The sequence below is a fragment of the Chloroflexota bacterium genome (genome assembly GCA_009840625.1).
Lineage (GTDB): Bacteria > Chloroflexota > UBA11872 > UBA11872 > VXNJ01 > VXNJ01.
In genome coordinates this window covers 288,358-335,540 of record VXNJ01000010.1, presented here as the reverse complement: position 1 = coordinate 335,540, position 47,183 = coordinate 288,358, and the positions used below count along the sequence as shown (strand labels likewise).

Here is a 47,183-nt window from a genome sequence, read left to right as displayed (position 1 = left end):
GCGTGCCCCTGAATCCGGGACGGATAAAGCTCTATAGAAAAGGTATAGGTCGCGCCCTAAAAACTCCGCGGCCCGGCCGGAGCCGGGCCCAAGACCCCTTTCCGAAGCCCGGTTCGGCGAAACTTGGCGGCGCAATTCGCTGGACTCCGAAACCATGGCAATGTCAACCAGATCGCAATCGCCGGTAACGCTGCACACCGAGCGGCTCATCCTGCGCCCCTTTGAAACCGCCGACGTCGATGACGTGTTCGAATACGCCCGGGATCGCGAGTTTGGCCGCTTTCTGGCAGTGCCGGTCCCCTACGCCCGGGAGGACGCCGAACGTTATGTGGAGATCCAGGTCAAGGCCGACTGGTCGAAACTGGCCAGCCTGGCCATCACCTACCGGGGCAGCGTCGTCGGCGGCATCGATCTGAGGATCGATCCCCCCGAGCGAAATGCAGGGATGGGTTATTCGGTGGCCCGGCCCCTGTGGGGCAGGGGACTGGTCACCGAGGCGGCCGCGGCGGTCATCGGGCTGGCATTCGAGAGTTACCGGTTGCACAAGGTATGGGCTCATGCCGACGTCCGCAACCGGGCGTCCTGGCGGGTGATGGAAAAACTCGGAATGAGCCGCGAGGGGCTGCTCCGCGAACACCACATGGTCCGCGGCGAACCCGGCGACGTTTACAGCTACGGCATCCTTTACTCGGAATGGCAGCGCTCCCGCTGACCGGCCGCGCGGCGGCCGGATCGCCCGCGGGTCGGGGCGCGGTCCCCGGCTAGGTTAAAAACCTCCAGGGAAACTGCTCGCGCCCAGCTGTATCGAGGCGAAAAGTCCAAACTCCAAGATGAACAAGCCGACCCGCACGACGATCGCCAAGACCGAGGCGGTCGCCAATGGCGGCATGGTGGCCAGCAAAGACCGCCGCGCCACCGCGGCCGGTCTGGCAATGCTCGAACTGGGCGGAAACGCGGTCGACGCCGCCGTGGCGGCCGCATTCGCGGTCGGAGTCGTCGAACCCGGATCCAGCGGCATCGGCGGCGGCGGCTACCTGGTCTATCAGGTCGACGGCCGCGGCGGCGTTTTCGGCTTCCAGATGAAGGGTCCGGTCAATGCCCGGCCCGACATGTACACCCTCACCGGGGAAGTCGCGGTCGGCAGTTTTGGCTGGCCGGGCGTGGAAGGCGACGCAAACCTCCAGGGGGCGCGCTCGATCGCCGTACCCGGCGCGGTGGCGGGGCTGTGCGAGGCCCAGGCGCGTCTGGGCAGATTGCCGCTCGCCGAGGTCGTCGCCCCGGCGATCGCGCTGGCCCGTGATGGATTCGTTCCCGGCTGGCACGCCCTCTACGCGCTGGGAATGGCCGTACCCAAGCTGCTCGGGTCGGAGGAACTTGCCCGCACGTTCCTGCCCGACGGGCAGTTGCCGGCTTCCGAACCCGGCGCCGAGGTGCGCCTGCGGCAGGGCGATCTCGCCAACGTCCTCGAGGAGATCGCCGAGCGGGGGCCGGCCGGTTTCTACCGCGGTGACGTGGCCAGCGCGATCGTCGCCGGTGTCGCCGACGCCGGCGGGATCCTCACCGAACTTGACCTGGCCGAATACCGGCCCTACCACTGGGACCGCGGCCTGGAGATCGCCTATTCATCCCGGACCGTGCGGGTGCCGCCGTTCGCGTGCGCCGGCACCACCTCGGCGATGACCCTGAAGCTGTTCGAGCTGAGCGGCGGTCCGGAACTGGGCCACAACAGTCTCGACGGATTGCACGCCTACATCGCCAGCGCGCGCCTGGCCTACGCCGACCGCTACGCCTACATGTCCGACCCGGAGACGGTCCAGGCTCCCTGGCGCGGCCTCGTCGCCGATGGGTACCTGGCCGAGCGGGCCGCCCTCATCGACCCGCGGAAAGTCCCGGTGTTCGAACCCGGCGACCCCTGGCAGTTCGATGACGCGCCGCCGGGGCCCAGATTGCCCGCCAGCGCACCGGCATTCGACGCCGGGACGACCCACCTCTGCGCAATGGACGGAGACGGCAATGCGGTCTCGCTGACCAACACCCTGATGGCCAGTTTCGGGTCCGGATTCATGTCGCCGGGGACCGGCGTGGTCCTGAACAACGGAATGATGTGGTTCGACCCGGTTCCGGGCCGGGTCAATTCCATCCAGCCCGGCAAACGGGCCCTGAACAACATGACCCCGGCGCTGGTGCTGGGTCCGGAGGGGGCGATCATGGCGGTTGGGGCCTCGGGCGGACGCCGCATAACCAACTGCGTCACCCAGCTCATCTCCAAGGTAGTGGATTTTGGGATGGGGCCACAGGAAGCCATCGATTCGCCTCGGGTGGACTGTTCGCTGCCCGAAACGGCGCTAGACCCGCGCTTTGCAGAGGAAATCGTCGCCGGGCTGCGGAGCCGCGGACACCGCATCAACGTGAACGGCGACATGGACCTGGCGGAGGGTTTTTCGAGTTTTGCCAGCCCGGTGGCGATCGTCGCCGACGCCCGCGCGGGCTTCCGGGCCGGCGTGGACACCTTCCATTCCGCCCACGCCCAGGGCATTTGAAGTAGCCGACCTTAAACCTTCTAATAGGGCGCGCTCAATTCGATCCCGCGCGCTAACCGGGGGGCAGATTTGTCGGTAATCGAAGAACTCCTGGCCAACAACGCCCGGTTCGCCGCGGGCTTCGAGCATGGCGACCTGGCATCGCCGCCGGCGCTTCGGCTGGCGGTCGTTACCTGCATGGACGCCCGCCTGGACGTCCACCGGTTCCTGGGAATTGCCGAAGGCGACGCGCACGTGATTCGCAACGCCGGGGGCATTGTCAGCGAAGACGCCTTGCGATCCCTGGTGATCTCGCAGCGATTGCTGGGAACAACCGAAATCGCGGTCATCCACCACAGCGACTGCGGAATGCTCAAATTCCGCGACGATGACGTCAAGGATCAGATCGAGGCCGAAACCGGGCTGCGGCCCCCGTTCGCGCTGGGCGCGTTCACGGATCTTGAAGACGACGTGCGCCAATCGATCGCTTTGATCCAGGCCAGCCCCTTCATCCCGCACAAGGACCGGGTGCGGGGATTCGTCTATGACTGTGCCACCGGCGAATTGAGCGAGGTCGGCCAATTCAAGGATTCCACCGGCTGACCGGCCTTCGCCAATTGGCCGGAAATAGCCAAAGCACAATCGGGCCGGCGGCGCCGGAAAGCCCAGGAACGAGAGCCACATGAACTCCGAAGAGCTCTGCTACGCCACGATCGAGGAACTCGCTCCGCGTCTGGCCGCGGGGGATCTTTGTCCAGTCGAATTGACCCGCGCCCAGCTGGACCGCATCGCGGCCATCGACGGGGCCTGGCGAAGCTATGCGACCGTTATGGCCGAGTCCGCCCTGGAAGCGGCCGACCGGGCGAGGCAGGAAATCGCCAGCGGCCGATACCGAGGGCCACTGCACGGAATCCCGATTGCGGTCAAGGACCTCTGCTTCACGCAGGGCACGCGCACCATGGGCGGGACCAAGGTTCTGGAGGACCTGGTTCCGGATTTCGATTCCACCGTGGTTGCCAGGTTCAAATCCGCCGGCGCGATTCTGCTGGGCAAGTTGAACCTGACCGAGGGAGCGATGGGCGGTTACAACCGCGCCCGCCAGATTCCGCTCAACCCCTGGGCGCCCGACCGCTGGACGGGGGCGTCGTCGAGCGGCTCGGGCGTCGCGACCGCCGCCGGACTTTGCTACGCCTCGCTGGGCAGCGACACCGGCGGCTCGATCAGGTCGCCGGCCGCCGCCTGCGGGATAACCGGGCTCAAGCCCACGTGGGGACGGGTGAGCCGCTACGGGGTGCTCGACCTGGCCCAATCGCTGGACCACGTCGGGCCGATGACGCGCTCAACCTGGGATTGCGCGGCGGTGCTCGAGACTATCGCCGGCGACGATTCCAACGACGCTACGACGCTGCCCGAGCCCGCCCCGGCGCTGCTTGACGAGATCGCTGCCGGAATCGCCGGCCTCCGGGTCGGGTACGACCCTGGATACGCCACCCGAGACGTGGACGAGCGGATCGCCGCCGCGGTCGCCGAATCGGTCAGGGCCCTGGAGGCATTGGGCGCCGAGATCGTGGACGTCGAACTGCCCCCGATCGACCCGTACACCCTTGTCTGGCCCACGCTCTGTTCGGTGGAGGCTCTAGCCGCTCACGCCGAGACTTTTCCCAGCCGGGCCCGGGACTACGGACCCTGGTTCCGCGGTTGGTTGGAGCTTGGGGCTTCGAAGTCGGCGGTCGAGTACGCAGAGGCTTGTGATCTGCGCGCCGAACTGACCGGATTGCTCGCCCGTGCATTTGACGGAATCGACATGCTCGCTTGTCCCGCAGGTGGAGACCTGCCACATCCGGTTTCGGAAGAATCCCTCTACGACGGACCCATGGTCGATCACGGTCCGGTTCGCCGGCGGTTCGCCGCCCCCTGGGACATGAATCGCGCCCCGACTCTCACCCTGCCCAACGGGTGGACCGAAGAGGGCCTGCCCACGGCCCTGCAGCTCGTCGGGTCGCCCGGGGACGAAGCCGTCCTCTGCCGCGCCGGTTACGCCTTCGAGCAGGCGACCGATTACCGGCGCCACCCTTCGGTCTAGACCCCTGGAACCGCTCCCGCCTCCCCGGCCGCCGCGATGAAACACCTGGACGGTCCGGTGCTGCCGAAACTGATCGGGGCGCGCGTCCGACGCCGCGAGGACCCGCGTCTCGTGCAGGGTCAGGCCGCCTACGTAGACGACCTCAAACTACCCGGCATGCTGCACGCCGCCTTCAAGCGGTCCGAGATCGCCCACGGGAACATCCGCGTCATCGACACCAGCGCGGCCGAATCGATCAGCGGGGTCGAGCTGGTTCTTACCGGCGCGCAGCTGGCCGAACACATCGGCCCGATACCGCGGGTGTCCGCTATCCGCGCGCCCAACCAGCATCCGCTGGCCATCGACCGGGTGCGCTACGTCGGCGAGCCGGTGGCAGTGGTGGTTGCCGCCGACCGCTACATCGCCGGCGACGCGGTCGACGCAATCCGGATCACGTACGAGGAACTGCCGGCCGTGGTCGATCCGCACGCTGCCGTCGCCGAGGACGCGGTCAGATTGCATGAAGGGTTTGAGCGCAACATCGCGCTCGACCGCTTCCGCGGGGGAACCCCGGTCGATCCGGCGACCGCCCGCGAGGGCGACGACGATGCAGTCGCGGCAGCGTTCGCCGGCGCTGACGTCGTCGTCAAGCAGTCGATGCTCAATCAGCGCCTCGCGCCGAGCGCGACCGAGCCGCGCGGCGTGGTCGCCGAATTCGATCACGGTCGCGATTACCTGACCATCTGGAGCTCGACCCAGGCCCCGCACCTGCTGCGGTCAATGGTGGCCAGGGTTCTGGGTCTGGGCGAACACCAGGTACGCGCGATCGCCCCGGAAGTGGGCGGCGGCTTTGGGGCCAAAAAGGTCTACGGGGAGGATCACGTCGTGGCCGCGCTGTCCCGCATCGTGCGCGCCCCGGTCAAGTGGATCGAGGACCGCACCGAGGCGTTCCTGACCACGTCGCACGGGCGCGATATCCACGGCGACATCGAAATTGCGGCCCGGCGCGACGGTTCGATCCTGGCTGTGCGAGCCAAACTCGTCGCCGACATCGGCGCCTATCAGGCGCTGATGACAGCCGCGATCCCGACCAACGCCGGCCGGATGATCAGCGGCGTCTATTCGATTCCGCTGATCCACCACGAGTTGACCGAGGTATTCACCAACAAGACCCCGACCGACGCCTATCGCGGCGCCGGCCGACCGGAGGGGATCTACTTCCTGGAACGCGCCGTTGACATGCTGGCCCGCGAGCTGGAAATCGATCCGGCCGAAATCCGACGCCGCAATTTCGTTGCAACCGACCAGTTCCCTTACCGGACCGCCACCGGCCTGGTCTACGATTCGGGCAACTACCGTCTAAACCTGGAGCTGGCGCTTGAGATTGCCGGGTGGGACGCGCTGATGGCCGAACGCGACGCCGCCCGCGCCGAAGGCCGCATCGTCGGCGTGGGCCTGGCCTGTTTCGTCGAGATCTGCGGCCGTGGTCCCTCGGCCCCCGGAGGGACCGGCGGCTGGGAGCACTCGGCGGTGACGGTCGAGCGCGGCGGGAAGGTCAGCGCCACCACCGGAACGACTTCCCACGGCCAGGGCCACGAGACCACGTTCGCGCAAATGCTGGCCGACCATTTCTCGATTCCGATCGAGGACATCGCCATCCTGCACGGCGACACCGGGGTGGTAAAGCAAGGCGTGGGGACCTTCGGGAGCCGCTCGCAGGCCGTAGGCGGGACCGCGCTGCTGAAGGCCGCCCAGAAGGCCGGCGCCAAGATGAAGCAATTCGCGGCCGCCCTGATGGCCGACGACGAGGTCGAAACCGCCGATCTGGAGTTCGCCAACGGACGCATTCAAGCCGCCGGCCGACCGCAAATCTGGCGCTCGTTCGCCGATGTGGCCGACTTTGCCTACATACCGGTACCGCTGCCGCCGGGACTGGAACCCGGGCTTTCCGAAGAGGCGTTCTTCGAGCCCGAGAACAACACCTACCCATTCGGGTGTCACATCTCGATGATCGAGATCGACCCCGGAACCGGTGTTCCCAAATTGCTCAAGCTGACCGCGGTCGACGACTGCGGCAACGTGATCAATCCGCTGATAGTCGAAGGCCAGATCCAAGGCGGACTGGCGCAGGGAATCGGCCAGGCGATGTTCGAAGAGGTCGTGTTCGACCAGGACGGACAGCCGCTGACGGCCAGTTTCATGGACTACGTAATGCCGCGGGCGGCCGACCTGCCAGTATTCCAACTGGCCAGAACCGTGACCCCGACCCCGTTGAATCCTCTCGGCGCCAAGGGCGTCGGCGAGGCCGGCACCATCGGAGCGGCGCCATGCTTGGCTAATGCGGCGGTCGACGCGCTCGCCCCGTTCGGGGTTCGACACGTCGAAATGCCGCTGCGACCCGAACGCCTATGGCGCCTCATTCAAGCGGGCCGCCGCCGTGCCTGACACCGGCCGCGACCGATGGCCGTCGCGGACGCGGCGACCCGCAAATTGGGTCAACCGCACGTTTTGGCCATCCGTCGACGAGGACCGCTGAGCCCGGTCGGAACATCGCCCGAACCGGCCCTGTTCGAGCGGGCATAAGGGGTCAGCGGCCACCTTTAGAATCGGGGCGCCCAACCGGGAACCCGGGCTACTTCGGGCCGGTTGAGACGGGATTTCGGCTCCCGGGTCGGCCGGCCTAATCTGGCCTACGCGGGTTTATTGGAAGTTGCTCGGCGGTGGGTGCCGGGAGGAGGGGTTTGGCGGTGCAGATCAGCGGCGAGCACCAGTTTGCCGGACCGCGCCCTTTGCTGTACCAGATGCTCCTGGATCCCGAGGTCCTGGCCGCCACGCTGCCCGGCGTGCAGAGCTTCGATGAAGTCGGACCCGACACTTACGAGTCCAGCATGCGCGTGGGGATCGCCGCCGTCCGCGGCACTTACCAGGGACGGGTAGAGGTCTCCGAACGGGTTCCCGAGGAGTCCTTCCGCCTCCGCATCGAAGGCTCGGGCCGACCCGGCGGCGGGACCGCCGACGCGCGGGTGCGGCTGGAGGAGGCCGGCAATCAGACGGTCATGCACTATCAGGCCGAGGTCCGGGCCAGGGGCACGATCGCCCGCCTCGGCAACCGGCTGATGGGCGGAGCCGCCCGGCTCCTGATCGGTCAGTTCTGCAGGGCCATCGAACAACGAATTGAGAAAAGCGCCGCCTAGGCGGCTCTGACCCGGCGACAAGGAGGTCGCAATGTCGGATCCGGTACCAATAACCGTCCAGGTGAACGGGCGGCGGCGGCGGGCCGTGGTCGAGCCACGGCTGCTGCTGGCGCATTTCCTGCGTGAAGATCTGAACCTGACCGGCACCCACGTCGGTTGCGACACAAGCCAGTGCGGTGCCTGCACGGTCCTGGTCGACGGCAAAAGCGTCAAATCCTGCACGACCTTTGCCGTGCAGGCCGACGGCGCCGAGGTGACCACCATCGAGGGACTGGCCCAGAACGGTGAACTGCACCCGCTGCAGGAAGGATTCTGGGAAGAGCACGGCCTGCAATGCGGCTACTGCACGCCGGGCATGATCATCTCCGCGCTCGACCTCCTGCAGAACAACCCGGACCCCAGCGATGCCGAGATCCGGGCCGGGATCTCCGGCAATCTTTGCCGCTGCACCGGCTACCAGCACATCGTCAATTCGATCCGGGCCGCGGCCGAAAGGATGGCGCAGCAATGAGTACCCAAGTTGGACCAGTACTGCCCAAACTCATCGGCGAGCGCGTCCGGCGGCGCGAGGACCCGCGTCTGATCCAGGGCCTTGCAACCTACGTCGACGACGTAAAGCTCCCGGGCATGCTCTACATGGCCCTCAAGCGCTCAGACATAGCCCACGGCAACATCCGCAGCATCGACTCCAGCGCCGCCGAGGCGATGGAAGGCGTCGAACTGGTGCTCACCGGCGCGCAGCTGGCCGAGAGCCTGGGGCCAATGCCGATCGGGACCCCCTTCCCGGCGCCCGACCACCATTCAATCGCCACCGACCGGGTGCGCTACGTCGGCGAGCCGGTGGCCGTGGTCGTGGCCGAAGACCGCTACCTGGCCCGCGACGCCGCGGATGCGATCTCGGTCGACTACGAGGAACTCCCTGCGGTCGTCGATCCCGAAGCGGCGATGACCGAGGGAACGACCCTTATCCACGACGAATTCGAACGCAATGTCGCGGTCGACGGGGTCTACGGCGGCACCGGCGTGAACGCCGAAACCGCCCAACCCGAGGACGACAGCGAAGTCGACGCCGCGTTTGCCGAGGCCGACGTGGTGATAAGGCAGCGCATGCTCAATCAGCGCCTGGCCCCCAATGCGATGGAACCCCGCGGGGTCGTGGCCCACTACGAGCCGGGCCGCGACTACATCACCGTCTGGAGCGCCACCCAGAACCCGCACATCCTGCGGACCCTGGTGGCCGGGATGCTCGGCATGGGCGAGCACCAGGTCCGGGCGATAGCTCCCGAAGTGGGCGGGGGATTCGGCTGCAAGATCAACATCTACGGCGAGGAATACACCGCCGCCGCGGTCTCCAAGATGACCGGTGCCCCGGTCAAGTGGATCGAGGACCGGACCGAGGCGTTTCTGGCCACGACCCACGGCCGTGACCTGCTCGGCGACATCGAGATAGCGGCCAAGTCGGACGGCAAGATCCTGGCCGTTCGCGCCAACCTGCTGGCTGACATCGGCGCCTACCAGGTCCTGCTGACGGCGATCATCCCGACCCTTACCGGCTTGATGATGAACGGGGTTTACAAGATCGGAGTCGTCCGCCACGGGCTGACCGAGGTCTACACCAACAAGACTCCGACCGACGCCTACCGCGGCGCCGGACGTCCCGAGGCGCTCTACTTCCTGGAGCGGATCGTCGACATGCTGGCCCGCGAGCTGGACATGGATCCGGCCGAGCTGCGGCGCATGAACTTCATGCCGGCGGCGGAGTTCCCTTACCCGACCGTGACCGGCCTGGTCTACGACTCCGGCAACTACGTCGCCACCCTGGACAAGGCGCTGGAAGTGGCCGACTGGCAGGGAATGCTGGCCGAACGCGACCGCGCCCGCGCCGAGGGCCGGATTGTGGGCGTGGGAATGTCCTTCTACGTCGAAGTCTGCGGCCTGGGTCCCTCATCGACCGTTCCGGTCGGAGGCTGGGAACACTCGGGGGTGACCATCGAGCGGGGCGGCAAGATCACCGCCACCACCGGGTCCTCGCCGCACGGCCAGGGCAACGAGACCACGTTCGCGCAGATGCTGGCGGACCATTTCTCGGTGCCGATCGAGGACATCACCATCCTGCATGGCGACACCGGCGTCGTAAAGCAGGGGATCGGGACCTTCGGCAGCCGCTCGCAAGCGGTCGGCGGGGCCGCTCTCAATCTCGCCGCCGGCAAGACCAGCGACAAGATGAAACAATTCGCGGCCGCTTTGCTTTCCGATCACGAAATCACGGCCGAGGACCTCGAATTCGTCGACGGGCGGATCCAGGCGATCGGTCGTCCGGAAGTGAGCAAGACGTTTGCCGAAGTGGCCGACTTTGCCTACATACCGGTGCCGCTGCCGCCGGGGCTGGAACCCGGGCTCTCCGAAGAGGCGTTCTTCGAGCCCGAGAACAACACCTACCCGTTCGGGTGCCACATCTCGATGATTGAAATCGATCGCGAAACCGGCGAACCCGAGCTGTTGAAGCTGGTGGCGGTCGATGACTGCGGCAACGTGATCAATCCGCTGATCGTCGAAGGCCAGGTGCACGGCGGACTGGCGCAGGGAATCGGCCAGGCGATGTTCGAAGAGGTCGTGTTCGACCGGGACGGACAGCCGCTGACGGCCAGTTTCATGGACTACGTAATGCCGCGCGCGGCCGACCTGCCGCATTTCGAACTCGAACGCACCGTCACCCCGACTCCGGTCAATCCGCTCGGAGCTAAAGGCGTCGGTGAAGCGGGCACCATCGGCGTATCGCCCTGCGTAATCAACGCGGCGGTGGACGCCCTGGCGCCATTCGGCATCAGGCACATCGACATGCCGCTGCGGCCCGAGCGCCTGTGGCGTCTCATTCAGCAAAACGGAGGCCAACAGTGATTCCAACTTCGTTTGACTACACCCGCGCCGGCAGCGTCGAGGAAGCCCTTGCTTTGCTGCGTGAAGGTGGCGACGAGGCCAAGTTGCTGGCCGGCGGGCACAGTCTGATCCCGATCATGAAGCAGCGCCTGGCCGAACCGGGTCTGCTGATCGACATCGGCGGGATCGCCGAGTTGCAGGGTATCTCCTGCGACGGGGAGGAGGTCACCATCGGCGCGGGAACAACCCACTCCGAACTGGCCGCTTCTGACCTGTTGCGCTCCTATGCTCCGATCGTGGCCGAAACCGCCGCCGAAATCGGCGATCCGCAGGTACGCAATCGCGGCACCATCGGGGGAAGCCTTGCCCACGCCGATCCGGGCGCCGACCTGCCGGCCGTGCTGGTGGCCTTAAACGCCCAGATCGATCTGCAAGGCCCCGGTGGCGGACGGAGCGTGTCGGCGGCGGATTTCTTCCAGGACATCCTCACCGTTGACCTCGGCGAGGACGAGATCATCACCGGGGTGCGGTTCAACGGTCGGCGTTCGGCCGCCTACGCCAAGCTGGAGCAGCGCGCTTCGCGTTTCGCACTTGTCGGCGTGGCGGCGGCGCTGGATCTTGCCGGCGGCGTTTGCCGGTCGGCCAGCGTTGCCGTAACCGGGGCGTCCAGTCACGCCCAGCACCTCAGCGCGGTAGAGGGCGCATTAAGCGGTGCCGAGCTTCCCTCCGGGGCGGCTGCGGCCGCCTCCGGCGCCGGCGACGGACTCGAGTTCGTAAATGCCGACCTGCACGGCAGCGAAGAGTACCGCCGGGCCATGGTGGAGGTCATTGCGCGCCGGGCAATCGAGGCGGCCGCGACCAGGGATTAATCCGGCAGCGGCCTAAACCCGCGTCGCCAAAGGCGGCGCGGGGCTTGCCATCCGCCCGCCTTGGCGGCGGTCGCGGCGCAGCTGGTCCGATCGGTATGCCAAACCCCCTAGTGACCCAAATCCGCCGGGTTCTGGCCGATAACGCCAACCCGGATAAAGCCGCCGGAATGCGGCGCTACATGAAGTCGGAAATGCCCTACCGGGGCATCCAGACCCCGTTGCGGCGCCGATTGTGCAGAGACGTATTCCAGGCTCATCCAATCGAAGACAAACGCGCCTGGCGAGAGTCGGTGTTGGAACTCTGGAGGAAAGCCGAATACCGCGAGGAGCGATACGCCGCGCTGGCGCTATTGGGTGCCCGGGAGTACAGTTCCTTCCGGAGCCTGGACACCCTGCCGCTGTTGGAGGAACTGGTGGTCACCGGAGCATGGTGGGACTACGTCGACGATATCGCCTCGCACCGGCTTCGCGAACTACTGGAGAAACACCCCGCCGAAATGTCCCGGGAAATGCGGGCCTGGAGTCTGGATCCGGACAAATGGAAGCGTCGGTCCTCGATCATCTGCCAGCTGGGCCGCAAGCAGGAGACCGACATCCGTCTCCTCTTCGACTGCATTGAAAGCAATCTGGCCGACCCCGATTTCTTCATTCGCAAAGGCATCGGCTGGGCGCTTCGCTCCCTGGCCTGGACTGACCTGGCGGTGGTGGAGTCGTTCATTGCGCACAATTCGGACGAGATCAGCCCGCTTTCGCGCCGCGAAGCGCTAAAGAACGCTGCCAAGATCCGCCAATCCAACCAAGCCTGAGCAGGGCCCGGCGGGCCTTAGAACCCGAGGATGTTTCCCTGCTCGTCCAGGTCAAGCGACCGCGGACTCTTGGGCAGACCGGGCATGGTCAGGATCGAACTGGCAATGGGATAGATGAATCCGGCGCCGGTGGAGGCGCGGCAGTCGACTACTTCGAACGTGTACCCGCGGGGGCGGTTGCGGAGGCGCGGGTCGTGCGAAAGCGACATCGGTGTCTTGGCCATGCAGATCGGGAGATCGGACAGACCCTGCCTTTCGAATCGCCGCCGCTGACGCGACGCGCTCGGGCTCCAGTGGACGTCGGCCGCGCCGTAGAGCTTGGTGGCCAGCGATTTGACTTTTTCCGCGATTGGATCCGCGAGGCGATAGGGATAGGTCACGGGCGGCGGCGGTCCGGCGGCCGCCTCGGCAACCGCGGCCCCGAGGTCGGCCGAGCCGGCGCCGCCCTGTTCGAAGCCGGTGGATTCGACCGCCGCGCTGGCACCAGCCGCCAGCGCCGCCGCGCGTGCCGCGGCGATCTCGGCATCGGTGTCTGATTCGAAGCGATTGATCGCCACGACCGCCGGCAATCCGAACCCGCGCACGATCCCGATCATGTGGGCCAGATTGGCCGTTCCCGCCTCAACCGCCTGCACGTCCGGTTCGGCGAGCCGGTCGCGGGTGGCGCCGCCGTGGTGCCGCAAGGCCCGAACCGTGGCCACCACGACCGCCGCGCTCGGATCAAGTCCGCCGCCGCGGCATTTGATATCCATGAATTTCTCGAAGCCAAGATCGGCGCCGAATCCGGCCTCGGTCAGCACGAAATCAGTGTAGCCGAGCGCCAATCGATCGGCGACGACCGAGCTGCATCCGTGGGCGATGTTGCCAAAGGGTCCGGTGTGGACGAACGCGGGCTGGCCCTCGGTCGTCTGGACCAGGTTCGGCAACAGGGCATGTCGCAGCAGCGCCATCAACGAACCGACCGCACCCACGTCGCCGGCGGTAACCGCTTCGCGGCGCTGGCCGACCGCCACGGTGACCTGCGCGAGCCGGCGACGCAGGTCGTCGAAGTCGGTTGCCAGCGCCAGAACGGCCATGATCTCGGAAGCCGGCACGATATCGAATCCGGTTTCGCGCAGCGGGGCATTGCCCGCACCGCCCAGCCCGGTGGTGATATTGCGCAGCGCGCGGTCCTGGACGTCCAGAACCCTCCGCCAGCTGATCCCGCTCGTCCGAGCTCCCGGAATCTGGCCGCGCTGGATCGCGTTCTCGGTCAACGCCGCCAGGAGGTTGTGGGCCGAGGAAACAGCATGCCCGTCGCCGGTGAAGTGGACGTTTATTTCGTCCTCGGGAACGACCCGAGCGCGACCCCCGCCGGCCCCGCCACCCTTGAGTCCGAAGATCGGACCCAGTGACGGCTGGCGCAGCGTGACGGCGGACTTTAGTCCTAGCCGCCCCATACCCTGGGCGATCGCCACCGAGGTGGTCGTCTTGCCCTCTCCGGCCGGCGTGGGGGTCATCCCGGTGACGACGATCAATTTGCCGGCGGGTCGATCGCGAATCGCCGCTAGCGAAACCTTGGCCTTCGAATTCCCGTACGGGATCAGGTGCCCCTGCTCAATGCCGAGCTCATCGGCAATTTCAAGAATGGGGCGCAATTCGCGGCCTTCGATCCGGTCGCGGTTAGGGGCGCCTGCAGGCCCCGACTGGCGGTCCGCGCCTCGCGCGGATCAGCCGGGGCAATTCAAGCACGTCTGAGCATCCGGAAACCGGTCACGCCGCAGGTGAGATAGAAGAGCGGATTGATCAGAGTCCACATTTCCAGGTGGATGTCGGCGGCGCCGGGTTCGCTCTCCGGAAAGAAGTAGAAGAACCAGTTCCAGTAAAACCAGGCCGCCAATACCAGCGAAGCAAAGAACAAGACGTTAACAGTCAACCAGCGCCGGGTAATGGGTCCGTCGGCGGAGTTGGCGCGGTCGTAGGCGCGCTTGCCGGCCGCGTTCACCAGCAGGGCCACCAGCACCGAAAAGGCCATGAAGTAGTTGAGCACTTCCCAGTACGGGTAGCTGTCCGATCCGTCGTGAATCAGCGGGGTGATGACCCAGAGAACCCAGGCCGCCGCCGCGGTTACGAGCAGCACCGCACCAAGCACCAGATAGGCTGTCCTCATCCTCGCCGCGTCCCTTACTTCCACATGATTTAGGCGCACCGCCAACATTATCCGCCGACCGGTCCGACGGGCCCGCGCGCCCGGCCGGGTCCGGAAACTTTATATAGACTTTGTTTCGTCTCCAGAAGAGCGCGGAAGTAGCTCAGTTGGTAGAGCGTCTCCTTGCCAAGGAGAAGGTCGCGGGTCCGAGTCCCGTCTTCCGCTCCAGGTAACCGCTAGCGCCCATTGGCGCCTCAACCCCGACTTACCCCAAGGTGGAACCTTGCCCTCTTCCAGCGAATTGATTGGCGACGGCACCGCCAAGCTGACGATTGAAATACCGGTCGAGGACCTGCAGCGCGAGTATCAGAACGCTGCCCGTCGCATCGCCCAGCGCCAGAAAATACCCGGATTCCGACCCGGCAAGGCGCCTCCCCGGGTGGTCGAGCGGTTGTTCGGAGAAGCGGCGATCAAACTCGATGCGATCGAACGCCTGGTACCGCGCACCTTCGACCGCGCCCTGGCCGAGCAAGACCTGGAGATGGCCGACCAGCCCGAGTTCGAATATCCGGATTCCGGCGAAGGCGAACTAGATTTCTCGCGCACGTTCACCTATTCGGGCACGGTCCCGCTGGTTCCGACGGTTACCTTGGGCAACGCCCGCACCATCAGCCTGCGCCGCCGCACGATCGAGGTGGGCGAGGAGGAGATTGTCCAGCAGTTGGAGGCGATCCGCTCCAGTCGCGCCGAGATGGTCGACATCGAGGACTCCGAGCGCGAACTTGGCGGCGAGGACATCGCCCGCTTCGACTTTCGCGAGCGCGTCGACGGGGAAGACCGAATCGAGCGCGAGGGCCTGGCGGTCAGCATGTCCAATCCGGGATTTGCCGATGGATTCGCGGACCAGGTCCTGGGCATGCGGATCGGCGACGAGAAGGAGTTCGAACTCGCCTATTCCGATTCCTCGCCAATCGCGGCGGTGGCCGGCAAGAGCGCCGAATACCGGGTCAAGTTGGTCGGGTTGACCGAGCGCACCCTGCCGGAACTGAACGATGAGTTCGCGGCCTCGGTCTCGGAGGTTGAGAGCGTCGAAGAACTGCGCGATCAGATGCGCGAGGAGATGACCGATTACCGCGAGCGCGAAGACCGTTCCCGACTGCAGAACGAGGCCCTGGCGGCCCTGATCGACAAATCCGATTTCACGATCGCCGAACGACTGGTCCGCAACCAGGCCCATCAGCTCCTGGAGGCGCGGGTGGCCGACTTGACCCGGCGTGGCATGGCCCTGGAGACCTTCCTGGCCCAGCGCGGGATGGACGACGAATCCTTCCGTCAGCAGGCCCACGAGGACGCCGAGGACATGATCCGCAATTCGCTGACGATCCGCGAATTCGCCAGCGCCCGGGAGATAGAAGTCGGCCCCCAGGACGTTGAAACGCGGCTGACCGAGATGTTCGCTTCCTACCCCGCGGGCGAACAGGAAGCGCTGCGCAATCACTACCTGAACCAGATGGGGATCGAAAGCCTGGCCGGGCAGATCCTCCAGGAAAGGGTCCTCGACCAGCTCCTGGAAGAGGTCAACGTCCAGGATCCGCTCGGCGCCGAGGGCGAACAATCAGGGTCGGAAGCCCCGGCCGATGACCCCGACTCCGACCAATCGGAGGCCGCCGGGGGCGGATAATCTGGGGCGCCCGATCGGCCTGCGGGCCGGCCAGCGGGGGCCTGCCGCGCCCTTCAAGTTACGGGGACCCGTAATCCTTATGACCCTGATTCCCTATGTGATCGAGACCACCGAGCGTGGCGAGCGTGGGATGGACATTTACTCGCGTCTGCTGCGCGATCGGATCATATTCGTGGGCTCGCCGGTCGACGACACCCTGGCCAATACGATCGTGGCCCAGCTGCTGCTGCTGCAGAGCGAGGATCCCGACCGCGACATTTCGATGTACATCAATTCGCCCGGCGGGTCGGTGACGGCCGGCATGGCGATCTACGACACGATGCAGTACATCAAGCCGCAGATCCAGACCTTCTGCACCGGGATCGCGGCCAGCATCGCCTGCGTGCTGCTGGCCGGCGGCGAGAAGGGCAAGCGCTTCGCGCTGCCGCATTCCAGCGTCCTGATTCACCAGCCCTCGCAGTCGATTCCGGGCCACATGACCTCATCCGACCTGGAGATCGCGGCGCGCGAGATCGTGCGGGTCCGGCACCGCATCGAGGACGTCCTGGTCACCCACACCGGCCAGGCCAAGAACAAGATCAGGGAAGACACCGAGCACGATTACTGGATGAGCGCCGACGAGGCGCTCGACTACGGGATCGTGGACCAGATCGTCAGGCGCACCGAGACCGGCTAGCGAATTGAGCGCTCGAGCAACTCGGCGAAATCGGTAAAGGGCACCACGCCGCAATCTCCGCGCAACTGCTTAGTCGCGCCTCCATAGACGATGGTCTTTCGCGAAATCCCTCTGATCCGGGGCCTCCAATTTGGCGCACTGCAATTCAGGAAATGCCGCCCGGCACAGGGCGGTTTCCCCAGATTGCCGCGATCCGGTCACCGTGACGATCGGGTAAAGGCCAAAAAACTCTCTTAGCCGCGGTTCTATTTCACGAGATGTCAAGGCTACGGATGGTGGTTCGGTACAGATTGCAAGTGCTAGTTGCAATTTGTACGCTTTGCAACCGGATTTCGCATCGGCCACCCAACGACCGGCTGCCTCGGGCTTGCTTAGGTGAAGGCATTGAGCGGGGTGTATGTCGGTTGCACGAGTGAATACAAGCGCTCACCCGCCCAAAGCTGCGTCAACCTTGTTCAGTGCCTTCGCGATAAGCAAGGCGTGCTCCGGCTCAAGGTTCATGTGCAGGTCGAACCGGATGCAGCGGCTCAACAGGTCCAGCGTCCTGGGGCACATGTCGCGCGAGTACTTGACCGAACCAAGGTAGTTGGGGTCGTTCCACGGATAGCCCAGCCGGTGCGGCGATCGCTTTTCCAGGATGGAGCCCCAGTGGGCGTAGATATGCCGGTCGGGGAATCCCTGGTTGTAGGTCGTGGCCGCCTCCACTCCTTCGGCCGATAGCGCCCGCGCGTAGGCCATTGCCTGCGTCTGGTCATTCACGATTACGGAGACCGAGCCTCCGGTATCCCCGTCGGGATCGTCCAGATGCTGCAGCACGTAACCGCGCGGCGGCGCCAGCGCGCCAAGCAACGTCCGCCGGAGCGATCGCTGATGGGCAAGGATTTGTTCCAAGCGCCCGAGCTGTACCAGCGCGATCGCCGCCAGAACCTCGCTGGGCCGGTTGGTCGCGCGCGGGATGGCGTCGTTGCGCCAGGCTTCCGGCCCTTCCCATAGCGGCAGACCGGGGTCGGAAGCCAGCGCTGCCCGCTCCCAGATGTCGCGGTCGTTGGTGTAGAGCAGGCCCCCTTCGCCGGTCGAGATCGTCTTGAAGTAGTTCAGGCTCCAGGCGGCAACCTTTCCGTAGGTGCCGACCGGGCGGCCGCGGTAGGAGCCGCCGACGCACTGGCAGGCATCCTCGACCACGGTGATTGCATTGGCTTCGGCGATTTCCAGGATCCGGGCCAGGCGGACCGGGATTCCGCGCATGTGCACCGGGATCACCGCCCGCGTATACGGCGTGATGTTGCGCTCGAAATCCTCGGGGTCGAGTCCCAGCGAATAGTCGACTTCGGCGATGACCGGCACCGCCCCGGCCGCCAGCACCGCCGCCGCAGTGGCCACGTAGGTATAGCCGGGAATAATCACCTCATCGCCCGGCCCGACGCCGATCGCGATCAGCCCGGCGGTCAAAGCGCTGGTTCCCGAATTGACCATCAAGGCGTGCTCGACGCCCAGAAATCGGCAGGCCGCGGCTTCAAATTCGGCGGTCACGCTCTCGCCGCGAGGGTAGACGAACAGTCGCCCGGAGCGAATAACTTCGGCGACCGCGGCGATCTCTTCCTCGGCCATCACGCTCGGACCCGAGACCCCCGAGGGCAGCGGCTCGGCGATGACCGGCCGCCCGCCGTCGATAGCCAGGCGGTTCGTCTCTATCAAATGACCGCCTCCCACTCGAACAAAAAACCAGTCTATAGGTGCCGCCCGCCGGCCCTGGACGAGCACCAATCGGAGGCCGCCGGGGGCGGATAATCTGGGGCGCCCGATCGGCCTGCGGGCCGGCCAGCGGGGGCCTGCCGCGCCCTTCAAGTTACGGGGACCCGTAATCCTTATGACCCTGATTCCCTATGTGATCGAGACCACCGAGCGTGGCGAGCGTGGGATGGACATTTACTCGCGTCTGCTGCGCGATCGGATCATATTCGTGGGCTCGCCGGTCGACGACACCCTGGCCAATACGATCGTGGCCCAGCTGCTGCTGCTGCAGAGCGAGGATCCCGACCGCGACATTTCGATGTACATCAATTCGCCCGGCGGGTCGGTGACGGCCGGCATGGCGATCTACGACACGATGCAGTACATCAAGCCGCAGATCCAGACCTTCTGCACCGGGATCGCGGCCAGCATCGCCTGCGTGCTGCTGGCCGGCGGCGAGAAGGGCAAGCGCTTCGCGCTGCCGCATTCCAGCGTCCTGATTCACCAGCCCTCGCAGTCGATTCCGGGCCACATGACCTCATCCGACCTGGAGATCGCGGCGCGCGAGATCGTGCGGGTCCGGCACCGCATCGAGGACGTCCTGGTCACCCACACCGGCCAGGCCAAGAACAAGATCAGGGAAGACACCGAGCACGATTACTGGATGAGCGCCGACGAGGCGCTCGACTACGGGATCGTGGACCAGATCGTCAGGCGCACCGAGACCGGCTGACCGGCCGGCCGGTTGACAGGAGAGGCTGGAGAGCATGCCAATTGGTGAGCGACCACCCATCTTCCGCTGCTCTTTCTGCGGCAAAACCCAGGACCAGGTGCGGCGGCTGATCGCCGGCGCCGGCGACGTCTACATCTGCAACGAGTGCGTGGAAGTCTGCAACGACGCGATTGCCGACGACGGGGGCGGCGGGGAACCGCCGACGACCATTTCGGCCCCGCCCACGCCAAAGGAGATCTTCGAATTCCTCAACCGCCACGTAATTGGCCAGGACCAGGCCAAGCGGGCGGTGGCGGTGGCGGTCTTCAACCACTACAAGAAGCTGGTGGCCGGCCAGTACGGCGAAGACGGCCTCGAACTTGACAAGACCAACATCCTGCTGATCGGGCCCACCGGTTGCGGCAAGACCGAGATCGCCCGGACCCTGGCCCGCCTGCTGGATATGCCGTTCTGCATCGTCGACGCTACCGCGCTCACCGAGGCCGGTTACGTCGGCGAAGACGTGGAAAGCATCCTGTTGCGCCTGATCCAGTCGGCCGACCACAACATCGCCGCCGCGCAGACCGGGATCATCTACATCGACGAGATCGACAAAATCGCGCGCAAGGCCGAGAACCCATCGATCACCCGCGACGTTTCCGGCGAGGGGGTCCAACAGGCCCTGCTCAAGATCCTGGAAGGGGCCCAGGTAAATGTGCCGCCGCAAGGCGGACGCAAGCACCCGCACCAGGAATTTCTCGAGATCCAGACCCGCGACATCCTTTTCATCTGCGGTGGCGCGTTCGAGGGCCTCTCAACAATCGTGCGGCGACGCACCGGGGCCGGGAATTCGCTTGGATTCGCCTTCGAGGCCGCGGAGCGCCGCGAGATCAGGGAGAACCCCCTTCACCACGTCTCCTCCGACGATCTGATGCGTTACGGCCTGATCCCCGAATTCGTCGGCCGCCTGCCGGTGGTCGCGGCCCTGGACGCGCTCGACGTTGGGCAGCTGCGCCGGATCCTGACCGAGCCGGCCAATTCGCTGATTAAGCAATACCGACGGCTGTTCGAGATGGACGGCGTGGAGTTGTCCGTTACCGAGGACGCCCTGTCGGCGATCGCTGAGCGGGCCCAGAGCCGCAAGACCGGCGCCCGCGGTCTGCGCACGGTAATGGAAGGCATCCTGCAGCCGGCCATGTTCGAGATTCCCTCGCGGCGCGATGTCCGCAAGGTAGTCATTACCGCCGAGGTCGTAAACCGCGGTTTGAAGCCGCTCTACGTGACCACGACCCGGGGCGGTGAACCGGAACTGGCGCAGGAAATCGGCGGCTAGCTGGCCGCTTCCGCCAGCTGCCGGTAGGACGAGCGCCCGAACCCCATCGTCACCAGGGCCTCGCCCATCAACCCGGCGAATTCGCCCGCCGCGCCGACCCATACCGCCTGGGGAGCGACCAGCAACGCAGCCGCCACTGTCAGGATCAGGATTGCGAGCCGCAGCAGGTTGATCCAGATAAACGGGTTGGCCCGCCGGCAGGCCAGCAGCGCCGACGAGTAAACCTGCTCCATCGCCATCAGCGGCGGTAGTAGCGCCAGAAGCATCATCGCCGCCTGGCCTTGCACTGCCAGCGCGCCGGCCGCTCCAAGCAGCTGGCCGAGCACCAGATCATTGACCGGCCCCAGGTAGGAGATCGCCAGCGTAATCGCCAGCGCGCCCAAGCCCATCGCGTAGGCGAAAGTCGCCGCCGCGCGCGGCGGCGTGCCGCGCCCGAACAAGGCCAACAGGGTCGGTTGCAGCCCCCAGATCGGGATCGTCGCCAGGTGGACCACCGAACGCGCAAGGGTGAAGGCGGCGATTCCGGTTGCCGGATCGGGCGCGCGGGCCATCGCCGCGTGCAGGATCGGGATCGTGACCGAAGGCAAAAGCGCGGCCACCAGCAATGGACCGAAGAAACGGGCCAGTTCGCGGTAGCCGGGAACCGCCGCGGCCTCGCCCGGCCAGGCATAGCCCGCGCGGTCGGCGGCAAACAGTATCAATACCTCCAGCGCCACCCCGATGCTGTGCCCCGATGCCGCCGCGGCCGCGGCCGGCACGTCCAGGTACAACAGCAGGGCGGTGCTCAGTACCGCCGCCGCCAGGGAAATTGCGATCCCCGACCACATGACCCCGGTGCGCCCGGTGGCGAGCATGATGCCGTGGAAGTGGGTCCTGAAACACGCCAGCGGAATCCAGGCGACCAGCGGCGCCAGGGCCACTGACGCCTGTTCCAGGGGGGCTCCCGAAAGTCCGAACCCCTTGGCCAGCAGCCAACCGCCGAGCGGGCTGATCGCCGCCAGCGCGCCGACCGAGAAACTTGCCAGCGCGAGCAGCGAGATGAACCGGCGCACCTTGGCAAGACTCGGCCCGGAACGGGCGAAGACGAGCGTGAGTTGTTGGATTCGCAGCTGCGGAATGGCGATCAGGGCCATCAGCCCGTAGGCGACCGCAAATCCGGCGATCGCCGCCTCTGGGTCCGAAGCGCGCGCCAACAGCGCGTTGATGACCGGGGCGAGCAGTCCGGCGATTCCAAGGTTTACCGATGCTGGCAATGCCAGCCGCGGCCCGCGCCAGCCGATCCTGACCAAGTCGCCAAGGACCCGCGCCGCAACGCCTTTGCGGGCGGAGTCCCTCATTGGTGGAGATGGGGGTGAGTCGAACACCCCGTCCAGACTGTTTCTTTCCGGCTCTTCTACAGGTTTAGTCCGTTTCCAACAATCTGCCCGGATGGGTCACGGACAACGTCCGGGTTAGATTGCCTGATTCGGTCTTAGGCGCAACCCTTCAGGCCGGGTCACGCAGCGCTCCGGTTTGCGAACGCCGGGTTCCGGGTCACCAGAGAAACCCGGAGCGACGTCACCGCGGTTTAGGCGGCGAGAGCCAACTTAGGTTTGGCAGTTTTTGGTTGCTGTCGTTTTAACGAGCCAGACAGCATCCTCGACCTGCCGAACCGGAATTCAACCAGCCTGTCAAATCCCAGCATCCCCTAGGGATAGGAATGTTAGCAAACTGCGCACTCGGAGCCAGGGGCTCAAGCCGCTCCTTCGATGCTTGGCGCGGCGGCGATTTTGACCATTGGCGTCAACAGTTTCTCAAGCGCGATCATGTGTGAGCAGTAACCCCAGCTTTGCGAAAACTCGCAGGTGCAGGACCAGCCGCCGCTCTCCGAATACGAAACCTCGTAATCACCGTTTCCACCGCGAAAGGTCGAGGTGAGTTCGGTGATGTTGATCCGTTCCGGTTCCTCGGAATAGCGTTTGGCCTTTTGAATCTTGCCGATGAGGCTGGACTGCATGGGCGATTACCGTCGCCTTCCTGTGCTGGGGCCGGGCCCGGCGCCCGGGTGATTTCAGTTTAGGCCGGGGCACATTCCCGCTCGGCAGGTCCCGACCGGGGGGCGGGCGACTAGTCGCCGCGGCACATCGCCGCCAGATCGCGGGCGGTGTCGCGAGAGATTTCCGGACAAAGCGCCGCAAATATCTCCGTGGCGTGGATGGTCCCCATCACCTGCCGGCAACGCGCCGCAACCCCCGAGGAAAGCAGCAGCCTGTAGAAAGCGATTCCTTCGTCGCGCAGCGGGTCGCACTCGTTGACCGATATCGTCGTGGCAGGCAGTCCGGCAACGTCCTTGGGCGAAGCAAATAGCGGCCAGGCCAGCGGATCCCCGGCGGCGAACGCGTCCCAACCGTAGGCCATCGCGGCCCGGTTGTGGTGCAGGTCCAGCAGTAGACCGTTGTTCTCGGTCGATGAAGGCAACTCGGCCCGCGGCCAGCTACCGGCGATGTAGGGGCAGAGCGCGTAGAGACCTCTGACGATGCCGATGTCGCCGTCGCGCAGCAGATTCATCCCGGTGGCTAGGGTCAGATTCCCGCCGCCGCTTTCGCCCGCGATCACGATTCGCGCGGGGTCAACGCCCAGCTCGTCGGCGTTGGCGGCCAGCCAGCGGATCCCGGAAACGCAGTCGTTGAGGCCGCCCGGATAGGGGACAACTTCGGGAGCCGAGGAGGGGGTGAGGCAGTTGCGGAAATCCACCATCGCCACCGCAACGCCATAGCGGGCGATGATCCGGCCCCATGCGCGGTAGTGGGGGTCGAACACCGACGAGGTCGCCATCCCGCCGCCGTGAATGTAGTACACGCACGGCAGGGGGCCCTTGTCGCGGGCGCGAATGAACCGCACCGTGATCGCATTGCCGTCCGGTTGCGAGGAAAACTCGCGAACTGAGATTTCCAACCCGCTGGAGGGTGCGACCGCATCGCTGTCGCAGGACTCCTTCAGGATTCCCATCACCGCCTCGCGCGCGATTCGCTGCGGCGAGGATTCGAGTGCGATGGCTTCTTCTCTGCTGCTAACGTCGCGGCCGTCGGTCGTCTGAAGGTGCCCGAGGGCGGCCTTGATGCGCGGGTCGATTCGGGGATCACTGGACATGTCGGCCATTTCGGTCTGACCCTTAATCGAGTTGTGAGGACTATTGCCGCAGTCTGGAATTCGGGCGCGGAGTTTTGCGGAGTCCGAGCCGGGCCTGCGCGCAGTGCGCGCGTTCCCTTACGACCGCGTGCTCGATTTTCAACCGCCCGCCGCATCGCCGCCGGCGGCGGGCTCAGCAATAGCCCGCACCGCGTCGTTGAACTGGTCTCCGCGGTCGAATTCGTTCAAAAAAAGGCCGAATGACGCGCACGCCGGCGAAAGCAGGACGGTATCTCCCGGGCGCGCCAGCGCGGCCGCGGTCCGTACCGCATCGGGCATCGTCGCCACCGGATGCAGCTCCTGGCCCGCAAGGCTCCTGCCCAGGCGCTCGCTGGCCGCTCCCGGCAGCATCACCACCGCCCGAATCTGCTCCCGCCGCCGCCCCGCCAGCTCCGCCAGAGACTCAAAATCCAGGTGTTTTTCCGATCCTCCGGCGATCCATACGAACGGCGGCGAAAGCCCCTCAAGCGCCGCGATCGCGGCGTCGGGAGTGGTCGAAGTCGTATCGTTCACCCAGCTGACTCCGTCGATTCGGGCCACCGTTTCCTGGCGATAGGGGACGCCTTTGAAGCTGGCCACCGCCACCGCGATTTCCCTTTCGGAAAGTCCAAGGTCAACCAGCACCCGGCTCGCCGCCGCCAGGTTGGCCCGGTTGTGCTCGCCACCGATTTGGGCCCGGCTCCAGCCGGCGACCGGGTCGGCGGCCGAGAACCATGCCACCCGTCCCGGGGCCGACTCGGCGAACGCGGTCGTGTACGCGTTCTCGGAGTTAAGAACCGCCAGGTCGCCGGGTCGCTGGAAAGCGACGATCGTCTGCTTGGCCGCCGCATATGCGTCGCGGCTGGGGTAGCGGTCGAGATGGTCGTCCAGCAGATTTGTGACCACTGCGCGGGCCGGCGAGATCTGGTGTTGCACCAGCCCTTCCAGCTGCCAGGAGGAGAGTTCGAGCACGACGACCGCCTCGGGGTCGAGCCCGGCCAGCAGACCGACCGCCGAAATCCGCATGTTGCCGGCCAGTTCCGCCTTGCGACCGGCCGAGCGGAGCGCGTGCCAGATAAACGTCGCGGTCGTGGTCTTGCCGCGCGTTCCGGTTACGCCCACGATCCGATCGGGTTCGCACTCGGCGAAAAACAGCCCCATTTCCATTTCGACCGGCACCCCGGACGCGCGGGCCGCTGCCAGATACGGCGATTCCTCCGGCACCGCCGGATTGCGGATCACCAGGTCGGCGCCCGCAAAGTCGGCGCGGCGGTGCTCGCCGAGGACGAATTCCACGTCAAGGTCCGCCAGCTGGGCAAGGCTCGGGGCCAGAGTTTCGGCATCGCGCAGGTCGGTTGCCAGCACCCGCGCGCCGCGCTGGCAAAGAAACCGGACCATGGCCACCCCGCCGCCGTGCAGGCCCAGCCCCATCACCACCACCCGGCGGCCGGCAAGCGCGATCGGGGTCATGCCGAGTGCCCTGCGATCACTCGAATCGGAGGGGGAGGGACTGGAAATTGCCGAATCCGCATCTAAAATGAAAACGGTGCCAGTCGGCGGCGCGGCCGCTGCAACCGGCACCCCAACCAAATATCGTTCAGACGTTTGTGGTCGGAACGCTGCTGTCGAACGCTGGCAGGTCGGCGGAGCGGTTTGGCCGGGAGGACCAGATGTCGATCAACGCCGCCAGCGCTGCCAAATGGTATCGCGGATATCTTGCATCCAAGCAGCGCTATTCCAATGAGGAAATCGAACGCCGCGTCGCCTGGGTCGACGACTTTTGCAGGTCGGTGCCGCCCGCGCGGACGATCGATGCGATCTCGGTCAGAGATGTCGTCTGCTACTTCGCGCGCCGTTCCGGCAATTACGAAAAACCCTACGAGTGGTTCACGCGGTACCAGGTCATCGAAACCTTCTGCGATGCCCTAGTCGAGCAGAAATTCCTGTCCGACAACCACCTCAAATCGATCTTCGACGACACCGACGTCGAGCCTTTCGACCCGCAGCAGGAACCGATCCAGATCCAGATTTCGTCGGTCGACTGGTCGCGGTCGGACTCGGTCTTCTAGCCTCCCGGCGCGCGGCCGCGCGGCCCGCTTTAGCCCGACTTGGGCGGCGGGTCCACCACCATTGCCTCGGTGGTGACCAGCATCACCGCCGCCGACACCGCGTTCGTGACCGCCAGTCGGGTTACCTTCACCGGGTCGACGATGCCGGACTTGAGCAGGTCCTCGTATTCGCCGGTGGCGGCGTTGAAGCCGTGCGCTCCCTCCAGGTCGCCCACCCGGCGCACGATCACGTCGCCTTCGTAGCCGGCGTTCTCGGCAATCTGGGCGAGCGGCGCGGTCAATGCGGCCCGCACGACCTCGGCGCCTATCGCGGCGTCGCCGGTCAGCTCGAGATCGTCGATGGCGGCCGCGGCCCGAACCAGCGATACCCCGCCTCCGGGTATGACGCCTTCCTGCAAGGCCGCCTTGGCGGCTGAGACCGCGTCCTCCACCCGGGCGCGGGTTTCCTTCTGCTCGACTTCGGTCGGGGCGCCGATGTTCACCACCGCTACCGTCCCGGCCAGATTGTTGGCCCGTTCGGCAAATTTTTCGCGGTCGAAGTCATTCTTCGCGGCGCGACTGGATGCCCAGAGCTCCTCGACGCGCTGCTTTATCGCACGCGGTTCGCCGGAACCACCGATGATGGTGGACTCGTTGCGCCCGACGATCGCCTTCTCGGCGCGGCCCAGGTAGTCCAGGGTCACGTCTTCCCAGCCGATGCCCAGTTCCTTGGCCACCAGCCGTCCGCCGGTAAAGATCGCGTAGTCCTCGAGCATCCCGCGGCGACGGTCGCCGAACGCCGGGGCTTTCACCGCGGCCACGTTTAGGTTGCCGCGCAGTTTGTTGATCACCAGGGCCGCCAGCGCCTCTTTCTCGATGTCCTCGGCGATCACCAGCAGGTTGCGCAAGCCGTTGCTGACGAACTTCTCCAAGAACGGCACGATCTCGTTGGCCGCTTCCAGCTTCTGGTCGGTGATGAAGATGTAGGGCTGATCGATCTCGGCCTTGATGTCCTCCCCGGATCCGAAATACGGGGACTTCAGCCCTCGGTCGAAGGTGAGTCCGGCCAGGTATTCGACGGTCAGCTCGCTGGTCGAGCCATCTTCCAGGTTCACGCCCGCGTCGGCGCCTAGCTTGGTGTAGACCCCGGCGACGACCTCGCCGATCTCGGGGTCATTGGCCGACAGCGAGGCAACCCAGGTCAGCTCCTCGTCGCCGTCCAGGTCGCGGGCCATGCCCTTGAGGTGGTCGGTAACCGCGGCCCCGGCCAGCTCCATGCCGCGACGCAGGATCATCGGGTTGTATCCGGCCGATATCAGCTTCAGCGCGGCCGCATACATCGCCTGGGTCAGCACCGCCGATGTGGAGGTGCCGTCGCCGGCGTCCTCGTTGGTCTTCTTGGCCGCCTGGTAGGCGAGCTTGGCGCCGGTGTCGACAAACGGATCGGCCAGCGAATTTATCGAATTGGCGACGGTGTATCCGTCGTTGGAAATTGCCGGCAGGGCGTACTTGCGCTCCAGGACGACGTTGCGCCCGCGCGGGCCCATGGTGACGCGCACCGCGTCGCCGATCAGGTCGACGCCGGTGCGGATGCGTTCGCGCGCACTGGCCCCGAGAAGCACTTCTTTGTGGGAAATCATGGCGTGGCCTTCAGGTTGACAGACTGGAAATGGTCAGGTTTTTGGGGAGATCGCACCGCCACGCCGGTTCGGATCGCGGGCCGGCGGCGCCACGAATTTTCTTGCAAATGGGCGCGATCCGCAATTATTCGGGTTCGGGCAGTCCGGCCCGCCTCCATTCGAGCGGGTGCTGACTGGCCAGCCAGCTCCGCTCCCCGGGTGTAAGGGAGGCTTCAGCGAGCAGCTCGGGGCGCCGCAGCAGGGTGCGCCGCAGCGACTCGCACCGCTTCCACGCCGCGATCGCGGCGTGATCGCCCGAGAGCAGGACCTCCGGGACGCCCAGGCCGGAGAATTCGCGCGGCCGCGAAAACTGGGGATGCTCCAGGAGCCCGGTGGCAAATGAATCGGTGCGGACGCCGGACTCGTTGCCGACCACCCCGGGCCGCAGCCGCAGCACCGCTTCGGCCAGCAGCATGCCGGGCAGTTCGCCGCCGGTAACGACGAAGTCGCCGACCGAGAACTCCTCGTCAACCATGCTCCGGCGAACCCGTTCATCGAGGCCTTCGTAGCGTCCGCAAAGAATCACCAGACGGGCGCGGCCGGCCAGCCGCTGGCAATCAGCGTGGGTGAGCCGGGGTCCCTGCGGGGTCATGAAGATCACGTGGCCTCCGTCCCCGCGCGCATGCTGGATCGCGGCCGCGGCCGGCGGGGCCGTCATCACCATGCCGCCGCCGCCGCCAAACGGATAGTCGTCGATCTGGCGCTGACGGCCTTCGGCGAAATCGCGCAGGTCGATCACTTCCACCCGGGCGTCGCCGCGGGAAAGCGCGCGCCCGATCACTCCGAATTCCAACGGGCCCGGAAACATCTCCGGGAAGATCGTGATGAACGCAATCTCCATCGCCCGGCGGCCTGGCTGGGGCGGACTGCGCGGCCGGGTCGGACTAGCCGGGTTAGGCGGCCTCTTCGATGTCCAGGATGCAGCGCTGGCCGGCCGCCAGCGGAGCGGCGTTGATCACCCGGCGAATGGCGGCGGCCATGCGGCCGTGGCGGCCGATCACGCGGCCCATGTCGGAGGCCGGAACGCGCAGCTCGTAGACGGTCGTTCCGGAGCGCTCGTAGCTCTCCACCTCGATCGAATCGGGATCGCCGGTCAGGTTTTCGGCGATGAACCGGATCAAATCTTCCATGCGTGACTATCTTTCAGGCCGCGCGGGGCGTGGCCGTTTTGCTGGTCAGTCGGCGGCGACTGGTTCTTCTTCCCCATTGGCCTCGGGGCTCTCGGCTGCGGCGCCAGCCTCGGCCTCGGCCTCGGCGCGGCGCTGACGCGCAATCTGCAGGGCCGCGGCCTGGGCTTGCTGGGCCGCTTCGAGGGTGACCCCGGAACGGACGAAATCCGAAAAATTGGGCTGGATCGATTCCAGGAGTTTGGCGACGCGGTCACTTGGCTGGGCGCCCTTGCGGATCCAGTCGGCCGCGCGGTCGACGTCGATTGCGACGGTGGACGGGTCCGGAACCGGGTCGTAGTAACCCAGATCGTCGACGCAGCGTGAGTCTCGTGCCGAGCGCGCCGGAATAACGACCACCCGGTAACTGGGCCGCTTCTTGGCGCCGCGGCGCTGCAAGCGGATTCTTAGCAAACCAAGCGACTCCCGGATGAGGGACTAAATACGTGTCTGGAAACTCCTGCGGCAGCGCCAACTGTGTGGCCATGACCCCTGCCGGGAAAGGCCGAATCGGGGTATTGCGTGCGCATCCGCATGCGAGCAAAATCGAGTATAGGACAGATCAGCGGTCCAATCCCTGATCGTCTTTGCCCGTTTTCCTTTAAGGTCCGCGCCTTGCGGGAGATAGAAATGTCGCAGCCCCCATCGCCGTCGGCCTCCGCACCTGGGCCGGAGTCGCCGGGATCGCCGCCCGTCCCGGGCTGGCTTGGCCCGTCGGTTCTGCTGGCGGCCCTGATCATGGTCGCGATCGTTCTCCTGCGGACGCCCTTCGTGGCCGCGGTGCTGGCCCTCGACGCCCCTTTTGCGCCCATACCCGATCCGCTCGGCGATGATCTGGCCGAACCGACGTTTGGCAATGCCGTCCGGGTCTCGGCCCCCCTCCTGATCGGCGCCTATCTGCTGGTTTCAGGCTTTATCTGCGACGCCCTGGCCCGCCGCCAGTTCGACTATTCGGGGGCGCTTGAGACCCGGCGACCACCCGGCTACGTGGCGGTAGCCGTCCTGCTTGTATTTCCGCAGGTCCTGCTGGCCGCGCCGGCGTTGGCCTGGGGGTGCTACAACCTGGCCAGCTGGGCCCGGGTCAACGACGCGGCCCTTCCGGCAGCCGCGCTCCTGGCACTGCTCGCGGCCTTTGCCGCCGCGGCGCTGGCGCTGGCCCGCAATCGCGGTGTTTGGCCGCGCGTATACATCGCCGGATAGGCGGATTCAACCGGCGGCGGTGTCGGTTTCGATGACTTGGCCAAGTCCGCGCGGCAACCCGTCGTCGTCGATTTCGATCTGAAACACGATCTGCTCGTTCGGGGCCAGATGCAAAACGAGCGTGTCCTCGATCCGCTCGCAACCGACTGCTTCCTCGATCGCGATATCTTGTCGTTTGCAGGCATCGGAGAAAAGCGAACTCAGCGATGCCGCCCTGCGATTAGCCAATTGGGGTTAATGTCCCGCTAATTTGGGAAATGTCGTGCCGATTATTGCAGCACCTCCGCGCCAGCCGGTACCGCTGTTCCCGCCCCGGAGGGGTTCCGATCCCCATAAAATCTGCGGTTGGCTGCGATCCTGCGCGGCTTTTTAGGCTGCAGTTTTTCGCGCCCGGCCCGGCCGCGGCCGTTGCGCGCCCGGCCCCTGACCACTGACACGGTAATCCCTATGCCCGAACCACAACAATTAGCCGCCGAGCCGCGCGCGCGCTTCGGCAACCGCGTAAAGTCCCTGCGCCGCAACGCCCGCATTCCCGTCAACCTGGTAGTTCCCGGCGGCGAATCGCAACCGCTGCAGGTTGACGAGCATTCGATGGCGGCCTACGTCCGCAACCACGGGCGGACCGGGCTGGTCGAATTGCAGATCGAGGGCGAACGACAACTGGCCCTGGTCGACGACGTCGACATTCACCCGGTGACGCGGCGCCTCCTGCACGTGGTGTTCCGGCACGTGGATGCCGGCACCGCGGTCACCGCCGAGGTTCCGCTCGAATACGTGGATACTTCTCCGGCGGACGCCCGTTCCGACCTGTTCGTGGTGCGCATGCTCGACAGCTTGAGCTTGAACGGTCTGCCCCGGCAGATTCCCGCCGTGGTGCAGGTAAGCCTTGAAAACCTTGTCGACGCCGGCGATGCGGTTTACGCCGGCGACGTGGACCTGGCCGAAGGGGTGACCTTGATCACCGATCCGGGTGCGCTGCTGGCGCACGTCGAACGATCGCGGCTAGCCACCGAGGACGAGGAGCTGGACGAGGAAGAACTGCTCGAAGAGCTCGAAGTGGAGCCCGAAGAGAGCTAGCCGGTCCCGGAGACGCTAGCCCCCGAGCTGGTACATCTCGATCCGTTCGCTGGCCGATCGGATCGCTTCATCCGGAGAGAGTTGCGAGCGCAGTTCTGAATAGCGGTCGCTGCGCCCCGCCCATATGCTGCAGATCGTTTCGGCGACCTCGTCGTCGCTGGCCCCACCGCGCAACAGCCCGCGCAGGTCGAACCCCTCACTGGCGAACAGGCAGGTGACCAGCCGGCCGTCGGGGGTCAGCCGGGCGCGCGTGCAGTCCCCGCAGAAAGGCGCGCTAACCGAGGTGATAAAGCCGATCTCGCCGCGGCCGTCGGCGTAACCGAACCGGCGCGCCACCTCGCCCGGGTAGTTGGCCGGCAGGGGAACCAGGTCGAAACTGTCCCGGATCCGTTCGGCCATCTCGGCAGCCGTTACGACGTGATCCAGCTCCCAGTGGTTGCGCGTGCCTACGTCCATGTATTCAATGAAGCGGACGATCGCGCCGCGGCCTCTGAAGTACCCGGTCAGGTCCTCGAGGGCGTGTTCGTTAACGCCTTTGATGACAACGCAGTTGATCTTCAGCGGCTCGAGGCCGGCGCGCTGGGCCGCTTCGACTCCGGTCAGGACCGGCCCGACCGCGAATCCGCGACCGTTCAACCGCTTGAAGGTCTCATCGTCGAGCGCGTCTAGGCTTATCGTCACCCGGTCCAAGCCGGCCGATTTGAGTTCCTGCGCGCAACGCTCCAGCAGATAGCCGTTGGTGGTCAGGGTCAAGTCGGCCCGCGGGGCGGCGCGGCGCAGCCTGGCGACCAGATCGGGCAGATCGCGCCGCAGCAGCGGCTCGCCGCCGGTGAGGCGGAGTTTCGAAACGCCCAGGTCGTAGAAGATCGCGGTCAGGCGCTCGATTTCTTCAAACGTGAGGATCTCGGACCGCGGCAGGTACTCGTAGTGCTCTCCGAAGACTTCGGCCGGCATGCAGTAGCTGCAGCGAAAGTTGCAGCGATCGGTCAGCGAAATCCGCAGGTCGCGAACCGGCCGGTCAAATCGGTCGGTCGGGGTCTGCCGGGGTCCGGCGACAGTCACTCCGGCTGGGGGCGGTCTTCGCGCTTGGCGCGCATGTGTTTCATCGGCGAGCGGCGCGGCTTGATGTTGAACGAGGTCCCGCAGCCGCAGGTGATCTCGGCATTGGGATTGCGCAGCAGGAACCCGCGACCGATCAGGTTCTCGTTGAAGTCCAGCTGCGATCCCTCGATCAGGGTACCGGTGACGCGGTCGTATACGATCCGGTGCTGACCGTGCTCGTGCACCAGGTCGTCGGCGGCGAGCCGATTGTCCAGCGCCAAGTCGTATTCGTACCCGGCGCAGCCGCCCTTGTTTACGCGGATCCGGATGAATTTGCCCGCGTTGTCGGGTAATTCCAGCGTCTGGCTGATGTAATCGGCGGCCAGCCTGCTTACGGTGATCATCCCGGTCTGTCCAGCAGCGTCCAGTTCGGTTTAGCTTCCCTGCCAGTGATTATGGGGCATGGGCGGACAGCGCACCGCCACGAACTTTCCTGATGATGTTCGCCAGCGCATCCAGGAAGCTTCCGATGTCGGCGACCGTGTTTTCGGGACCGGTGGTGATCCGCAGGCTGCCGCGGGCCAGTTCCGGCGGCCGACCCAGCGCCAGCAGCACGTGCGAGGGCTCGGCCGAGGCAACCGTGCAGGCCGAGCCCGAGGACGCGGAGAATCCGGCGCGGTCGAGTTCGAGCAGGATTTTTTCGGCCGACACGCCACTGATGCATATGTTGGTGTTGTTGGCCAGGCGGTGGTCGGGGTCGCCGTTGAAGACCACCCCCTCGATGCGGGCCAATCCTTCCTGGAGGCGCTGGCGCAGTAGGAGTGCGTGGGCCCGGTTGCGTTCCCGGTCTCGGCGGGCCAGCGCCAGACCCTCGGCCAATCCCACCGCCAGAGCCACGTTTTCCGTACCGGCGCGGCGCCGGTTCTCCTGGTCGCCGCCCTGCACCTGTGGAATCACCCTGGTCCCGGGGCGGACGTACAGGGCCCCGACGCCCTTGGGACCGTAGAACTTGTGGGCCGCGATCGACAGCAGGTCGACGCCGAGCTCTTCAACTCCGGCCGGGCAGCTGGCGATCGCCTGGACCGCATCGGTGTGGAATACGGCGCCGGCCTGGTGCGCCAACCGGGCCAGCCGCGGGATGTCCTGGATGACCCCGATTTCATTGTTGGCGTAAATGACCGAAACCAGACCCACCCGGTCGTTCAGCTCGGCGGCCAATCGGTCGGGGTCAACGAGGCCCGATGGTTCAACCGGCATTACGCGCAGTTCGCAGCCGCAGAACCGCTCCAGGTATTCGCCGGCGCCGAGCACGCAGTGGTGCTCGATCGCAGTAGTGAGGACTACCGGTCGCCCGCGCGCCCGGGCGGCCAGCCCGGCACCCTTGACGGCCAGATTGGCTCCTTCCGAACCCGAACCGGTAAAGACAACGTCCGGCGGTTCGCAGTCGAGGGCTTCGGCGACCTGCTGGCGGGCGCCGTCGAGCGCGGCGCGGGCGCGCCTCGATTCGCGGTAAAGGCCCGACGGGTTGTATCCGTCGGCGCCAAAGTAGGGGAGCATTTTTTCCAGCACCGCGTCGCTGACCGGCGTGGTCGAGGCGTGATCGAGATAGATTCGCCGCTCGGCGGCGGACTCGGGCGCGACTGCTCTCGCCCCTGGCTCAGTCAGGGCCCGGGTGCCGAAACCGTGGCCGGACGGACGTTGTACGAGCAGATGTCGTCGTCGAGCGGCAGGCGCTTGGACGACTCGACCGTGGCATCCCCCGCCAGCAGCCGGGCGATCATGTCGCGCTCGCAGGTGCACGGCATGTCGGTCACCTCAACAACCGCCGATACCGGGCAGTTGCGCGCTTCAATCACGAATCCGCCTTCGCCGGGATAGTACCGCGCCATGTAGCCGCGCTCGCTCAGGACCCTGCAGATGACGTCGAGTTTCTGCTCCAGACTGCGCCCCAGCAGTTGGGGACGGATCTCCGATTCAATTTCGACTTCGCGCCGCATGAAGACCGAGTGGACCAGGGCGACCTCGCCCTGGGTCGCGGCCGACTCGATCAGCTCAACCGCCAGATCGCGGTAGTCCTTGGGGAACATCTCGTCGGCCAGGTCGGTGAGCCGATAACTGTGGCGCGGTCGTCCGACGCCGGAGCGGACCGATTCCACTTCGACGTAGCCGTTGGCGAGCAGCCAGTTCAACTGCGGGCGCACCGATTGGACCCGAGCCCCGTAGTGCTCGGCGATTTCAGCCAGTCCCAGCGGCCCGTGGCGGCGCAGGATCTGGACCACGAATTCCCGCGGAGATGCGGTGTCTTTCAATTCCCGCTCCATCCGCTCGCTAACCATCCGATCCCGGTCGAATAATTCTGACCTCAGTTCGCGCCGGCCCGATTAGCGGTAGCTAATCCGCAGCCCGGTCGGGCCCACTTTACTGACCCATTCTGCAAAACCGGACACCTTCTGTTATATTGGACTCTCCGTAAGTGTGACCAAATCAAATTTCAAACGCCTAGTCGAAGTACTCGCCAGCCACAGCAAGAAGATCCGAAAGACCGCCGCGATGCGGCACAGATCGCCTCTCCGCTTAAAGGGAAGCGCGATCGCGCGCTGAAATGACAGCGCCGCAATTCTCATCGCCAGCGAAACCCGCGATGGGCACTGCCAATGATCCGAACTGTGCGGCTGCGCGTATTAAGCAGCGAACCCGAAATTTGACTTCAAACTCCCCATCAAATCGCCAATTTCAAGAGTGAGACTGGAAATGTCAGACCAAAAAACCCTGCAAATAAACGCCGAGTTGGATGAGCAGGAATACACGCGCGCCGGCAGCTACGAGTCGCGCAAGAAGCTGTATCGCCAGCTGCGCGGTCTGCTCGGCGGCAAGGGCGCTGGACCGCTGGCGCGGGCGGCGAGCGGAAACAACGCGGCCGCGATTCGCGATTCGCTGCGCCTTTACCTGAACGCGATCAACACGGTCGACCTGCTCACCGCCCAGCAGGAAGTCGAACTGGCCAAGCGGATCGAAGCCGGCGACGAGGACGCGCGGGCGCACATGATCGAGGCCAACCTGCGTCTCGTGGTCAGCATCGCCAAACGCTACGCCGAAGGCGGGCTCTCGCTCACCGACCTGATCCAGGAAGGCAACATCGGGCTGATGCAGGCGGTCCAGAAGTTCGACTACCGCCGCGGCTACAAGTTTTCGACCTACGCCACCTGGTGGATCCGCCAGGCGATCACGCGCGCGCTTTCTAATGATTCGCGGACGATTCGCCTGCCGGTGCACGTGATCGAAGCGCTGCGCAACATCCGCAAGATCCGGCCCCGGCTGGCCGCCGAATTGGGCCGCGAACCCACCCCGGGCGAGATCGGCGCCGAGCTCAACCTGACCGCCGAGCGCGTCACCCAGATCGTGGAAGCCGGTCGCACAATCGTCTCGCTTGATGCGGCCCTTGGCGACGACGGCGAGGACACCATCCTCGATCAGGTCGCCGACGACCACGCCCCTTCACCTGACGAGGAGTTCATGCGGGCCCAGGGCTATTCGGTCCTGCGCAGCGCGCTGGGCGAACTCGACGAGCGCGAGCGCGACGTGCTGCAATTGCGCTATGGCCTCAACGGCACCAAGACCTCGTCGCTGGACGAGATCGGACGCAAGTGGGGCGTCACCCGCGAGCGCGTGCGCCAGATCCAGCGATCGGCCGAGGAGAAGATCCGCAACAGTTCGGTGGCCGATTACCACGAAGTGATCGCCAGCTAACAGCCCGGCCAAAAAGCCCCCCGGCGCCGGAATCGGACGCGGGAGGGGCAATCTCGCCGACATTCCGGCCCGGATCGCTTCAATTGGCGGGTGCGCGGACGAATGCTGAGCCGGACCCGCCCGCCGGCCGCAGACTCACAAGCGGGGCGATACCCGGTTGTATGGACCGGCCACAAGAATTGCTTGTGAATCCATGAAGGGGGCGGTAATCGGGTCTTGCCTGCCGGGCCGCGGCAATCCGGACCTGAAAGTCTTCTAGGATGCGCTCGGCCTTGACTCATCGAATCGGCACCCCCTCGCGGCTGCATTTCACGCTGATCGACATGAATGGCGAGACGGGCCGGATCGACGGCAGTCTCGGCCTCTCGATCCAACGGCCGGGCGTGACGCTGGAATTTGGCCCGCGCGGGGAGGCGCTGGTGCGCGGCGGCGCCCCGGCCGAGCGCGAGGCGGTTCTGGCGGAATTGGCCGCATGCAGCCAGATCCTCGGCGTGGAACCCGGCATCGAGATCGTGATCCGGCAAATGATCCCTGCGCACCGGGGACTGGGGTCCGGCACCCAATCCAGGCTCGCGGTGCTCAGCGCGTTGAATCACCGTTTCGGGCTGGGGCACTCTCCATCGAGACTCGCAGCCATGTCCGGCCGCGGCGGAACCTCGGGAATCGGAATCAACGCCTTTCGGAGCGGGGGCTTCCTACTCGACGGCGGGCACGCCGTGCGGGTGCAGAAGGAATCGTTCGCGCCTTCTCGATTCGCCGCCAAGGCCGGTCAGCCGCCGCTTCTCCTCCGTACTGACTTCCCGGAAACCTGGGGGGTTGCGCTCTTTGTCCCGAGCCAGCACCACGGTCTGTCGGGTCGGGACGAGCTAGATTTCATGCTTGCGAATACGCCGATACCGCTTGATGAAGTAAGAACAACATCGCACATCATTTTGATGCGCCTCTTGCCTGCGTTGCGGGAGCTCGATCTGTCTACTTTTGGCTCCTGTGTCAACGCGCTCCAGGACGTGGGCTGGAAGCGGCGTCACTGGAACCGGCCCGATATCGACCCGCTGTGCGGCGCCAGGTCCGCGTTCGCGGCGACGACGGAGATCCACGGCTGCGGACTCTCATCGACGGGCACAACTCTATTCGGATTCTTCGACACGAGGAAGTTATCCGACGACGAAGCGACTGCGAAACTGCAAAGCGCGTTGAGCAGGCAGGAGGCCGTTGCCGGAAAGGTCGTATGTACGCGGGCCGACAATTCGGGAGTGCGGCTCACACCGGTAGCGTGATTGGAATACGGGCGCCGAACTTAGTTTTTCGGCCCGGACCGCCGATCATGGCCGGGATCAGATCCGGCGGCCCTCGCGACGGCGCCTTCTCTCGGCGCCGCCCGGACGGTTAACTGGCCGAGGAATTCTGCGACCCAATGGTCGCAGCAACGGGCAGCGTCATACCCCTTCGACGATCACCACGTTGGCGTCGGCCGACTTTACGCGAATCTCCCGGATCGCCAGGTATTCGGGCGAAGTCAACCACGACTTGGCCTGCTCGGCGCTGTCGAACTCCACGATGATGATCCGTTCCGGGTTCCAATCGCCGTCAATCACCTCGGTGTCGCCGCCACGAACGAGATACCGGCCGCCGCTGGCCTCGATAGTGGCGCCGACCTGTCTGCGGAACTCTTCGAACAGCGTCGCGTCGAATATCTCGTTGTGCACGATCACGTATGCGGCCATTTGGGCCTCTCTATTCCACGTCTGGCAAGGACCGGCCCTGCCGGGCGCAACTTGTTTGCATACAGCTTATTGACGCGAGCCTTCGACGCGCACCGTAACCACATCGATGCCGTGATATTTGCGGTGATGCACGGAAGATGCATAGTGCCGAAGCAGCCGGAATGAAATCTCGGCTTCATCGGGGATTTCGGGTTGATCGCTCAAGAAGGCTATGCGGTCCTCCACGTTCTCCTCGTCGAAGACCGCCAGGAATTCCAACTCGACGCCGTCGCCGGGCCTGGCTACCACGATCAGGCGCGAATTGCCGTCGGCCCCGTATTCATCGTCCGCCTGGAGCAGGCTCGCCAGCGTTTCCTCGCCGGCGGCGCGCAGGCGTTGTGTCGAGGGCTCGTTCCACCCGATCGCGGACGCCAATTCGCCCAGAAAAGCATCGATCCGGGGTAGCGCCTCAGGGCTCAGAGGAGCCTCCAGCCGGCGCCTCCGCCGGCCGGTGAATTCGAGGAACAGGGTCAAAAGCACTGCGGCCGCGATGCCGCCCGTTATCCCGTTTCCGAGCGAAGCCCCCCATGGCACGCCCAGCAGTTCGGCGATCTGGTTCTGACTCTCCAGGCCGACGCCAATCGCGAGTGAAACGGCCACCACCAGAGCCTTGCGGTAGTCAAGGCCGTCGCCGATGACCGTGCGCATGCCCTCCACGAATAGCAGGCCCATGATCATCAGCACGAAGGCCCCCATGACGGAACTTGGCACCGTCAGCAGGACGGCGGTGAGCTTGGGGATGAAGGCCAGTCCGATCAGGATCGCGCCCATCGCGTACCCGACGCTGCGGGCCGCCACCCCGGTGAAGGTTATGAGCGAGACCGTCGAGGGCGAAAAGATGACGGTCGGCAATGTCCCAGCAATGCCCGAAAGCAGGGTGCCCAAACCATTCGTGGACACCGCGGCCTGGACCAGTCGGTAGTCGGTCGCCGGGGGGCGGCGTCGCGAAACCTGCTGGATTACCACCCCGTCACCGCTGAATTTGACCGCCGATACCAAGCTAACGATCAGGAACGCCGGCAAGAAAGTCCAGAATTCCACCCCGGGAGTCAGGTCGAGACCGGGCCAGGCGGCAAGGCCCGGAAAGTCGATCCAGCTGGCGGCGGCGAGGGGTTGCGGGTCGTAGAGGCCAAGTGCGGCAGCGATCAGGCATCCGGTCGCGATGCCGATCAGCGGCGCCCAAAACCGCCAGACCCCGGTTGCCCGCATGGCCAGCATCACCGAAACCGCCAAGGTGACCGTGGCGACCACGATTCCCGCACCGGGAGCCGACCCTTCCGGTACCGCGGTCAGGCGCTCGAATCCGATCGACATCACCATCACCGCAATCAACATCAGGGCGATCCCGCTGACGACCGGCGTGATGATTCGACGCAACAGCGGGAGCCAGGCGGCCAGCGCAAACTGCACGATCGAAGCCGCGACGAAGAGGCTCGCCAGTGTGGCGAGTCCGGCTTCCGACACTGTGAGAACCGCGATCGAGAGGGCGATGAAATGCGGTCCGGCGCCGCTCATCAACAGATGTCCGGCCCCCAGCCGTTTCGCTTTAGCGGCCTGCAGGGCAGTTATCACACCGGCAATGATCAGCGCCGAAAAAACGGCCCACGCGAGATAGTCTTCGCCTTCCCCGGCCGCCCGGGCGGTGATGGTCACAAAGACCACCACGTTCGCCAGGGTGAGCATTACCCCCTGGGTCGCGACGCCGATCGCGATGAGCGGAGGGCACCGATCGTCAGGCCCGAACCTGATGTACTCGTTGACCCGCGCCATTTTCGGCCGTGCATTTCTCGCGCACAAATCTTCGCGCATATGGTATCCGCGGCCCTCGGGCTGCCGGCGGCGGGGAGGCGGACGGCGTCGCCCGGGACAGCTAGCGTGCGGATCGCCGCGGTGGCCACGCGCGGCTCAATCGGCTCAACCGGCTTGGCCCCGGGACCGATCGAGTTTGGGCGGAATCACGATTTGTCGACCGGGATGCTGGCCGCGACGGACGGGGCGGATCCGATGGATCCCGGCGGCAATCCGGATCTCGCTCTATAAAGGTGAAACCAGCCCCGACTGGGCTTGCTGCGGCGCGGGCTCCTAGCCGATCGCCAGCATGCGTTCGATCGACCCGAGCGCGCGCCGGCGGATGTCCTCCTCGACCTCGATTTGCTGGACGTTGTCGCGCAGCGCTTCGAGCACGTTCTCCAACGTGATCTCATTCATGTGCGGACACCGAACCGAGCACAGCCGCAACATCTCCTTGTCGCGCGCCTCGGCGGCAATGTTGTCTCCCATCGCGCATTCGGTAAGGAGCAGATAGCGGCCGGCCTTGGCATCGTTCACAAACGCGATCATGGCACCGGTCGAACCGGAAAAATCGGCCGCGTCGACCACTTCGGGGCTGCATTCCGGATGGGCCAGCACCACCACGTCGGGGAACTGGCGCCGCACGTTGGCAACGTCCTCCGGCGTGAATTGCTCGTGCACCTCGCACCGCCCCTGCCAGCCGATCAGGGTGTGCTCGAGGCCGATCTCGGCGTCCCGGCGCGCGTGCTCGGCGCTGACCGGGCGGTTGCCGGGCAGGATGATCCGCCGGCCCGAATCACGCGCCACGTTGCGGGCAAGGTACTCATCGGGCAGGAATATCACGGTGTCGGAATCGAGCGAATCGACCACCGCCTGGGCATTCGAGGACGTGCAGCAGACGTCGACTTCGGCTTTCACGTCGGCGTAAGTGTTCACGTAGGCGACGATCGGCACACCCGGGTACCGCTCCCTGAGCGCGCGTACGTCGGCGGCGCTGATTGAAGAGGCCAGCGAACAACCGGCGACCTTGGCCGGCAGCAGCACGGTGCGTTGGGGGTTGAGGATCTTGGCCGTCTCGGCCATGAACCGTACGCCGCAGAAGACGATCGGGTCGGCATCGGTACGGGCGGCGATGCGCGAGAGCTCAAGCGAGTCGCCATGGAAGTCGCAGACGGTGTGGTAAAGGGCCGGCTCCATGTAGTTGTGGCCCAGGATCACCGCGCCGCGTTCGCGCTTGAGTTGATTTACGGCAAACGCGATTTCGGCCTTGTATTCGATCTCGAAATCGGGGACGATGCCGGCCAACTTCTCCTGCATCATGGCGCGGGTCGATTGCACCGTGTTGGCGCCCACCACCATATATCGCCTCCCGGTCCCTCAGCCTGTCAATTGCCGGGTGCCCCAAGGGCACGGTCTTGTTGGCCGCAATTGTAGTAAGCGGACAGATTCGCACTGCCCGTCGCCGGGTTTCAGGTGTAAATTGCAAGGCGGCCCGGGTTCGAATGGCATTCGGCATGCGGAGGGAGTTGCAGGTGCCCGACCAGACGTTCGGCGCAATCCTCTATTTCCTGGTAATCCCGCTGAATTTCGTCCTAGTGGTGATTGCCCTGCTGGATGTGACCAGGCGGCCGGCCTGGCAGATTCCGCTTTGGTGGCGCGCGGTCTGGGGTCTGCTGATCCTGGTGGTCTGGGTCGTGGGGCCGGCCGCGTACCTAATCTGGCGAACCCGCCTCCCGCCTGCCAACCAGGGCGCCCGGGTTCGGCGCAGGCGCGGACGCGGCGGCGGGAAACGGCGGCGGCGCTAGACAGCGGCGGGAAACCGGGGCCGGGATTGACCACCCCGGCCTAATTTGCTAGATTTGGCGGCGCTCAATGCCCCGCAGCGCCTATTCCCCGAAACAGTCATGTTTGCCGTAGTCAACGCCTCTTCGCGCCAAAACCTGGTCCGCATCGGCGACTCCTTTGTCGTCGATCGCGTCTCCGCCGACCCCGACAGCGAGCTCGTCCTTTCTGACGTGCTGCTCATCGCCGACGACAAGGGCGTGAAAGTCGGGTCTCCGGTAGTGAAGGGGGCCGAAGTCCGCTGCAAGGTCGTTCGACATACCCGTGGCCCCAAGATCCGGGTCCAGCGCTACAAGGCCAAGAAACACTACGAGCGCCGGGCCGGGCATCGTCAGGACCAGACCGTCCTGCAGGTGACTGGAATCAAGATTGGCCGCTCACGCCGAGTCGCCTACGACGACGAATAAACCGCTCCAGACCTAGGACCTGATCCAAATGGCCAAGAAGAAATCGGGTGGAACTTCGCGCAACGGCCGCGATTCGAACCCGAAAATGCTCGGCGTGAAGCGCTACGACGGCGAGCTGGTCAAGATCGGACACATAATCTGCCGGCAGCGCGGCACCCGCATCCATCCCGGTCGCAACGTCGGAATGGGGCGCGACCACACGCTTTTTGCGCTCCAACCGGGCCATGTAAAGTTCGAAAAGCGCCACGATCGGCGACGCTACGTAAACGTAGTCGCAGCCGAATAAAACCCGTCCCCCCGGGGCGCTACAAGGGGCGATAGCTCAGCCGGAAGAGCGCTACACTCGCATTGTAGAGGTCGAGGGTTCGAATCCCTTTCGCTCCACCAAGCAATCGATAGGCAGCAACGCGCAAGTACCTGTAGTACTCAGACGCAGGCATGTGCCAGGCCACTGGGTGCCGAACGAAAGACCCATACGCAGATGTCCGTAGACGACCGGATTGCTGCGAATATCGAGTTGCTCATTCGCCGGCCTGTGGCGCAAGTGTTTGACGCCTTCGTGAATCCAGATGTGATTACGAAGTTCTGGTTTAACCGCACCTCTGGACCGTTGGTAGCTGATGGCTCAGTGAACTGGTATTGGGATCTGTACGGGGCTTCGACGACAGTTCGCGTGCTGGCATTGGAGCAAGACAAGCGGATTCATATTGAATGGGATGTCGGTTCGGAAAATCCGTCGCGGGTTGAGTGGACTTTCGAAGATCGTGGGGCCGACGGGACGTATGTCAGTGTCGTAAATAGCGGCTTCGATGGTGACGCCGATGACCTAATCGGCCGAGTTGTAGATGCGACTGGCGGCTTCGCTCTCGTTCTCGCGGCAGCCAAGGCGTACCTTGAGCACGGTGTAGCCCTGAACATCGTCGCCGATCGATTTTGAGCAACCGGTAGACCGTCTGCTCGGGGTACGCGCCCGGTCGATTCAGGAGTCTTCCTCCAGCCGCTTGCCCATGCTCACGACGTCATCGGACGAATAACCGATGCGTTCGTAGAAAGCAACGGCGGCGGCGTTCGATTTCCTTACCTGCAGATTGATTTTGGGGCAGCCGGCCTCAATCAAACGTGCTTCGGCCTCCTCCATCAAACGGCGGCCCAGACCCTGTTTTCGGAACTCAGACTTGACCGCCAGGTAATTGATCCAGCCCCGGTGGCCCTCGTAACCGGCCATCACGGTCGCAACCAGTCTGGAACCTAGCAATCCGACCAGGAACATGTCCGGCTGAACCTGCAGCTTGCGCCGGATATCCGATTCCGGGTCGTTCCAGGCCACAACCAACCCGCACTCGCGCCAGAGTTCCACCACGGCCCGCTGGTCGGATTCCCGGTAAGGCCGGATGGCCAGTCGCTTTTTGCTTTCTTGCGTCAAGTGTTCTCTCCCTGGCCGCACTGACGCGGTAACCGGCCGGCCGCTTTCCGGATAGAACGCTAAATCCGCAACCAACCGGACGTTTCTAGCAGGTCTGCTCTCGGCCCCGGCCGCACCCCCTCCCCAGGGGCGGCGGCGGCGGCCAGGGATCCGGCCCGCTGCGAACGCGAGCTCCGGTCCCGTCTGCGATGGATTATTTCCCGGCAGGTGCGACACCGGTCTTTTGGGACCGAACTACACGCTCCAACAACTGTGAATTCCTTCACGGAATTCCCCCGCGGCACACTACACTCCGCGAAAAGGAGCGATGCGACATCAATCGCGTTCAGGGATTTGGCGGATTCTTTTTCCGGGCCAGGGACCCCGACAAGCTTGCCAAGTGGTATCGGGATCACCTTGGCATCGACCCCGCCCCGCAGGACATGGAGATGCAGCCCTGGGTCACCGATTCCGGGGTCACGGTCTTCGCGCCATTTGCCGCGGACACGGACTACTTCGCAGCCGACAAGGCTTTCATGCTCAATTTCCGGGTGGTCGATTTGGCGGCGATGATAGGCCAACTCAAATCGGCGGGAATCGATGTCAGCCACGAAAGCGAAATGGCCGGCATCGGACGCTTCGCCCGGATCCACGACCCCGAGGGGAATCCGATCGAGCTTTGGGAACCCGAGTCATAAGAAGACTGCCAGGCGGATGCGTCACGATGGCCCAAACGGCGGCAACGCCATGAAACTCTCCGCCAGGCCGGTTGCCGGCCGGAAGCATCGGGCGGGCCGGCGGGGATCCCGCGTGTCGAAGTCAACCTGCCGCGCCCGCGGCCGCTTACCCGGCCGCGGCAGCATTCGACAACCCATCCGAACGCGCATTGGTCCGCCGCCGGGATTGGTCCGGAGGCCATCGGGACCCCGGCCGGTCCGGTCATTGAGGGGCGGGCTGATAGTCCGTCATTGGGGCGTGTCATTCGACCTGCCCGGGTCGCGAGCGACGCCTGGACGGAAGCGATGAGCCACGTCTTTGAAGCAGATCGGGTCGAATTCAGCTATGGCGCGTTGAGCGTACTGCGCGGCCTCTCCCTGGGTGTGGACAAATCCGAGATATTCGGAATCCTGGGGGCCAACGGCGCCGGCAAGACCACTCTGCTACGAATGCCGGTCGGGCTGCTCAAGCCTGCTTCGGGCTCTATCCGGGTGTTCGGCGAGGCACCGTCGGCGCGCAACAACGCCCGGATCGGCTACATGCCGCAGCAGAGCGCCCTGTACCAGGAGTTGACCGCCCGTCAAAATGTTGACTTCTTCGCCCGGATGTACGGGCTTGCCCGCGCTGCCGGGCGCCGCGCAGCCGTCGACCGGGCACTCGATTGGGTGGAGCTGAGCCAGCGCCAGGACGACCCGCTTACCCGCCTCAGCGGGGGCATGCGCCAGCGCGTGAGTCTGGCGGTCGCGCTGGTGCACGAGCCGGAACTGCTGATCCTGGACGAACCGACCGTCGGGTTGGACCCTGAGCTGCGGGCCACGTTCTGGGCCAATTTTTGCGAGATGGCCTCTTCAGGAACCACGTTGATCATTTCAAGCCACACGATGGATGACGCGGCCCACTGCCATCGGCTTGCCTTTATCCAGGATGGCAAGACAGTGGCGCTGGGGGCCCCGGAAGAATTGCGGGCCGCCGCCGGCGGCGACGATCCCAGCCTGGAGGACGCTTTCCTGCACTTTGTCCGGCAGGGCGGTCGAACATGACCGTCGACCGCACCCTGGCGATTTCCACCCGGATCATCCACCAGATCACCCGCGACCACCGCTCCCTGGCGCTGATCATCGTCGCGCCGGTGGTGGTGATGTCGCTGGTCGGGTTCTCATTCGCCGATCGCCGCGAGATTCTCGACCTGGTCGCTCCGGGACTCATCGGCACGTTCGTGCTCTTTTTCGTGTTCCTCCTGACCGGGGTGAGTTTCTTGCGGGAACGGGCTCAGGGGACGATCGAAAGGCTCCTGACCACCCCGGTCGGGCGGGCCGACATACTGGTCGGCTACCTGCTCGGATTCCTGCTTTTTGCCGCAATCCAGGCGGTCGTCATCCTGCTCTTCACGATATTTGCCCTGCAGATCCAATACCAGGGCTCGTTGTGGCAGATATTCGTGCTCCTGGCGTTGGTCACCCTGGTGGCGGTGAACCTCGGCATCTTCATCTCGACGTTCGCCCGCAACGAATTCCAGGTTGTCCAATTCATCCCGGTCATCCTGATGCCGCAGATTTTTCTCTCCGGCGCGGTGCTGCCGTTCGAGCAACTCCCCTGGTATTTCCAGGCGGTGGGCCGATTCCTGCCGCTCACCTACGCGGTGGAGGGACTGAGGGGGCTGATGTCGGAAGGCGAAAGCCTTGCCGGGATCGGCTGGGAATTGACCGTGCTTGGGGGATTTGCCCTATTGCTGCTGGTGCTGGCCGCGCTGACCGTGCGGCGCTCGTGAAGCTGTCGCCTACTGGGGGCAAACTTGGCGCCGTGATCGGCGGAACCGGTCCGGGTGGGTGCGCTGCCGGCCAAATTTGAGCCTGCCGCACATTCAGCAGGCGGGCAGCAGCGATGGGTCCTCGAAAACCCCGTTGGCGAACTGGATTTCCCGGACGTAGCAGATCACTTGCTCGATCTGGACCGGGGAAATGCCGGCGACGGGAGGCATGTCGCCGAAATTCCAGTGGTGTTGTCGAACTCCGGCAGCGGCCGCGACGCGAATGCTCCCATCTGAATGGTGATTGGGGTGGTAGAGCTGATGGATGAGGGTTGGTCCGGCGTAGGTTCCGGCGGCTCCGGCCCCGTGGCACGCTGCGCAATTCCCGGCGAACACCGCCTCGCCGGCCTTGGCCCCCGGGGAAAGTTCGATGTCCGTTACCACGGTCAGGTCGACGGCGGCCCCGCCATATTCGCTCGGATCGGCGGCCTGCTGGCCGCACGCAATCAGAATCCCGGCGATCGCAAAGACAATTGCGCCCAGAATCGACAGCCGGCCGATGCGCCTACCGTGTCTGATTCGGTTCATCGCGTCAATTCCGTGAACCCTAGCCCTGTCCAAGGCTCAGATGCGGTCGATTAACCGATCTCAAGCGGCAACGAAGGATCCTTGGTGTATTCCGACATTGACCCGTCGTACACCGCAACATTCTCGTACCCGAGAAGGGTCAGGACGAGAGCGTCGTTGGAAGCCGCAATTCCGCCGCCGCAGTAGAGCAGCACCCGTTCGTCGCGTTCGGCGCCGGCCTCGGCAAACATCGACGCCAGCTCCGCGGGCGGGCGAAACAGCGCGGTCTCGCGATCGATAAGCGCAATTGACGGCACGTTGGTCGACCCCGGAATGTGCCCGGCGCGCCCGTAGCGGCGGCCCTGGTCGGCGCCGCTGTGCTGCTCGGGTGCCAGCGCGTTGATCAGGCAGCCGCCATCGGCGGCCAGATACTCCTTGATTTCCTCGAGGTCGGCGAACCGGCCCGGATCGGGGGTCGGATTGAAGGTCGTCGGGGGGTAATTCGCCGCGTCGGTCGACACCGGCCGTCCCTCGGCCTCCCAACGCACCCAACCCCCGTCCAGGACCGCGGCGTCCGCACAACCCATGGATCGGAACATCCACCACAGGCGGGCCGCCCACTGCGTGCCGACCCGGTCGTAGAGGATCAGCTTCGATTGCTCCGAGATCCCGTGTCGGGCGGCGGCGGCGGCGAATTCGGCGGCCGGCGGCATCATGAAGCGCAGCTCTTGCGAGTTGTCCGAGAAGTCCTCCTGCAGGTCGAGGAATCCCGCCCCGGGAATGTGCCCGGCATCATACGCCGCCCGCCCGGACTCGATCAGGTACCCGCCGCCGTCACGAAATCCCAGGAAGACGGTCGACTCAAAGACGCGGACGTCTTCGTCATGCAGGTGCTCGCCCAACCAGTTGGTCGAGACCAGGTATTGGGGATTTTCGAATTCCATGCTTATCTCCTGCCGAGAGGTCGCAGCCCCGTTAACGGCTCGTGCTTCCGGTTCGGTGCCGATACGCGACTACGGGCTGGGGTCATCCACCTGTACGGTGATTACATCCTTGTCGTGGTACTGCTGGTGCTGTACCGATGTGGCATAGCGCCGCAGCAGGCGCAATGAGATTTCATTGTCCAGCGGCGTCTCTTCGTCGTGCAACTGCAGTTGGCTGATCTGATCTTCCAGGTTTTCCTCGTTGCCTCCCCCTATGAACTCCAGGTCGGCGATGCTGCCCTCGCTGTTGGCCAGCACCACCAGGCGCCTG

49 protein-coding genes, 2 tRNA genes and 1 other RNA gene (1 of these 52 running past the window's edge) are annotated in these 47,183 nt (G+C 65.3%); 28 read left to right on the top strand and 24 right to left on the bottom strand.

Features of this window, described 5'->3' with window-relative positions; genetic code table 11:
- Nucleotides 1-154: 154 nt before the first annotated feature.
- The 10 genes from F4X41_08000 to F4X41_07955 all read left to right on the top strand — a co-directional run bounded on the left by F4X41_08000 (nucleotide 155) and on the right by F4X41_07955 (nucleotide 12,327).
- The gene (locus F4X41_08000; protein MYB16956.1) at nucleotides 155-712 is read left to right on the top strand and encodes a GNAT family N-acetyltransferase; all 558 of its coding nucleotides are present in this window, start codon (nucleotides 155-157) and stop codon (nucleotides 710-712) included.
- Between the two features lie 118 nt (nucleotides 713-830).
- Entirely contained in the window at nucleotides 831-2,540 is a 1,710-nt protein-coding gene (locus tag F4X41_07995) for a hypothetical protein (protein ID MYB16955.1), read from the top strand.
- Nucleotides 2,541-2,609: 69 nt separating this feature from the next.
- The gene (locus F4X41_07990) at nucleotides 2,610-3,122 is read left to right on the top strand and encodes a carbonic anhydrase (GenBank protein ID MYB16954.1); all 513 of its coding nucleotides are present in this window, start codon (nucleotides 2,610-2,612) and stop codon (nucleotides 3,120-3,122) included.
- Between the two features lie 79 nt (nucleotides 3,123-3,201).
- Nucleotides 3,202-4,602 carry an amidase gene (locus tag F4X41_07985; GenBank protein ID MYB16953.1) on the top strand — a complete coding sequence of 467 codons (1,401 nt, stop codon included), beginning with the start codon at nucleotides 3,202-3,204 and terminating at the stop codon, nucleotides 4,600-4,602.
- Between the two features lie 36 nt (nucleotides 4,603-4,638).
- Complete coding sequence (locus tag F4X41_07980; protein ID MYB16952.1) at nucleotides 4,639-7,026, top strand: molybdopterin-dependent oxidoreductase; 2,388 nt, start codon at nucleotides 4,639-4,641, stop codon at nucleotides 7,024-7,026.
- 302 nt (nucleotides 7,027-7,328) lie between these two features.
- On the top strand, nucleotides 7,329-7,775 hold the full coding sequence (locus F4X41_07975) for a carbon monoxide dehydrogenase subunit G (protein MYB16951.1): 447 nt from the start codon (nucleotides 7,329-7,331) through the stop codon (nucleotides 7,773-7,775).
- Between the two features lie 31 nt (nucleotides 7,776-7,806).
- Nucleotides 7,807-8,286 carry a (2Fe-2S)-binding protein gene (locus F4X41_07970; GenBank protein ID MYB16950.1) on the top strand — a complete coding sequence of 160 codons (480 nt, stop codon included), beginning with the start codon at nucleotides 7,807-7,809 and terminating at the stop codon, nucleotides 8,284-8,286.
- Nucleotides 8,283-10,673 (top strand): molybdopterin-dependent oxidoreductase, encoded by a 2,391-nt coding sequence (locus F4X41_07965; GenBank protein ID MYB16949.1) that lies wholly within the window; start codon nucleotides 8,283-8,285, stop codon nucleotides 10,671-10,673. The genes F4X41_07970 and F4X41_07965 overlap by 4 nt, the downstream gene beginning before the upstream one ends.
- Nucleotides 10,670-11,521 (top strand): xanthine dehydrogenase family protein subunit M, encoded by an 852-nt coding sequence (locus F4X41_07960; protein ID MYB16948.1) that lies wholly within the window; start codon nucleotides 10,670-10,672, stop codon nucleotides 11,519-11,521. Before F4X41_07965 ends, F4X41_07960 begins: the two co-directional genes overlap by 4 nt.
- Before the next feature lie 95 nt (nucleotides 11,522-11,616).
- Complete coding sequence (locus tag F4X41_07955; protein MYB16947.1) at nucleotides 11,617-12,327, top strand: DNA alkylation repair protein; 711 nt, start codon at nucleotides 11,617-11,619, stop codon at nucleotides 12,325-12,327.
- Nucleotides 12,328-12,344: 17 nt separating this feature from the next.
- Here the strand turns inward: F4X41_07955 and F4X41_07950 are convergent, their stop codons facing one another.
- Nucleotides 12,345-13,964, bottom strand: a complete 1,620-nt coding sequence (locus tag F4X41_07950; protein ID MYB16946.1) for a formate--tetrahydrofolate ligase — start codon at nucleotides 13,962-13,964, stop codon at nucleotides 12,345-12,347.
- A gap of 86 nt (nucleotides 13,965-14,050) precedes the next feature.
- Nucleotides 14,051-14,476, bottom strand: coding sequence for a hypothetical protein (locus F4X41_07945; GenBank protein MYB16945.1), 426 nt, complete (start codon nucleotides 14,474-14,476; stop codon nucleotides 14,051-14,053).
- Between the two features lie 131 nt (nucleotides 14,477-14,607).
- On the opposite strand from F4X41_07945, the gene F4X41_07940 reads away from it, so the two are divergent.
- The 3 genes from F4X41_07940 (at nucleotide 14,608) to F4X41_07930 (ending at nucleotide 16,812) form a co-directional block, all read left to right on the top strand.
- Nucleotides 14,608-14,683, top strand: a tRNA-Gly gene (locus F4X41_07940).
- A gap of 55 nt (nucleotides 14,684-14,738) precedes the next feature.
- Nucleotides 14,739-16,136 carry a trigger factor gene (gene tig, locus F4X41_07935; GenBank protein MYB16944.1) on the top strand — a complete coding sequence of 466 codons (1,398 nt, stop codon included), beginning with the start codon at nucleotides 14,739-14,741 and terminating at the stop codon, nucleotides 16,134-16,136.
- 79 nt (nucleotides 16,137-16,215) lie between these two features.
- Entirely contained in the window at nucleotides 16,216-16,812 is a 597-nt protein-coding gene (locus F4X41_07930) for an ATP-dependent Clp protease proteolytic subunit (GenBank protein ID MYB16943.1), read from the top strand.
- Between the two features lie 426 nt (nucleotides 16,813-17,238).
- On the opposite strand, the gene F4X41_07925 is transcribed toward F4X41_07930, so the two are convergent.
- A complete protein-coding gene (locus F4X41_07925) occupies nucleotides 17,239-18,507 on the bottom strand; it encodes an aminotransferase class I/II-fold pyridoxal phosphate-dependent enzyme (GenBank protein ID MYB16942.1) in 1,269 nt (422 codons plus the stop codon).
- A 172-nt stretch (nucleotides 18,508-18,679) separates the two neighbouring features.
- Between F4X41_07925 and F4X41_07920 the strand changes: the two genes are divergently transcribed.
- The gene (locus F4X41_07920) at nucleotides 18,680-19,276 is read left to right on the top strand and encodes an ATP-dependent Clp protease proteolytic subunit (protein ID MYB16941.1); all 597 of its coding nucleotides are present in this window, start codon (nucleotides 18,680-18,682) and stop codon (nucleotides 19,274-19,276) included.
- A 34-nt stretch (nucleotides 19,277-19,310) separates the two neighbouring features.
- Nucleotides 19,311-20,588: an ATP-dependent Clp protease ATP-binding subunit ClpX gene (gene clpX, locus F4X41_07915; GenBank protein MYB16940.1), complete on the top strand. Its 1,278-nt coding sequence runs from the start codon at nucleotides 19,311-19,313 to the stop codon at nucleotides 20,586-20,588.
- Here the strand turns inward: clpX and F4X41_07910 are convergent.
- The 5 genes from F4X41_07910 to murD form a co-directional block, all read right to left on the bottom strand.
- Nucleotides 20,585-21,925, bottom strand: a complete 1,341-nt coding sequence (locus F4X41_07910; protein ID MYB16939.1) for a hypothetical protein — start codon at nucleotides 21,923-21,925, stop codon at nucleotides 20,585-20,587. The two genes, clpX and F4X41_07910, sit on opposite strands and share 4 nt — an antisense overlap.
- Nucleotides 21,926-22,276: a transfer-messenger RNA gene (gene ssrA, locus F4X41_07905) on the bottom strand.
- Nucleotides 22,277-22,320: 44 nt separating this feature from the next.
- Complete coding sequence (locus tag F4X41_07900; GenBank protein MYB16938.1) at nucleotides 22,321-22,584, bottom strand: hypothetical protein; 264 nt, start codon at nucleotides 22,582-22,584, stop codon at nucleotides 22,321-22,323.
- A 110-nt stretch (nucleotides 22,585-22,694) separates the two neighbouring features.
- Nucleotides 22,695-23,726 carry an alpha/beta hydrolase gene (locus F4X41_07895; protein MYB16937.1) on the bottom strand — a complete coding sequence of 344 codons (1,032 nt, stop codon included), beginning with the start codon at nucleotides 23,724-23,726 and terminating at the stop codon, nucleotides 22,695-22,697.
- Nucleotides 23,727-23,855: 129 nt separating this feature from the next.
- On the bottom strand, nucleotides 23,856-25,205 hold the full coding sequence (murD, locus tag F4X41_07890; GenBank protein MYB16936.1) for a UDP-N-acetylmuramoyl-L-alanine--D-glutamate ligase: 1,350 nt from the start codon (nucleotides 25,203-25,205) through the stop codon (nucleotides 23,856-23,858).
- A gap of 200 nt (nucleotides 25,206-25,405) precedes the next feature.
- Here murD and F4X41_07885 point away from each other — a divergent pair, with 200 nt between their 5' ends.
- Nucleotides 25,406-25,804, top strand: a complete 399-nt coding sequence (locus tag F4X41_07885; GenBank protein MYB16935.1) for a hypothetical protein — start codon at nucleotides 25,406-25,408, stop codon at nucleotides 25,802-25,804.
- Nucleotides 25,805-25,833: 29 nt separating this feature from the next.
- Here F4X41_07885 and groL read toward each other — a convergent pair whose 3' ends face one another.
- The 4 genes from groL to rpsP form a co-directional block, all read right to left on the bottom strand.
- A complete protein-coding gene (gene groL, locus F4X41_07880; protein ID MYB16934.1) occupies nucleotides 25,834-27,423 on the bottom strand; it encodes a chaperonin GroEL in 1,590 nt (529 codons plus the stop codon).
- 124 nt (nucleotides 27,424-27,547) lie between these two features.
- Nucleotides 27,548-28,303, bottom strand: a complete 756-nt coding sequence (trmD, locus tag F4X41_07875) for a tRNA (guanosine(37)-N1)-methyltransferase TrmD (protein ID MYB16933.1) — start codon at nucleotides 28,301-28,303, stop codon at nucleotides 27,548-27,550.
- Nucleotides 28,304-28,355: 52 nt separating this feature from the next.
- Entirely contained in the window at nucleotides 28,356-28,592 is a 237-nt protein-coding gene (locus F4X41_07870; GenBank protein MYB16932.1) for a KH domain-containing protein, read from the bottom strand.
- A 45-nt stretch (nucleotides 28,593-28,637) separates the two neighbouring features.
- Nucleotides 28,638-29,033 carry a 30S ribosomal protein S16 gene (gene rpsP, locus F4X41_07865; GenBank protein MYB16931.1) on the bottom strand — a complete coding sequence of 132 codons (396 nt, stop codon included), beginning with the start codon at nucleotides 29,031-29,033 and terminating at the stop codon, nucleotides 28,638-28,640.
- Between the two features lie 225 nt (nucleotides 29,034-29,258).
- Between rpsP and F4X41_07860 the strand changes: the two genes are divergently transcribed.
- Nucleotides 29,259-29,828 (top strand): hypothetical protein, encoded by a 570-nt coding sequence (locus F4X41_07860; protein MYB16930.1) that lies wholly within the window; start codon nucleotides 29,259-29,261, stop codon nucleotides 29,826-29,828.
- Nucleotides 29,829-29,834: 6 nt separating this feature from the next.
- On the opposite strand, the gene F4X41_07855 is transcribed toward F4X41_07860, so the two are convergent.
- Entirely contained in the window at nucleotides 29,835-30,056 is a 222-nt protein-coding gene (locus F4X41_07855; GenBank protein MYB16929.1) for a hypothetical protein, read from the bottom strand.
- A 219-nt stretch (nucleotides 30,057-30,275) separates the two neighbouring features.
- Between F4X41_07855 and F4X41_07850 the strand changes: the two genes are divergently transcribed.
- Nucleotides 30,276-30,905, top strand: coding sequence for a 50S ribosomal protein L25 (locus tag F4X41_07850; GenBank protein ID MYB16928.1), 630 nt, complete (start codon nucleotides 30,276-30,278; stop codon nucleotides 30,903-30,905).
- Nucleotides 30,906-30,920: 15 nt separating this feature from the next.
- Here the strand turns inward: F4X41_07850 and moaA are convergent, their stop codons facing one another.
- Genes moaA through F4X41_07830 form a run of 4 tightly spaced genes read right to left on the bottom strand, consistent with a single transcriptional unit; the run spans nucleotide 30,921 to nucleotide 34,255 of the window.
- Nucleotides 30,921-31,967, bottom strand: a complete 1,047-nt coding sequence (moaA, locus tag F4X41_07845; protein MYB16927.1) for a GTP 3',8-cyclase MoaA — start codon at nucleotides 31,965-31,967, stop codon at nucleotides 30,921-30,923.
- On the bottom strand, nucleotides 31,964-32,350 hold the full coding sequence (locus F4X41_07840; protein ID MYB16926.1) for an iron-sulfur cluster assembly accessory protein: 387 nt from the start codon (nucleotides 32,348-32,350) through the stop codon (nucleotides 31,964-31,966). Before F4X41_07840 ends, moaA begins: the two co-directional genes overlap by 4 nt.
- Before the next feature lie 49 nt (nucleotides 32,351-32,399).
- Entirely contained in the window at nucleotides 32,400-33,611 is a 1,212-nt protein-coding gene (locus F4X41_07835; protein ID MYB16925.1) for a cysteine desulfurase, read from the bottom strand.
- Nucleotides 33,608-34,255, bottom strand: coding sequence for a hypothetical protein (locus F4X41_07830; protein ID MYB16924.1), 648 nt, complete (start codon nucleotides 34,253-34,255; stop codon nucleotides 33,608-33,610). The genes F4X41_07835 and F4X41_07830 overlap by 4 nt, the downstream gene beginning before the upstream one ends.
- A gap of 442 nt (nucleotides 34,256-34,697) precedes the next feature.
- On the opposite strand from F4X41_07830, the gene F4X41_07825 reads away from it, so the two are divergent.
- Both F4X41_07825 and F4X41_07820 read left to right on the top strand, forming a co-directional pair.
- Nucleotides 34,698-35,693 carry a sigma-70 family RNA polymerase sigma factor gene (locus F4X41_07825; GenBank protein MYB16923.1) on the top strand — a complete coding sequence of 332 codons (996 nt, stop codon included), beginning with the start codon at nucleotides 34,698-34,700 and terminating at the stop codon, nucleotides 35,691-35,693.
- 260 nt (nucleotides 35,694-35,953) lie between these two features.
- The gene (locus F4X41_07820; GenBank protein MYB16922.1) at nucleotides 35,954-36,970 is read left to right on the top strand and encodes a beta-ribofuranosylaminobenzene 5'-phosphate synthase; all 1,017 of its coding nucleotides are present in this window, start codon (nucleotides 35,954-35,956) and stop codon (nucleotides 36,968-36,970) included.
- 159 nt (nucleotides 36,971-37,129) lie between these two features.
- On the opposite strand, the gene F4X41_07815 is transcribed toward F4X41_07820, so the two are convergent.
- The 3 genes from F4X41_07815 to nadA all read right to left on the bottom strand — a co-directional run bounded on the left by F4X41_07815 (nucleotide 37,130) and on the right by nadA (nucleotide 40,606).
- Nucleotides 37,130-37,417 carry a DUF1330 domain-containing protein gene (locus F4X41_07815; GenBank protein ID MYB16921.1) on the bottom strand — a complete coding sequence of 96 codons (288 nt, stop codon included), beginning with the start codon at nucleotides 37,415-37,417 and terminating at the stop codon, nucleotides 37,130-37,132.
- A 66-nt stretch (nucleotides 37,418-37,483) separates the two neighbouring features.
- Nucleotides 37,484-39,265, bottom strand: a complete 1,782-nt coding sequence (locus tag F4X41_07810; GenBank protein MYB16920.1) for a hypothetical protein — start codon at nucleotides 39,263-39,265, stop codon at nucleotides 37,484-37,486.
- Nucleotides 39,266-39,538: 273 nt separating this feature from the next.
- On the bottom strand, nucleotides 39,539-40,606 hold the full coding sequence (nadA, locus tag F4X41_07805; protein MYB16919.1) for a quinolinate synthase NadA: 1,068 nt from the start codon (nucleotides 40,604-40,606) through the stop codon (nucleotides 39,539-39,541).
- A 155-nt stretch (nucleotides 40,607-40,761) separates the two neighbouring features.
- On the opposite strand from nadA, the gene F4X41_07800 reads away from it, so the two are divergent.
- The 5 genes from F4X41_07800 (at nucleotide 40,762) to F4X41_07780 (ending at nucleotide 42,433) form a co-directional block, all read left to right on the top strand.
- Complete coding sequence (locus F4X41_07800) at nucleotides 40,762-41,052, top strand: hypothetical protein (protein ID MYB16918.1); 291 nt, start codon at nucleotides 40,762-40,764, stop codon at nucleotides 41,050-41,052.
- A gap of 99 nt (nucleotides 41,053-41,151) precedes the next feature.
- Complete coding sequence (gene rplU / locus F4X41_07795) at nucleotides 41,152-41,496, top strand: 50S ribosomal protein L21 (GenBank protein ID MYB16917.1); 345 nt, start codon at nucleotides 41,152-41,154, stop codon at nucleotides 41,494-41,496.
- Between the two features lie 28 nt (nucleotides 41,497-41,524).
- A complete protein-coding gene (locus F4X41_07790; GenBank protein MYB16916.1) occupies nucleotides 41,525-41,782 on the top strand; it encodes a 50S ribosomal protein L27 in 258 nt (85 codons plus the stop codon).
- A gap of 25 nt (nucleotides 41,783-41,807) precedes the next feature.
- Nucleotides 41,808-41,883: transfer RNA gene (locus tag F4X41_07785), tRNA-Ala, on the top strand.
- A gap of 94 nt (nucleotides 41,884-41,977) precedes the next feature.
- Complete coding sequence (locus tag F4X41_07780) at nucleotides 41,978-42,433, top strand: polyketide cyclase (protein MYB16915.1); 456 nt, start codon at nucleotides 41,978-41,980, stop codon at nucleotides 42,431-42,433.
- A gap of 42 nt (nucleotides 42,434-42,475) precedes the next feature.
- Here F4X41_07780 and F4X41_07775 read toward each other — a convergent pair whose 3' ends face one another.
- Entirely contained in the window at nucleotides 42,476-42,895 is a 420-nt protein-coding gene (locus F4X41_07775) for a GNAT family acetyltransferase (GenBank protein ID MYB16914.1), read from the bottom strand.
- A 338-nt stretch (nucleotides 42,896-43,233) separates the two neighbouring features.
- Between F4X41_07775 and F4X41_07770 the strand changes: the two genes are divergently transcribed.
- The 3 genes from F4X41_07770 (at nucleotide 43,234) to F4X41_07760 (ending at nucleotide 45,383) form a co-directional block, all read left to right on the top strand.
- Entirely contained in the window at nucleotides 43,234-43,596 is a 363-nt protein-coding gene (locus F4X41_07770; GenBank protein ID MYB16913.1) for a VOC family protein, read from the top strand.
- 324 nt (nucleotides 43,597-43,920) lie between these two features.
- Complete coding sequence (locus tag F4X41_07765; GenBank protein MYB16912.1) at nucleotides 43,921-44,655, top strand: ABC transporter ATP-binding protein; 735 nt, start codon at nucleotides 43,921-43,923, stop codon at nucleotides 44,653-44,655.
- Nucleotides 44,652-45,383: an ABC transporter permease gene (locus F4X41_07760; protein ID MYB16911.1), complete on the top strand. Its 732-nt coding sequence runs from the start codon at nucleotides 44,652-44,654 to the stop codon at nucleotides 45,381-45,383. Before F4X41_07765 ends, F4X41_07760 begins: the two co-directional genes overlap by 4 nt.
- Before the next feature lie 93 nt (nucleotides 45,384-45,476).
- On the opposite strand, the gene F4X41_07755 is transcribed toward F4X41_07760, so the two are convergent.
- The 3 genes from F4X41_07755 to F4X41_07745 all read right to left on the bottom strand — a co-directional run.
- Nucleotides 45,477-45,950 carry a c-type cytochrome gene (locus tag F4X41_07755; GenBank protein ID MYB16910.1) on the bottom strand — a complete coding sequence of 158 codons (474 nt, stop codon included), beginning with the start codon at nucleotides 45,948-45,950 and terminating at the stop codon, nucleotides 45,477-45,479.
- Nucleotides 45,951-46,000: 50 nt separating this feature from the next.
- Nucleotides 46,001-46,873, bottom strand: coding sequence for a sulfurtransferase (locus F4X41_07750; protein ID MYB16909.1), 873 nt, complete (start codon nucleotides 46,871-46,873; stop codon nucleotides 46,001-46,003).
- Nucleotides 46,874-46,942: 69 nt separating this feature from the next.
- Nucleotides 46,943-47,183: the 3' end of a hypothetical protein gene (locus F4X41_07745; protein ID MYB16908.1), read on the bottom strand. 1,523 nt of this gene lie beyond the right edge of the window; the window shows 241 of its 1,764 coding nt (coding positions 1,524-1,764); the start codon falls outside the window, past its right edge — the gene reads right to left on this strand; it ends in the stop codon at nucleotides 46,943-46,945.

What these genes read in the sequence shown, in the direction of transcription:
- F4X41_07810 (MYB16920.1), bottom strand. Translation starts at nt 39,265, where the DNA reads ATGCGCGAAGATTTGTGCGCGAGAAATGCACGGCCGAAAATGGCGCGG.
- F4X41_07755 (MYB16910.1), bottom strand. Translation starts at nt 45,950, where the DNA reads ATGAACCGAATCAGACACGGTAGGCGCATCGGCCGGCTGTCGATTCTG.
- F4X41_07870 (MYB16932.1), bottom strand. Translation starts at nt 28,592, where the DNA reads ATGGAAGATTTGATCCGGTTCATCGCCGAAAACCTGACCGGCGATCCC.
- F4X41_07790 (MYB16916.1), top strand. Translation starts at nt 41,525, where the DNA reads ATGGCCAAGAAGAAATCGGGTGGAACTTCGCGCAACGGCCGCGATTCG.
- F4X41_07895 (MYB16937.1), bottom strand. Translation starts at nt 23,726, where the DNA reads ATGGCCGACATGTCCAGTGATCCCCGAATCGACCCGCGCATCAAGGCC.
- rplU (MYB16917.1), top strand. Translation starts at nt 41,152, where the DNA reads ATGTTTGCCGTAGTCAACGCCTCTTCGCGCCAAAACCTGGTCCGCATC.
- F4X41_07765 (MYB16912.1), top strand. Translation starts at nt 43,921, where the DNA reads ATGAGCCACGTCTTTGAAGCAGATCGGGTCGAATTCAGCTATGGCGCG.
- F4X41_07760 (MYB16911.1), top strand. Translation starts at nt 44,652, where the DNA reads ATGACCGTCGACCGCACCCTGGCGATTTCCACCCGGATCATCCACCAG.
- F4X41_08000 (MYB16956.1), top strand. Translation starts at nt 155, where the DNA reads ATGGCAATGTCAACCAGATCGCAATCGCCGGTAACGCTGCACACCGAG.
- F4X41_07955 (MYB16947.1), top strand. Translation starts at nt 11,617, where the DNA reads ATGCCAAACCCCCTAGTGACCCAAATCCGCCGGGTTCTGGCCGATAAC.
- F4X41_07980 (MYB16952.1), top strand. Translation starts at nt 4,639, where the DNA reads ATGAAACACCTGGACGGTCCGGTGCTGCCGAAACTGATCGGGGCGCGC.
- F4X41_07885 (MYB16935.1), top strand. Translation starts at nt 25,406, where the DNA reads ATGTCGATCAACGCCGCCAGCGCTGCCAAATGGTATCGCGGATATCTT.
- clpX (MYB16940.1), top strand. Translation starts at nt 19,311, where the DNA reads ATGCCAATTGGTGAGCGACCACCCATCTTCCGCTGCTCTTTCTGCGGC.
- F4X41_07780 (MYB16915.1), top strand. Translation starts at nt 41,978, where the DNA reads ATGTCCGTAGACGACCGGATTGCTGCGAATATCGAGTTGCTCATTCGC.
- F4X41_07750 (MYB16909.1), bottom strand. Translation starts at nt 46,873, where the DNA reads ATGGAATTCGAAAATCCCCAATACCTGGTCTCGACCAACTGGTTGGGC.
- trmD (MYB16933.1), bottom strand. Translation starts at nt 28,303, where the DNA reads ATGGAGATTGCGTTCATCACGATCTTCCCGGAGATGTTTCCGGGCCCG.
- F4X41_07860 (MYB16930.1), top strand. Translation starts at nt 29,259, where the DNA reads ATGTCGCAGCCCCCATCGCCGTCGGCCTCCGCACCTGGGCCGGAGTCG.
- F4X41_07800 (MYB16918.1), top strand. Translation starts at nt 40,762, where the DNA reads ATGCGGAGGGAGTTGCAGGTGCCCGACCAGACGTTCGGCGCAATCCTC.
- groL (MYB16934.1), bottom strand. Translation starts at nt 27,423, where the DNA reads ATGATTTCCCACAAAGAAGTGCTTCTCGGGGCCAGTGCGCGCGAACGC.
- nadA (MYB16919.1), bottom strand. Translation starts at nt 40,606, where the DNA reads ATGGTGGTGGGCGCCAACACGGTGCAATCGACCCGCGCCATGATGCAG.
- F4X41_07820 (MYB16922.1), top strand. Translation starts at nt 35,954, where the DNA reads ATGCGCTCGGCCTTGACTCATCGAATCGGCACCCCCTCGCGGCTGCAT.
- F4X41_07825 (MYB16923.1), top strand. Translation starts at nt 34,698, where the DNA reads ATGTCAGACCAAAAAACCCTGCAAATAAACGCCGAGTTGGATGAGCAG.
- F4X41_07910 (MYB16939.1), bottom strand. Translation starts at nt 21,925, where the DNA reads ATGAGGGACTCCGCCCGCAAAGGCGTTGCGGCGCGGGTCCTTGGCGAC.
- F4X41_07965 (MYB16949.1), top strand. Translation starts at nt 8,283, where the DNA reads ATGAGTACCCAAGTTGGACCAGTACTGCCCAAACTCATCGGCGAGCGC.
- F4X41_07985 (MYB16953.1), top strand. Translation starts at nt 3,202, where the DNA reads ATGAACTCCGAAGAGCTCTGCTACGCCACGATCGAGGAACTCGCTCCG.
- F4X41_07945 (MYB16945.1), bottom strand. Translation starts at nt 14,476, where the DNA reads ATGAGGACAGCCTATCTGGTGCTTGGTGCGGTGCTGCTCGTAACCGCG.
- F4X41_07815 (MYB16921.1), bottom strand. Translation starts at nt 37,417, where the DNA reads ATGGCCGCATACGTGATCGTGCACAACGAGATATTCGACGCGACGCTG.
- F4X41_07930 (MYB16943.1), top strand. Translation starts at nt 16,216, where the DNA reads ATGACCCTGATTCCCTATGTGATCGAGACCACCGAGCGTGGCGAGCGT.
- F4X41_07840 (MYB16926.1), bottom strand. Translation starts at nt 32,350, where the DNA reads ATGATCACCGTAAGCAGGCTGGCCGCCGATTACATCAGCCAGACGCTG.
- F4X41_07920 (MYB16941.1), top strand. Translation starts at nt 18,680, where the DNA reads ATGACCCTGATTCCCTATGTGATCGAGACCACCGAGCGTGGCGAGCGT.
- F4X41_07995 (MYB16955.1), top strand. Translation starts at nt 831, where the DNA reads ATGAACAAGCCGACCCGCACGACGATCGCCAAGACCGAGGCGGTCGCC.
- F4X41_07970 (MYB16950.1), top strand. Translation starts at nt 7,807, where the DNA reads ATGTCGGATCCGGTACCAATAACCGTCCAGGTGAACGGGCGGCGGCGG.
- F4X41_07850 (MYB16928.1), top strand. Translation starts at nt 30,276, where the DNA reads ATGCCCGAACCACAACAATTAGCCGCCGAGCCGCGCGCGCGCTTCGGC.
- F4X41_07900 (MYB16938.1), bottom strand. Translation starts at nt 22,584, where the DNA reads ATGCAGTCCAGCCTCATCGGCAAGATTCAAAAGGCCAAACGCTATTCC.
- murD (MYB16936.1), bottom strand. Translation starts at nt 25,205, where the DNA reads ATGACCCCGATCGCGCTTGCCGGCCGCCGGGTGGTGGTGATGGGGCTG.